This window comes from Geobacter psychrophilus, assembly GCF_056821595.1.
The window spans coordinates 1-57671 of record NZ_JBXDTU010000002.1 but is presented as its reverse complement, the minus strand read 5'-3'; the positions used below and the strand labels follow the sequence as shown (position 1 = coordinate 57671).

At 49.6% G+C, this 57671-nt stretch carries 56 protein-coding genes and 2 pseudogenes (1 of these 58 running past the window's edge); 37 read left to right on the top strand and 21 right to left on the bottom strand.

Features of this window, described 5'->3' with window-relative positions; all coding sequences use genetic code 11:
- Nucleotides 1-539: the 3' end of a relaxase/mobilization nuclease domain-containing protein gene (locus ACOCF6_RS00450; RefSeq protein WP_482458418.1), read on the top strand. The gene continues 976 nt to the left of window position 1, outside the view; the window shows 539 of its 1515 coding nt (coding positions 977-1515); the start codon falls outside the window, past its left edge; it ends in the stop codon at nucleotides 537-539.
- 324 nt (nucleotides 540-863) lie between these two features.
- Here ACOCF6_RS00450 and ACOCF6_RS00445 read toward each other — a convergent pair whose 3' ends face one another.
- The 4 genes from ACOCF6_RS00445 to ACOCF6_RS00430 all read right to left on the bottom strand — a co-directional run bounded on the left by ACOCF6_RS00445 (nucleotide 864) and on the right by ACOCF6_RS00430 (nucleotide 2273).
- A complete protein-coding gene (locus ACOCF6_RS00445; RefSeq protein WP_482458417.1) occupies nucleotides 864-1145 on the bottom strand; it encodes a hypothetical protein in 282 nt (93 codons plus the stop codon).
- 143 nt (nucleotides 1146-1288) lie between these two features.
- Nucleotides 1289-1573, bottom strand: a complete 285-nt coding sequence (locus ACOCF6_RS00440) for a hypothetical protein (RefSeq protein ID WP_482458416.1) — start codon at nucleotides 1571-1573, stop codon at nucleotides 1289-1291.
- A 72-nt stretch (nucleotides 1574-1645) separates the two neighbouring features.
- Nucleotides 1646-1888, bottom strand: a complete 243-nt coding sequence (locus tag ACOCF6_RS00435; protein WP_482458415.1) for a YHS domain-containing protein — start codon at nucleotides 1886-1888, stop codon at nucleotides 1646-1648.
- A gap of 67 nt (nucleotides 1889-1955) precedes the next feature.
- Entirely contained in the window at nucleotides 1956-2273 is a 318-nt protein-coding gene (locus ACOCF6_RS00430) for a hypothetical protein (protein ID WP_482458414.1), read from the bottom strand.
- Between the two features lie 271 nt (nucleotides 2274-2544).
- Here ACOCF6_RS00430 and ACOCF6_RS00425 point away from each other — a divergent pair, with 271 nt between their 5' ends.
- Complete coding sequence (locus tag ACOCF6_RS00425) at nucleotides 2545-3534, top strand: HD-GYP domain-containing protein (protein WP_482458413.1); 990 nt, start codon at nucleotides 2545-2547, stop codon at nucleotides 3532-3534.
- On the opposite strand, the gene ACOCF6_RS00420 is transcribed toward ACOCF6_RS00425, so the two are convergent.
- Nucleotides 3526-4797 (bottom strand): hypothetical protein, encoded by a 1272-nt coding sequence (locus ACOCF6_RS00420; RefSeq protein ID WP_482458412.1) that lies wholly within the window; start codon nucleotides 4795-4797, stop codon nucleotides 3526-3528. The two genes, ACOCF6_RS00425 and ACOCF6_RS00420, sit on opposite strands and share 9 nt — an antisense overlap.
- A 281-nt stretch (nucleotides 4798-5078) precedes the next feature.
- On the opposite strand from ACOCF6_RS00420, the gene ACOCF6_RS00415 reads away from it, so the two are divergent.
- The 22 genes and pseudogenes from ACOCF6_RS00415 to ACOCF6_RS00310 all read left to right on the top strand — a co-directional run bounded on the left by ACOCF6_RS00415 (nucleotide 5079) and on the right by ACOCF6_RS00310 (nucleotide 25467).
- Nucleotides 5079-5504 (top strand): heavy-metal-associated domain-containing protein, encoded by a 426-nt coding sequence (locus tag ACOCF6_RS00415; RefSeq protein WP_482458411.1) that lies wholly within the window; start codon nucleotides 5079-5081, stop codon nucleotides 5502-5504.
- 94 nt (nucleotides 5505-5598) lie between these two features.
- Entirely contained in the window at nucleotides 5599-6063 is a 465-nt protein-coding gene (locus tag ACOCF6_RS00410; protein WP_482458410.1) for a Fe-S-containing protein, read from the top strand.
- Nucleotides 6063-7223: an ABC transporter permease gene (locus tag ACOCF6_RS00405; RefSeq protein ID WP_482458409.1), complete on the top strand. Its 1161-nt coding sequence runs from the start codon at nucleotides 6063-6065 to the stop codon at nucleotides 7221-7223. Before ACOCF6_RS00410 ends, ACOCF6_RS00405 begins: the two co-directional genes overlap by 1 nt.
- Before the next feature lie 111 nt (nucleotides 7224-7334).
- Nucleotides 7335-8012 (top strand): ABC transporter ATP-binding protein, encoded by a 678-nt coding sequence (locus tag ACOCF6_RS00400; protein ID WP_482458408.1) that lies wholly within the window; start codon nucleotides 7335-7337, stop codon nucleotides 8010-8012.
- Between the two features lie 22 nt (nucleotides 8013-8034).
- Nucleotides 8035-8643 carry a class I SAM-dependent methyltransferase gene (locus ACOCF6_RS00395; RefSeq protein ID WP_482458407.1) on the top strand — a complete coding sequence of 203 codons (609 nt, stop codon included), beginning with the start codon at nucleotides 8035-8037 and terminating at the stop codon, nucleotides 8641-8643.
- Between the two features lie 47 nt (nucleotides 8644-8690).
- Nucleotides 8691-9092 carry a response regulator gene (locus ACOCF6_RS00390; protein WP_482458406.1) on the top strand — a complete coding sequence of 134 codons (402 nt, stop codon included), beginning with the start codon at nucleotides 8691-8693 and terminating at the stop codon, nucleotides 9090-9092.
- 33 nt (nucleotides 9093-9125) lie between these two features.
- Nucleotides 9126-9558 (top strand): annotated as a pseudogene (gene flgC, locus ACOCF6_RS00385) (flagellar basal body rod protein FlgC).
- 135 nt (nucleotides 9559-9693) lie between these two features.
- The gene (locus tag ACOCF6_RS00380) at nucleotides 9694-10197 is read left to right on the top strand and encodes a M23 family metallopeptidase (RefSeq protein ID WP_482458405.1); all 504 of its coding nucleotides are present in this window, start codon (nucleotides 9694-9696) and stop codon (nucleotides 10195-10197) included.
- 48 nt (nucleotides 10198-10245) lie between these two features.
- Nucleotides 10246-10797 (top strand): OsmC family protein, encoded by a 552-nt coding sequence (locus ACOCF6_RS00375; protein WP_482458404.1) that lies wholly within the window; start codon nucleotides 10246-10248, stop codon nucleotides 10795-10797.
- A gap of 33 nt (nucleotides 10798-10830) precedes the next feature.
- On the top strand, nucleotides 10831-11241 hold the full coding sequence (locus tag ACOCF6_RS00370) for an SET domain-containing protein-lysine N-methyltransferase (RefSeq protein ID WP_482458403.1): 411 nt from the start codon (nucleotides 10831-10833) through the stop codon (nucleotides 11239-11241).
- A 27-nt stretch (nucleotides 11242-11268) separates the two neighbouring features.
- Nucleotides 11269-12390, top strand: a complete 1122-nt coding sequence (locus ACOCF6_RS00365) for a two-component system sensor histidine kinase NtrB (RefSeq protein ID WP_482458402.1) — start codon at nucleotides 11269-11271, stop codon at nucleotides 12388-12390.
- A gap of 264 nt (nucleotides 12391-12654) precedes the next feature.
- Nucleotides 12655-13767 carry a two-component system sensor histidine kinase NtrB gene (locus tag ACOCF6_RS00360; protein ID WP_482458401.1) on the top strand — a complete coding sequence of 371 codons (1113 nt, stop codon included), beginning with the start codon at nucleotides 12655-12657 and terminating at the stop codon, nucleotides 13765-13767.
- Complete coding sequence (locus ACOCF6_RS00355; RefSeq protein ID WP_482458400.1) at nucleotides 13764-15122, top strand: sigma-54-dependent transcriptional regulator; 1359 nt, start codon at nucleotides 13764-13766, stop codon at nucleotides 15120-15122. The genes ACOCF6_RS00360 and ACOCF6_RS00355 overlap by 4 nt, the downstream gene beginning before the upstream one ends.
- A gap of 330 nt (nucleotides 15123-15452) precedes the next feature.
- Nucleotides 15453-16412 carry a cysteine synthase A gene (gene cysK / locus ACOCF6_RS00350; RefSeq protein WP_482458399.1) on the top strand — a complete coding sequence of 320 codons (960 nt, stop codon included), beginning with the start codon at nucleotides 15453-15455 and terminating at the stop codon, nucleotides 16410-16412.
- 77 nt (nucleotides 16413-16489) lie between these two features.
- Nucleotides 16490-16708 (top strand): hypothetical protein, encoded by a 219-nt coding sequence (locus tag ACOCF6_RS00345; RefSeq protein ID WP_482458398.1) that lies wholly within the window; start codon nucleotides 16490-16492, stop codon nucleotides 16706-16708.
- A 49-nt stretch (nucleotides 16709-16757) separates the two neighbouring features.
- Nucleotides 16758-17192: a flagellar basal body rod protein FlgC gene (flgC, locus tag ACOCF6_RS00340; protein WP_482458397.1), complete on the top strand. Its 435-nt coding sequence runs from the start codon at nucleotides 16758-16760 to the stop codon at nucleotides 17190-17192.
- 53 nt (nucleotides 17193-17245) lie between these two features.
- Nucleotides 17246-17578, top strand: a complete 333-nt coding sequence (locus ACOCF6_RS00335; RefSeq protein WP_482458396.1) for a hypothetical protein — start codon at nucleotides 17246-17248, stop codon at nucleotides 17576-17578.
- 176 nt (nucleotides 17579-17754) lie between these two features.
- On the top strand, nucleotides 17755-19080 hold the full coding sequence (locus ACOCF6_RS00330; protein WP_482458395.1) for a TolC family protein: 1326 nt from the start codon (nucleotides 17755-17757) through the stop codon (nucleotides 19078-19080).
- Nucleotides 19081-19147: 67 nt separating this feature from the next.
- Nucleotides 19148-20521 carry an efflux RND transporter periplasmic adaptor subunit gene (locus ACOCF6_RS00325; protein WP_482458394.1) on the top strand — a complete coding sequence of 458 codons (1374 nt, stop codon included), beginning with the start codon at nucleotides 19148-19150 and terminating at the stop codon, nucleotides 20519-20521.
- Nucleotides 20522-20541: 20 nt separating this feature from the next.
- Nucleotides 20542-21030 (top strand): hypothetical protein, encoded by a 489-nt coding sequence (locus ACOCF6_RS00320; RefSeq protein ID WP_482458393.1) that lies wholly within the window; start codon nucleotides 20542-20544, stop codon nucleotides 21028-21030.
- A 99-nt stretch (nucleotides 21031-21129) separates the two neighbouring features.
- Nucleotides 21130-24267: an efflux RND transporter permease subunit gene (locus ACOCF6_RS00315; RefSeq protein WP_482458392.1), complete on the top strand. Its 3138-nt coding sequence runs from the start codon at nucleotides 21130-21132 to the stop codon at nucleotides 24265-24267.
- 285 nt (nucleotides 24268-24552) lie between these two features.
- Nucleotides 24553-25467: a PAS domain-containing protein gene (locus ACOCF6_RS00310; protein WP_482458391.1), complete on the top strand. Its 915-nt coding sequence runs from the start codon at nucleotides 24553-24555 to the stop codon at nucleotides 25465-25467.
- A 211-nt stretch (nucleotides 25468-25678) separates the two neighbouring features.
- Here the strand turns inward: ACOCF6_RS00310 and rbr are convergent, their stop codons facing one another.
- From rbr to istA, 5 genes and pseudogenes are all read right to left on the bottom strand, one after another.
- Nucleotides 25679-26215: a rubrerythrin gene (gene rbr / locus ACOCF6_RS00305; RefSeq protein ID WP_482458390.1), complete on the bottom strand. Its 537-nt coding sequence runs from the start codon at nucleotides 26213-26215 to the stop codon at nucleotides 25679-25681.
- A 97-nt stretch (nucleotides 26216-26312) separates the two neighbouring features.
- Entirely contained in the window at nucleotides 26313-28508 is a 2196-nt protein-coding gene (gene katG, locus ACOCF6_RS00300) for a catalase/peroxidase HPI (protein ID WP_482458389.1), read from the bottom strand.
- Between the two features lie 41 nt (nucleotides 28509-28549).
- Nucleotides 28550-28987 carry a Fur family transcriptional regulator gene (locus ACOCF6_RS00295; RefSeq protein WP_482458388.1) on the bottom strand — a complete coding sequence of 146 codons (438 nt, stop codon included), beginning with the start codon at nucleotides 28985-28987 and terminating at the stop codon, nucleotides 28550-28552.
- Between the two features lie 86 nt (nucleotides 28988-29073).
- Complete coding sequence (istB, locus tag ACOCF6_RS00290) at nucleotides 29074-29802, bottom strand: IS21-like element helper ATPase IstB (protein ID WP_482458387.1); 729 nt, start codon at nucleotides 29800-29802, stop codon at nucleotides 29074-29076.
- Nucleotides 29803-29818: 16 nt separating this feature from the next.
- Nucleotides 29819-31336 (bottom strand): annotated as a pseudogene (gene istA, locus ACOCF6_RS00285) (IS21 family transposase); the annotation flags it as partial.
- A 269-nt stretch (nucleotides 31337-31605) separates the two neighbouring features.
- Here istA and ACOCF6_RS00280 point away from each other — a divergent pair.
- Nucleotides 31606-32550: a sigma-54 interaction domain-containing protein gene (locus ACOCF6_RS00280; protein ID WP_482458386.1), complete on the top strand. Its 945-nt coding sequence runs from the start codon at nucleotides 31606-31608 to the stop codon at nucleotides 32548-32550.
- A gap of 193 nt (nucleotides 32551-32743) precedes the next feature.
- Here the strand turns inward: ACOCF6_RS00280 and ACOCF6_RS00275 are convergent, their stop codons facing one another.
- From ACOCF6_RS00275 to ACOCF6_RS00255, 5 genes are all read right to left on the bottom strand, one after another.
- Nucleotides 32744-34123 (bottom strand): hypothetical protein, encoded by a 1380-nt coding sequence (locus ACOCF6_RS00275; protein ID WP_482458385.1) that lies wholly within the window; start codon nucleotides 34121-34123, stop codon nucleotides 32744-32746.
- 214 nt (nucleotides 34124-34337) lie between these two features.
- Complete coding sequence (locus ACOCF6_RS00270; RefSeq protein ID WP_482458384.1) at nucleotides 34338-34670, bottom strand: hypothetical protein; 333 nt, start codon at nucleotides 34668-34670, stop codon at nucleotides 34338-34340.
- Nucleotides 34660-38841, bottom strand: a complete 4182-nt coding sequence (locus ACOCF6_RS00265) for an RHS repeat domain-containing protein (protein ID WP_482458383.1) — start codon at nucleotides 38839-38841, stop codon at nucleotides 34660-34662. Before ACOCF6_RS00265 ends, ACOCF6_RS00270 begins: the two co-directional genes overlap by 11 nt.
- Before the next feature lie 176 nt (nucleotides 38842-39017).
- Nucleotides 39018-41924: a Tn3 family transposase gene (locus ACOCF6_RS00260; protein WP_482458382.1), complete on the bottom strand. Its 2907-nt coding sequence runs from the start codon at nucleotides 41922-41924 to the stop codon at nucleotides 39018-39020.
- Between the two features lie 96 nt (nucleotides 41925-42020).
- Nucleotides 42021-42602 (bottom strand): recombinase family protein, encoded by a 582-nt coding sequence (locus tag ACOCF6_RS00255; protein ID WP_482458381.1) that lies wholly within the window; start codon nucleotides 42600-42602, stop codon nucleotides 42021-42023.
- A gap of 437 nt (nucleotides 42603-43039) precedes the next feature.
- On the opposite strand from ACOCF6_RS00255, the gene ACOCF6_RS00250 reads away from it, so the two are divergent.
- The 11 genes from ACOCF6_RS00250 to ACOCF6_RS00200 all read left to right on the top strand — a co-directional run bounded on the left by ACOCF6_RS00250 (nucleotide 43040) and on the right by ACOCF6_RS00200 (nucleotide 50578).
- Nucleotides 43040-43507 carry a hypothetical protein gene (locus ACOCF6_RS00250; RefSeq protein WP_482458380.1) on the top strand — a complete coding sequence of 156 codons (468 nt, stop codon included), beginning with the start codon at nucleotides 43040-43042 and terminating at the stop codon, nucleotides 43505-43507.
- Nucleotides 43508-43533: 26 nt separating this feature from the next.
- Entirely contained in the window at nucleotides 43534-43956 is a 423-nt protein-coding gene (locus ACOCF6_RS00245) for a hypothetical protein (RefSeq protein ID WP_482458379.1), read from the top strand.
- A gap of 251 nt (nucleotides 43957-44207) precedes the next feature.
- Nucleotides 44208-44474, top strand: coding sequence for a hypothetical protein (locus tag ACOCF6_RS00240; RefSeq protein WP_482458378.1), 267 nt, complete (start codon nucleotides 44208-44210; stop codon nucleotides 44472-44474).
- Nucleotides 44471-45400 (top strand): GerMN domain-containing protein, encoded by a 930-nt coding sequence (locus ACOCF6_RS00235; protein WP_482458377.1) that lies wholly within the window; start codon nucleotides 44471-44473, stop codon nucleotides 45398-45400. Before ACOCF6_RS00240 ends, ACOCF6_RS00235 begins: the two co-directional genes overlap by 4 nt.
- A gap of 167 nt (nucleotides 45401-45567) precedes the next feature.
- A complete protein-coding gene (locus ACOCF6_RS00230; protein WP_482458376.1) occupies nucleotides 45568-45927 on the top strand; it encodes a hypothetical protein in 360 nt (119 codons plus the stop codon).
- Nucleotides 45928-46001: 74 nt separating this feature from the next.
- Nucleotides 46002-46439 carry a cytochrome c gene (locus ACOCF6_RS00225; protein ID WP_482458375.1) on the top strand — a complete coding sequence of 146 codons (438 nt, stop codon included), beginning with the start codon at nucleotides 46002-46004 and terminating at the stop codon, nucleotides 46437-46439.
- 31 nt (nucleotides 46440-46470) lie between these two features.
- A complete protein-coding gene (locus tag ACOCF6_RS00220; protein ID WP_482458374.1) occupies nucleotides 46471-47112 on the top strand; it encodes a YHS domain-containing protein in 642 nt (213 codons plus the stop codon).
- Between the two features lie 22 nt (nucleotides 47113-47134).
- On the top strand, nucleotides 47135-47314 hold the full coding sequence (locus ACOCF6_RS00215; RefSeq protein WP_482458373.1) for an SAP domain-containing protein: 180 nt from the start codon (nucleotides 47135-47137) through the stop codon (nucleotides 47312-47314).
- Between the two features lie 99 nt (nucleotides 47315-47413).
- Nucleotides 47414-49804: a multicopper oxidase domain-containing protein gene (locus ACOCF6_RS00210; protein ID WP_482458372.1), complete on the top strand. Its 2391-nt coding sequence runs from the start codon at nucleotides 47414-47416 to the stop codon at nucleotides 49802-49804.
- Between the two features lie 72 nt (nucleotides 49805-49876).
- Nucleotides 49877-50275: a DUF302 domain-containing protein gene (locus ACOCF6_RS00205; RefSeq protein ID WP_482458371.1), complete on the top strand. Its 399-nt coding sequence runs from the start codon at nucleotides 49877-49879 to the stop codon at nucleotides 50273-50275.
- A gap of 12 nt (nucleotides 50276-50287) precedes the next feature.
- Nucleotides 50288-50578: a hypothetical protein gene (locus ACOCF6_RS00200; protein WP_482458370.1), complete on the top strand. Its 291-nt coding sequence runs from the start codon at nucleotides 50288-50290 to the stop codon at nucleotides 50576-50578.
- A gap of 105 nt (nucleotides 50579-50683) precedes the next feature.
- Here the strand turns inward: ACOCF6_RS00200 and ACOCF6_RS00195 are convergent, their stop codons facing one another.
- Together ACOCF6_RS00195 and ACOCF6_RS00190 are read right to left on the bottom strand one after the other, a co-directional pair.
- Nucleotides 50684-51397: a recombinase family protein gene (locus ACOCF6_RS00195; RefSeq protein WP_482458369.1), complete on the bottom strand. Its 714-nt coding sequence runs from the start codon at nucleotides 51395-51397 to the stop codon at nucleotides 50684-50686.
- Between the two features lie 135 nt (nucleotides 51398-51532).
- Entirely contained in the window at nucleotides 51533-51745 is a 213-nt protein-coding gene (locus tag ACOCF6_RS00190; RefSeq protein WP_482458368.1) for a hypothetical protein, read from the bottom strand.
- Between the two features lie 561 nt (nucleotides 51746-52306).
- Here ACOCF6_RS00190 and ACOCF6_RS00185 point away from each other — a divergent pair.
- Nucleotides 52307-52546 carry an FKBP-type peptidyl-prolyl cis-trans isomerase gene (locus ACOCF6_RS00185; protein ID WP_482458449.1) on the top strand — a complete coding sequence of 80 codons (240 nt, stop codon included), beginning with the start codon at nucleotides 52307-52309 and terminating at the stop codon, nucleotides 52544-52546.
- 332 nt (nucleotides 52547-52878) lie between these two features.
- On the opposite strand, the gene ACOCF6_RS00180 is transcribed toward ACOCF6_RS00185, so the two are convergent.
- The 4 genes from ACOCF6_RS00180 to ACOCF6_RS00165 form a co-directional block, all read right to left on the bottom strand.
- Nucleotides 52879-53685, bottom strand: a complete 807-nt coding sequence (locus ACOCF6_RS00180) for a transporter (RefSeq protein ID WP_482458367.1) — start codon at nucleotides 53683-53685, stop codon at nucleotides 52879-52881.
- 122 nt (nucleotides 53686-53807) lie between these two features.
- On the bottom strand, nucleotides 53808-54380 hold the full coding sequence (locus ACOCF6_RS00175; RefSeq protein WP_482458366.1) for a hypothetical protein: 573 nt from the start codon (nucleotides 54378-54380) through the stop codon (nucleotides 53808-53810).
- 135 nt (nucleotides 54381-54515) lie between these two features.
- Nucleotides 54516-54824 carry a hypothetical protein gene (locus tag ACOCF6_RS00170; protein ID WP_482458365.1) on the bottom strand — a complete coding sequence of 103 codons (309 nt, stop codon included), beginning with the start codon at nucleotides 54822-54824 and terminating at the stop codon, nucleotides 54516-54518.
- 510 nt (nucleotides 54825-55334) lie between these two features.
- A partial coding sequence (locus ACOCF6_RS00165; RefSeq protein ID WP_482458364.1) for a heavy metal translocating P-type ATPase occupies nucleotides 55335-57671 on the bottom strand: 2337 nt, incomplete at its 5' end.

Sequence of the window (57671 nt, the reverse complement as noted above, 5' to 3'; positions counted from 1 at the left end):
AAAAAACAGATTGGAATGATATACATAAAATACTAGATAAATACAATATTGAGATTAAACCCGATAAATATAGAAAAGGTTTAGTTGTATATGATAGACGTGAGCCTGATAAACGCTGTATAGCCGCGAGTGGATTGAGCCGTGATTTATCAGCCGGGAATCTTGGCAAAATTATCAATACGCCGTATATGCCTTTCGTGCGCAGCACAGAGCGACCATCGGAAGCGTTACCGCCTGTAAAAGAAACAATCCTCCCTACTCAACAACCGGTTTTGCCTGAAAGCCAATCTTTGAAAGTCAAAGGGGTTGATTCACCGGCACCGGCATTAACGGCATATCCAAGTCAGATTGCTATTCAATATGAAACATGGGCCAACCAGATTAACTCCGCTGATCCGGCCAGAGCGAAGACATTGAAGGATGCAGCCGTAGTTCTCAAAAAACAGACTAATGTACGAGAAATCACCTTCCCCCACCCTTCCGCACCAGTAGCCGATGTTACCGCCGCTATGCAAGGCATGGGAGGCCGAAATCGATAAACAAATATTCAGTCCGTTTTGTAAATGCTAGATGATACATGTTGACAATGGTACTTGCTTCAAGGAAATTGCTATTGTGATATCGAAAAAAGATATTAAAAACAGTAACCAAGTAGGATGGAGTTAAACTATGGCAAATAAGAACACACATCATCATTGCCTATTCCAGTGAAACCGACCAAAGAAACTGACGTGATGGCGACCGCCGTTCCGCTGTGAAACCGACCCGCGTTCCGGCGAATGCGACCAAAGTTGTTGTAGTCGTAAGGTAAGGGTTTTAGTCAGAAATAATCAAATCAACCTTTCATGCAATGTTCGATGCGGTCAAGGCGTAGCACTTTGTTTGATGATGTCTCCTATCACTTGTAAACTCTTCGTGAAGTCAATCGGTTTGGAAATATAGGCATCCATACCAGCGGCAATCTGAACAGACTCCCACGTTGACGATATTACTAACCAATCAAGCCGCTTAGAAATGGGCGGTTTTTTATTGCCCGTATCCCACAATCCAAAACTTTCAAAAAATACGGAACATTGCGATGGGCCTTGATCAATAGAATCGGCCCCGTACAGTCTACTCGCCAACGACAGTTCAGCGTCGCACATTTTTGATGTGATCCTGTGGCAAAACAAGGTTGGGTGCCTTCCGACAACTGAATCATCCTGATTAATGTCAATTTTGTTGTAGGTTGTCCGGGTACTAAACCCAGATTCATCGCAATTTTTTTTATTTCAAACAGAGTCATGTGTCAGCAGTGCTTTGCGCAATCATCTGGGGCCATGATATACGAGCATATTTTCTGCGTACCGTTGTGAGCTGCGATGGCCACTGGTTTAACCAAAGTTAGTGAAACAATTAACGCCATAAGAATGCTGAATTTCAGGAACAGCATCGGTCCGATAAACTTGAGTTTATTCTCCATTGGAATTTCTCCTTTCAGTGATTTAATGGGAATGGCCACTGCCGCCGCTGCCACTTCCTGATCTGTACTGAGATCGGTCATAGTCGGTGGTGTGATTGAGGTGCTTGCCATCAAGGAAATCGATGACCGCACATCCGGAAGAAACAAGCAAAATTGTGGACAGTAGAAAAAAAAGAACAACTTTCATTGTGATCCCTTTGCATTTGAACAAGATAAAAAATGACGTACCCCAGCAAGGAGGGGGGGCTGGGGTACGCCCAATAACACCTGTATGGATAGAATGAATCGGGTTGGAGCGTGAAGGAAACGTTTACTGCAACGGATGCTACAAAAATAATGAAGTGTTCCCTGGTAGCTGAGTACCGTAGCCGCTTTTTCCCAGTCGAACAGTTCACCACAAACCGGATCTCTTACGATTGTTTCCATGGCAGTAATCTCCAAGTAGTAGCCGGGAGGCGCATTACTCCCGGCTCTCAAGCATGTTACAGAGTCACTAACCGCGGCAGCAGGACGGAATGTCATATTTTTCAGCGACAACTTTGATCTTGCCTTTCAGTTCTTTGATTTCCGCTTCAAGTTCATCTACTTTGCGAATATCAAGTCCGTCGTAACCGTACAGTCCGCGCAATTCGATGTCCTTGGCTTTCAAAGCGCTGGTTAATCCTGCCGTTTCTTGGGAAAACTGCTGCACGACCTGCTTATCTGTGCATTTGCCACCATTGCAGCATGAGCCTGCAGCCGAAGCCGATATAGCACCAAATGAAAGTATCCCCATTGCCAATGCAATCCCGACGATCATGTTCTTTTTCATTTTTACTCTCCTTTGAGTTGAATTACAGTAAGGCGTATGCCCTCTTGTTATGCTTAACTATATCAACTTGCGTGCCACATTATGACAAACGCTATAACACGCTGAATACACATAACAATGTGCATTAAATAGTTATCGGGGTTGAATGTTTTGGTAATGAATATGCTACAATGACCTTCTGAAATCGGAGAATTTTCTGCAATTGATCGTCGTGCTTCAAAGCGTTGTGCTACGAGAATCAAACTGCGTGGATTGAACAAGGGAGATGCTGGTGAGCAAACAAAACGGATCTCAAAATAAGGTCATTATCCTGGCGGCACTAGTGGGGGTAATTGCTCTGCTGCACTACGTTACGCCTACAGAACCTCATAATTACCATATAATTCATATTGTGTTGCGCAAGCTCTACTTCCTGCCACCAGTTGTGGCCGCTGCCTGGTTTGGATTACGGGGTGCAATTATTACGACGAGTGCCGTCAGTGTGCTTTTCTTGTTACATGCGTTCCTGGATTGGCCGGGAAACTACATGGAACAGGCAAACCAACTGGGAGAGCTGGCAGGATTCTGGGTGGTGGGCCTTATCCCTGGCTGGCTGTTCGATCGTCAACGGTCACTTCTTATAGATCTTGCAAATGCCAACGAAGAGACCCTTCTTGGCTTGGTTTCGGCGCTGGATCTCCGAGAGCACAACACCGGCCAGCATTCCCAGCGGGTGCGGGAGTATACCGAATTGATTGCCACACGGCTTGGAGTCGATAAAAAGTTGAGACGGGAGATTGGTTTTGGTGCGCTTCTGCATGACGTGGGAAAGATAGCCGTACCGGACCAGATTTTACTCAAGCCTGGCAAACTGACGGATCAGGAATGGGTCGAGATGCGCAAGCATCCTGAGGCAGGATACCGGATTGTGAAGAGGATCGGTTTTTTAAAGGATGTTGCGGAAATCGTCTATGCCCACCACGAGAAATTTGATGGCCTTGGATACCCACGTGGACTAAAAGGAGAGAACATACCGTTTGGTGCGCGCATGTTTATGGTGGCAGACGTTTATGACGCTCTAACATCTGAACGTCCTTACCATTCACCTATGAGCTACGAAGATGCTGCTACAGAGATCAGACATTTGAGCGGCAACCATTTCGACCCGGTTGTAGTGGATACATTCTTGTCCATAGCTCCAGAACAGCTGCAGAAGATTGCCAAGCGTTACCTAGACACAGCAGACCATAAAGACTCATTAAAGGGTGTTCTGTCACATTGAGCCGCAGCCTGCATCCTTGGCCAACTTGAAAAGTATCCGGTAATCATCGCCGAATTTACAGAGTCCGTGGCAATGTTCTTCCAAATCACTAAACAGAATGTACCTGAGTCCGATACAGGTGCTGGTCTGGAACGAAGGTCGTTTCAGTTGTGCCAGCACCTCCTTTTCTCGTTTGTCGGGCGCTACCAGGAAAAAATCATAGTGACGGTCCCCGAGTGAAGAAGCGAGGTCCATCAACCTCAGCATACCAGAGTAGATTGAGGTGCTCTTTTCTATTTCGAAAGCACATTCGATCCGTTTTGAATCCCGTGAAACCCAGATGACGTCAATCAGGGAAACCGTTCGAGCCACATCCGGCGGAAAGTCCAGTGGTGGCAATTCCGGAAGCGTCAGGAATTGGAGCGAGCGTCCGTTTAGCGACTTATTGCGATCATTGGTAGCAACAAAAACATCATAGCCGAGGTCATGCCCGATGTCGGTCAGCAGAAACTGCATGCGCAGGTGTTCATTTTCTTCCCGAATCTCTTCCTGTACTTCCTGATGTCTCTTTTTCAGCGCTTTTTCTCGTTTTTCTTTTTCGACCTGCAAGGCTTTTTCCCAATTCTGATCCAGAGTGATCTTACCAACTCCAACCTCGAACAGAAGGCCTGAAATTGCACCCAAATCTTTGGATAAGAGTGGTTGTAACCCCTCATTGGCCTTGATTACACATTCACGCATTTCGAGATAGCTAGTCCAAGAACCCAACTTTTTCTTGTCGTCAAAAATAGTATTGAAGCCATTCAGCATGGCCGTATTGAAGGGGGGTATCAGGGTGGGATGAAGAAAATATAGGATGTTTGCAACTGAAGGTCCGAGCCCTTTAATTCCACAACCATCCAGTGTTAGAATTTCCTTGACCAGTTTGTCAGAAGATCCGGCAGAGAGGCATGAATCAAGAAAGGAGCCGAACGCCCTCTTGTTGTCCTCGTTCTCGTAAATATCCGGTATGCGCAACTTAGGCTTCCAGTAGAATGGATGTGCGGCCCCAACGAACACCTGCTTCTGCTCGGTGATTGAGGCCATCACAACTTCCAAAGAAGACCCCTTGAAGTCGTTGCCAAATGTTCCGTCCTTTATCGAGGCAACAATAGCCATTACCCCGCGCCGGATGGAACGGAAGGCCTTCATCCGGGTGTCGTTGTCGATGAACCAAGTGTTGTAGACCGATTCCTGGTCAGACTTATATCGTATGGCAAGTTCGGTAAGATTGTTAACGGTCATGAATGAAGCTCCTTGCGAATTACTTTGTTGCAGAAGAAATCAGAGGCACCACTGTAAATCGGATTTTGTCTGAGACGTTAGAGAAATCGTTTAACTGAGTTGAGTTATTTTCATGCTGAATAGTCCACACGGATGCTGGATATTCTACAGATATAACCTGGAAATGCTAATTGCTGTTTGCAAATATAATCATTATTCCAGCATTTTACGTATCTTCTCAGGCATGGCACGTTCCTTGATAGTACAGAAAGAGTATAAACAAATTTCCAAGGGAGTTACTGATGAAAAGCAAAATTATAAATGTGGTTATTTTTATATCTGCAGTAACGCTTCTGTCGGTACTTGCTTTCTATGTAAAGGTCGGATCAACCGCAGATTCGGTTGCTGTTCTGAGAACTACCGGCATGACCTGCGGGAGTTGCTCAAGCAAAATAACCAAAGCGCTTGAAGGGTTGAAAGGTGTGGCGATAACCGAGGTGGACGTAGAAGGCGGTTGGGTGATCGTGGGCTATGACACACAGACTGTCAAACCGGAGACTCTGGCAGAGAAGGTCAACGGTGTCGGCTTTGGTAGCAGTGTGCATCGGGTGTTGACTCCGGAGCAATTCAGACAGATAACCGGCAGGGATATTGGCAAGAGTGCTTCGCCTTCGGGAGGATGCGGTGGGTGTGGCACCAAAGGCGGAGGATGTGGATCCAATAAATAAATATAGGTACACTTCGTAAACGAGATGCGTGCAGGAACGAATTATACACAGTCAAAAATGCAGCAAAAAAACATACGTACTAAAGGAGCTCAGAATGGCAACAAATCGCACAAAACGGGTTATATGGGCAGGTATTGTTTCAGTGGCGCTGTTGATTGGCGCAGTCAGTGTTTTTGCCTTTTCGTTGGGCAAATATGAAAAAGTGAAGGTGAGTGGTGGGGTTGCAACAATACCTGCTGACAAGCTGGCAGATGGCAAAGCCCACTTTTATAAATTCGAGGACGGCGGTAGGGAGATCACGTTCTTTGCGGCCAAAGCCGCAGACGGCAGCATTAAGACCGCCTTCGATGCCTGCGATTCCTGCTATAAATCCAAAAAGGGCTATGAACAGCAGGGGGACAAGATGAATTGCAAGAACTGCAACCAGAAGTTCGCCATCAATCGCCTCGGTCCCAACGCCACCGGCGGCTGTAATCCCGGCTACCTTCCCCATCAGCTGAACGGCAGTTCCATTTCCATTTCAGTGAATGACCTCAAGGGCGGAGCGAGATACTTCTGATGAAACTACACAACATATCCATTAACAACCTCAAGCGCCGCAAGGCCAAGATGGCCTTTCTGACCATCGGACTGATGGTGGGAATCGCCACCATTGTCACCCTGGTCACCCTGACCCGCTCCATGTCCAGCGATATTGAGCGCAAGATGGACGAATTCGGCGCCAATATCCTCGTAACCCCCCAGAGCAACGGGCTGTCCATGAACTATGGCGGCATCAGCCTGGGAGGAGTGACCTTCGATCAACGCGAGATTCGCGAAGAGGATCTGGCGAAAATCAAGACCATCACTAACCACAAGAACATCTCAGCAATCAGCCCCAAGGTGCTGGGTGGCATAAAGATCAACGACCACGACGTGTTGCTGGTTGGTGTCAACTTCGAGAGTGAATTGAAGATGAAGCAGTGGTGGAAGGTTTTCGGAAATGAGCCGAAGGCTGAACACGACCTTTTGCTCGGTTCCGATGCATCCAAGGTGCTCAATGTCTCGCCCGGCGACAGCCTGACTATCAAGGGTGAAACCTTCACAGTGGCCGGGGTGCTGGATCAGACCGGCTCCCAGGATGATGCCCTGGTGTTTGCTTCGCTGAAAAAAGCCCAGAAGCTTTTGGGCAAGGAGGGCAAAATCAGCATGGCTGAGGTGGCGGCACTCTGTTCCGGCTGCCCAATCGGCGACATGGTCACCCAGATCGCCGAAAAGATACCGGAGGCCAAGGTGTCGGCCATCCAGCAGGTGGTGGAGGGACGTCTCAAGGCTCTGGATCAGTTCAAACGTTTTTCCTATGCCATGGCCGGGGTAGTGGTCTTTATCGGTTCCCTGATCGTTTTTGTCACCATGATGGGGAGTGTCAACGAGCGGACCACTGAGATCGGCGTTTTTCGGGCAATCGGTTTCAGGAAGAGCCACATCATGCGGATCATTCTTTTGGAGGCAGCCCTGGTCAGCCTGCTGGCCGGGTTTCTGGGATATGCCGTTGGCATGGGGGGCGCCAAACTGGCCCTGCCATTCATGGCCGAGAGCAAGAATGCCCATCTGATCTGGGACTCGACAGTCGCCTTTGGTTCAGTCGGACTGGCCCTGACGCTGGGAATCCTGGCCAGCCTCTATCCGGCACTGCATGCCAGCAAGATGGACCCAACCGAAGCGTTAAGAGCACTTTAAGACCCCCTTTTAAAAAGGGTGATTCAGGGGGATTTGCCTTTGACGTCAAAATCAAGTCCATCCCAGCCCCCCTTTGTTAAAGGGGGGAGAACAATTGCGATCGAGGATACCATGGCACTAATCGAAATGAAGAACGTAAAAAAACAGTACTCCAGCGGTGATGATGTTGTCGAAGCACTGAGTGGTGTGGACATATGTATAGAGGCCGGTGAATTCATCACCATCATGGGGCAGTCGGGATCAGGCAAGAGTACCCTGCTGTCTGTCCTGGGGGGGATGAACCATCCCACCTCCGGAGATGTGGAGATGGCCGGCGTAAAACTGTATCAACTTCCCGGCGAAAAACTGGCCGACTTCCGGGCACAGAACCTGGGGTTTGTCTTCCAGTCGTTTAATCTGATCTCCTATCTGACCGCCATCGAGAACGTCATGTTGCCACTGGCCATCGTCAAGATGAGCACGCCGGCAAAAAAAACCGCTGCACGGCAGGCTCTTGAACGGGTCGGTCTCGGCACTAAGCTTGATCGGCTGCCCAATCAGCTCTCCGGCGGTGAACAGGAAAGGGTCGCCATAGCCCGGGCCATCGTCAACAATCCTCACATCCTTCTGGCGGATGAACCGACCGGCAACCTGGACTCAAAGACCAGTGAAGAGGTTATGGCGCTCTTCCGTGAACTGAACGATGCCGGCCAGACCGTTGTCATGGTTACCCATAACCCCGAGAACGGAGCCTACTCCGACCGTACGATCCATTTGAAGGATGGTATGGTTATGAGTGGGCAGGCCTGAGAATGTATTGGGAGGATGAGCTGTGAAAGTGCGCGACAGTGAAATGCCTGACGAAGAGATGTGGTCAGGTTTCTTTGAGCCTGACAGAATATTGCGAACCTTCGGTCTGAACCAAGAAATAGCTGGCATCGTCGAATTTGGCTGTGGTTATGGGACGTTCACGCTGCCGGCTGCAAAGATGATCCGAGGCATTGTCAACGCTTATGATATCGAACCGGCTATGGTGGCCGCAGTAGATGAAAGATCCCGTCAGGCTGGCATCAAAAATATTCGGGCGGTTGTTAGGGATTTTGTCACCCAAGGGACGGGTCTTCCTCAAAATTCCATGGATGCGGCACTACTCTTTAATATCCTCCATCACGATCAACCGGTAGCATTGATGAAGGAAGCTTATCGTGTTCTTCATGCGGAGGGCTTTTTGGCAATTATTCACTGGAATTATGATTCCACGACACCTCGCGGCCCGTCAATGGAGATTCGTCCACGGCCCGAACAGTGTATCGAATGGGGCCGGGAAGCCGGATTTAATTTTAACAAGAGAGAACAATTCGATTTTCCTCCCTATCATTACGGGTTGTTGCTCAGAAAACGATCCCACATAGCTCTTACTATGACCGCACAATCAGCCTGAAGGACGGTATGTGTTATGAGGTTGCAAGCTTGACGAATGGGGGAGGGATGAAAGAGCTGAAAGATCTTTCCGTGCTGGTGGTCGATGACAACAGTGCAATATTTGCCGTGATTGCGAGAATGTTCAGCCACTTCAAGGCCAAGGTCGATTACGCCGCGAATGCAACAGATGCAATTAATTGTCTGAAGACACGTGATTACAAAACCATGATAGCTAACATTGACCTGCCGGTGGTTGGTGGACTTGAACTTGCTCGAAGGGCACATGGACTGAACCATTTTCTGAATATCGTAATCTTTACCGGCAACACTTCAGAGCAGATCGTGAATCTGGCTCTGAATCCCAGGGTGTCTGACATATCCGGGATACTCCGAAAACCATACAGCCTTGACGATTTGCTGATGGACGTTTTGACGAAAGAAACGGGTAAAACCTTTCTGCTGGAATAAGTTGTCAGCCTAATTAAGATATAGAGGTATTTGATGGATGCCATGATGATAAGCGCTTCCGCCCTGTCTGCGGAGCGGACCCGGATGAATTTGATTGCCAGCAATCTTGCTAACGCCCTCACTACCCGGACACCGGAAGGCGGGCCCTACAAACGCAAGGATGCCATGTTTGCAACCATGTCGATGGAAAACCCTTTTTCAACTCTGCTGGAAAAACTAGATCCAGCCGGACGCAAAAGGGGTCGAGGTAATGGAAATCATGGAAGACCACAATCCTCCCCGGCTTCAGTATGAACCCGGTCATCCCGATGCAAATGCCCAGGGATATGTAGCCTATCCGAATGTGAACGTGATCGAGGAAATGACGGATATGCTCAGCGCAACACGAGCATATGAAGCTAATGTGTCGGCGTCGAAGGCATCCATGGGTATGCAAATGAAAACACTGGAGTTGCTTGGGAGGTAACCACCTCCTTCAGGAAAGTGAGTATGAATACTGTGTTGAAAACTGATGCTACCCTTTTACCTTAATATGAAGCCAATTTTCTTTTCAATAATGATCCTCTTGATTTTACCGGTGGCAGCCGGGGCGGAGATTGCATTGCCGGTAGAGAACGGCGTTGTGACCTCCGGCGTGGGATGGCGTGTCGACCCATTCGGAAGCGGCAAGTTTGCCTTCCACCGCGGAATCGATATTGCGGTCCCGGTCGGCACTCCGGTACGGGCTATCCGCAAAGGACGGGTGGTTTTCGCTGGCGATCGTCACGGCTATGGCTCAACAGTAATCGTTGAACATGCCAACGGAGATCGCACTCTATATGGACACAACTCTCTGGTTCGCGTTCATTCAGGTGATCTGGTGGAATCCGGCACAGTGGTTGCTTTTTCTGGGAACACCGGCCGGTCGACTGGTCCACATGTGCACTTTGAAAAGTTGCCGAGCGGTCGTCCCGTTATAGAGCCGGTGGAAATGGAAGAAACTAGACTACCGCAACTTGTCAATAACGATGGTCAGAGAGACATTCTTGAGAGGAAAATGGATGAATCGATGAACTCTGTTCTCAGGACAATCCACAGGTTTGGAGCAGCCGGACAAGGCGGATGAACTGCCATGTCAGTACATTGAACCGTTTGATATAAAAAAGGAGCAATTATGACTGAGACCATCAAAACATCTGTAGAAAATCTAATTGCCATGGTTAAGAAAAACCCACAAGTAGCAAATTCTGTTTTTCGTGCCTCAACCTATTCGGAAACGCAGGGATTCACCGTTCGCTCCGAGATTCGCGGATTTAATGTTTCCATAGATGAGCCACGTGAGCTGGGAGGCAACGACACGGCCCCAAATCCAGTGGAATTGCTTCTGGCTGCCTTGGGAGGATGCCAGGAAATCGTCTATCGGGCTTTTGCTGCTGTATTGGGGATCGAGATAGACAGTATTGAAGTCCACGCCAAGGGGTACATTGATCTACACGGATTTCTGGGATTATCAGAAGTTCCGGCCGGTTTCACCAACATCAGTTTTACCACGCGAATTGTTTCGCCAGCGTCACCGGAGAGCATACGCCAGCTTGCTGTGCTTGTTGAAAAACACTGCCCTGTTCAAGATACTCTTGCGCGTTCCATACCGATCAGCGGCAAAGTTGAGCTTATGCAACCCGGAGATCCTGCCGGTGCTGTTGAGATCATCGCTTCAGCCGCATAAGCATGCGAATATCTTTCCACTGAGGTAATTCACGTGAACAACGAAATAAATATCATTGACAATATTCCCAACACCAAAATCGCTGAGAGCGCTATCCATGGAAAGGGGCTGTTCTCCGAAGCGGCCATTCCGAGCGGTGCAATTCTTGCTGTACTTGATGGCCAACTAATCCCTCTTGCCAAGCAACAGATTGTCACCTCTGATATCTGTGTTTCACATTGTGAATGGAACGCCGTCAGCAAAGATATGCTCCTGGTGCGGACGTTTAGAACTAAGTACAGCTTCATCAACCACAGCCTTAATCCGAATTTGAGGTTGGAATACAATCCGTTACGGATAGTTGTCTCCAGTGACTTGAGCAAAGGCGATGAATTGACGCTGGATTACAACAAAGAACCTCTTCCCGATGCGTATCTGAAGCTTCACGGCAGGCACTTTTTATAGACAAGTAACTCCAATCGATAGGATGTCATGAAAAAATCGGCACGACCATTCATATTAATTATGTGCATTATCGGCATCAGCATGTTGCACTATTTAACCCCGCTGAATATGCCGTACCTTCATGACATTTATCAACGACTCTACTACCTGCCGATCATTCTGGCGGCCTTCTGGTTCGGCTTTCGAGGCGGCCTGGCCTGTTCCCTCTTTGTCAGTATAGTCTACGCCCCTCACCTTCTTTTCCAGTGGGGTGGCCCACCAGCAATGGAGATGGAGAAGTACCTGGAGATACTACTTTATAACGTAGTCGGTGGCGTTACCGGCTTCCTGTCCCATCGCGAACGGGAACGGGCAACCGCATTGCAAAGGAGTGAAAAAAACCTCAGGAGCTTGTACGAGAGTTTGCTTACCCAGTCAGAAAAAATACGTGTCATCGAAGAGCAGTTACGAAACGCAGAGCGGCTTTCCGCAGTTGGGGAGATGTCAGCTGTTCTTGTACACGAAATCAAAAACCCGCTTACTTCGATGCGGGGGTATGCGGAAATCGTTCGAAGAGCATTCAAGCCAAGTGAAAAATACTACGAATTTCTGACGATCCTGATCAAGGAAACAGACCGATTGGATAATGTGGTAAAGGACTTCCTCCGCTTTTCCAGTCCGGTAGTTGTCAGGCCGGGCCCCTGCAACGTTCTTGAGGAATTGCAGACTATTGTAACCTTGGTTTCTCAAGATACGGGACAACGCAGACCAAAGGTAATACTTACAGCTGAGAGTTTGCCAATTATCAGGGCAGATAGCCAGAAACTGCGCCAGGCATTTCTTAATCTGATCCAAAATGGCTGTCAGGCGGCAGGCTTTGACGGCAACGTTACAATCAATGCCATTGTCGAACAGTACGAAAATGGGGAACATATCGTTATTTGTTTTGACGACAACGGGGCGGGAATCGCCCAGGAAATACGAGATAAGCTTTTTGAACCCTTTTTTACAACAAAGACAGGTGGAACGGGACTTGGTTTGTCTACCACGCGCAAAATAATAGAGGGGCATTGCGGTTCGATAGAAGTCGATACATCACCTGACGGAGGCGCTCGGTTTATTGTGCGTCTTCCTGTGAGTCGACCGGACCTGGAAATAAATCATGAATAGCTGCATTCAATTAAATTGATGACGACATTTCGCAACGACGGTTGCTTGAGACGAACTGACGCTGGATTACAACAAAGGACCTATTTCGGAGCATGTATATGAAGCTTCACGGCAGCCACTTATTACAGACAGATCTGCGAATTATGTCGGTTCAGCAGTTGCTATTACATTGTTGCCGGCTGTGATTTGCATCGTGCCTTACACGAGCCTCTGGCTGAATTTGAAACTCCCTTTAAGCAATCAAACACTAATTTACAGGGTGTTATGAAGTTATTGTCGCGACCACTCATACTTTTATTGTGCATTATCGGCATCAGCATGCTGCACTACTTTACTCCGTTGACTTTGCCGTTTTTGCACGACATCTATCAACGTCTTTATTACCTGCCGATCATCCTGGCTGCCTTCTGGTACGGCTTCCGTGGCGGCCTGGCCTGCTCCATATTTGTCAGTATTATATACGCCCCCCATCTTCTCTTCCAGTGGGGTGGACACCTGACAATGACGATGGAAAAATATCTGGAGATACTGCTTTACAACATAGTTGGTGGCATAACCGGTTTCCTGTCTCAGAAGGAACGGGAACGGAGTGCTGAACTACAGGAGACCGCTGAAGGTTTGGACGAATCGTATAAAAAGCTCCAAGCCCAGTCAGAAAGGATCATCACGATCGAAGAGCAATTGCGGCGTTCTGAAAAGCTCTCAACCCTGGGAGAGATGGCAGCGGTGCTGGCTCACGAAATCCGTAACCCCCTTGGTTCCATTCGGGGGACCGCCGAAATATTGAGAGACGATTACCAACCGGGTGACCCCAAACACGAGTTTATTGAAATCCAGATCAAGGAAACTGAACGGCTTAATCGAGTTGTGGAGGAATTTCTCCGCATGGCGCGTCCGCAACCGTCCGATATGCGGCCCTGTCCAGTGCAGGAAGAACTTGAAACAATAGTGACGCTGGTATCGAACGATGCCAGGAATCGTCACATCAAGCTCATACTGCAACCTCAAACTGCTTCAGTAATTATTACGGCAGATGGAGAAAAGCTTCGTCAGGCCTTTCTGAACATTACCATTAATGCCTTGCAGGCCACATCGCCCGGCGGAAGTGTAATTATCTCCACAAAGGTTTATCAAACAGCACTCTGCGAGATCCGTTTCCGTGATACAGGGCCCGGAATTGATGCAGAGATGCTGGAGCGGATATTCGAGCCCTTTTTCACCACCAAGCCTGATGGCACCGGGCTGGGACTGGCAATCACCAGGAAAATCATTGAAAGCCACGGGGGTACGCTGCTGGTCGAGAGCGAAACAGGGCACGGTACAACCGCCATTGTCAGATTGCCAATGCATAAAACAACTAATGGAGGAATGCCTTGAAAGCAGAAATTCTCATTATTGACGACGACACCTCGCTACGGCGGGTGCTTGAATATAACCTTCAGGAAGAAGGATATGATGTTCAGGCCGCTTCCTCAGGGGAAGAAGGCTTGTATTTGTTCGGGAAGTCCCAGCCAAATCTGGTTATCACCGATATGAAAATGCCCGGTATGGACGGGTTGATGGTGCTCAAGTCAATCAAGGAGCGTTCACCGGAGACACTGGTGATTATAATTACCGCTTTCGGGACCGTTGATGTCGCCGTGGAGGCCATGAAGGCCGGGGCCTATGATTACATCACTAAACCGTTCAACAGGGATGCGCTCAAGCTGACGGTTAGAAAGGCGCTCCAGTTCAGTGGGCTTACAGAGGAAAACAAGCGACTGAAGAGTGAATTATCAGACAAAACGGACTTCCGCACCATTATAGGTTCATCGAAGGAAATGGAAAAAGTCTTTGATGTGATTCGTAAGGTGGCCGACACCGAGGCGGCTATCTTAATTACAGGAGAATCTGGTACGGGCAAAGAGCTTGTCGCCCGTTCCATTCATGCCAACAGTTCTCGCAAGGATGCCCCGTTCGTTGCCATCAATTGCGCCGCCATCCCCCGTGACCTGCTGGAGAGCGAGCTTTTTGGCCACATCAAAGGGTCCTTCACCGGAGCGGTGAAAGACAAGACCGGAAAGTTCCAGTCGGCGGAAGGTGGTACACTGTTCCTGGATGAGGTCGGCGAGCTTCCGCTGGAATTGCAACCAAAACTGCTCAGGGCACTGCAGGAAAAAGAGGTGGAGCCGGTAGGAGGCACGAAGGTCCAGAAGCTTGATGTCCGTGTCGTATCCGCCACCAATTTGAATATCGACAAAGCGATAACTGACGGCACATTCCGAGAAGATCTCTATTACCGATTGTCGGTCATTCCAATCCATCTACCGCCACTCCGTGAGAGACGTAAAGACATTCCGCTCCTGATCAGGTATTTCTGTTCCAAACATGGAAGCGACAAGGTCACCTTTAACAAGGATGCCCTGCATACTCTGGTCATGTACCCTTGGCCTGGGAATGTACGGGAACTGGAAAATACCGTCGAACGACTGCTCATAATGCGGAACAGCGATGTCATTGGTCTCGGCGAATTGCCGGAAAAATTGTTGGAGAACGGTGCCTCAGGAAGTGCGATTATAAAACTGCCTGATGAGGGGTATTCATTGGAGCAGCTGGAGCGAGAGGTCGTTGTAATGGCTTTGGAAAAAAATAGTTGGAACCAGACTGCTGCAGCCCGTTTTCTCAGAATTCCCCGTCATACACTCATCTACCGGCTTGAAAAATACGGCATAACTGTGCCCATCAATAATTGATTTATTTGGTGTAACTCCATGCGCATATCCATAAACATGATACATCGGCCTATACTAAGAAAAGCAGAATATTATCCGGCTGTGAAGTATATTCTGCACAATGTTTGTTAGACCATAGTTGTTAAACCCGTTATATCAGATAGATACGAATTGGCACGCTCCGTGTACACAGAAGAACGGTAACGGCTTGGTATTGCAGTTCAAGCATTGAGTACAATACTGAAAAGATTAATGTGATTATCCCGGAAATTTTCACGGCACTGGGAGAAAGAGCGAACAGTGCTGGTTGAATGAACTTTATAATTTATACCCCTTAGAAAGGATATCCTTGTGAGCAAAATTTTTGTCGACAACTCTCAATCAATTGGCAGCACACCATTAGTGAGGCTCAACCACCTCACCAAAGGCAGTAAAGCAACCATTCTGGCCAAGGTTGAAGGTCGCAATCCGTCTTACTCAATCAAGTGCCGCATTGGGGCCAACATGATCTGGGATGCGGAGAAACGTGGGGTCCTTAAGCCGGGTGTTGAGATCATTGAACCGACATCTGGCAACACCGGTATCGCTCTAGCTTATGTAGCCGCCGCCCGCGGCTACAAGCTGACTCTCACCATGCCCGAAACCATGACCATTGAGCGAAGAAGAGTGCTGGCTGCTTTGGGAGCCAACCTGATTCTGACTCCCGGTGGTGATGGGATGAAGGGGGCAATAAGCCGTGCCGAGGAAATTGCGGCGGCTGAACCACAGAAATATTTTCTGCCACAGCAGTTCAAGAACCAAGCAAATCCTGGGATTCACGAGAAGACCACCGGGCCTGAGATCTGGAACGATACCGACGGTGGCATCGATGTCTTGGTCGCAGGCGTTGGTACGGGCGGCACTATCACAGGAATCTCTCGTTATATCAAACACACCAAGGGAAAACAGATCCTTTCTGTCGCAGTTGAGCCGAAAGAAAGCCCGATCATTACTCAAAAGCTGGCCGGTCTGGAACTGAAACCTGCACCTCACAAGATTCAAGGTATCGGTGCCGGCTTCATACCCGATACGCTTGATCTTTCCATAATCGACCGTGTGGAGCAAATAGATAGCAATGAGGCCTATGCATATGCCAGGCTTCTGGCCAAAAAAGAAGGCATCTTGGCTGGTATCTCAAGTGGCGCTGCCGTGGCCGTTGCCGTGCGTTTGGCTCAACTTGAAGAATTTATAGACAAAACTATTGTCGTTATCCTGCCTGACTTGGCTGAACGCTACCTTTCTACCGAGCTGTTCGACATAGAGAAGCTATAAAGATAGCGCTGGATAGAGTTTGATTTACGCCGATGGTAAGATTTATACATTCTATGATTTAAAGGAAGGTACAACCCATGTCTTCACTTGCTCAGTTATCACCAAACAGCGTTGCAGCTAGCCCCGTTGATGTCAATCTAGCAACCCAGACACCACAAAACGCCATTAATGTGAAATCTAGCGAAGTCGCACAAAAAACGGCTCAGAAGTCAAAAACTGATACCGTTGTCGTTTCAAGCCAGGCACTCAAGTTGGCATCGCGGCTTGATAATGTGTCGAAGCCGAAAAACAAGTGAAGAATCATCTGAACAGGTTTCGAACGATTTCCCTTAAAAGGAGTCAAGCATGGATGCCATGATGATAAGTTCTTCCGCCCTCACTGCACAACGCACCAGAATGAACCTAATCGCCAGTAACCTGGCTAACGCGCTTACTACAAGAACACCGGAAGGCGGTCCCTATAAACGCAAAGACGCCATGTTTGCTGCTATGCCCATGGAAAAGAACTCATTTGCGTCTGTATTGGACAAGAAGAGTCAGCCTGATGCAAAAGGTGTGGAAGTAATGGAGATTATGGAAGACCACAATCCGCCACGACTCCAATATGATCCGTCTCACCCCGACGCCAACCAGCAAGGTTATGTGGCCTATCCCAATGTAAATGTTATCGAGGAAATGACGGATATGCTGAGCGCATCACGCTCCTATGAGGCTAACGTGACAGCATCGAAAGCAACAATGAGTATGCAGATGAAGTCGATGGAAATTTTGGGTAAATAAGCTTTGCAGATTGCATGTGATTAATTATTGGATGATAATAGGAGGCTCTACAGATGAAATTCAATAATTTTCTGGTATTGTTTGTAAGTATGTCGGTGTTTTTCACGTCATCACTGGCTTTTGCCGGCCATGATCACGGAGGAGGGCAAGGTTCAGGAAGTCAACCTTCGACGCCAAAACCAGCAGATCAGCAGGCAACAAAAAAAGCTGAGCAACTCTTAAAAAATTGTTCGCAGCATATAGATAGCATTCAGCGAAACGTAGATAGACTGCACTCTAAGCTGTCAGAAAAAAGTGCAACGAGTTCAACCAACGCAGAATTGGAGAAGCTTGATCAAAAACTTCAAGAAGCAAAAGAATTAGTGAGATCTTTGCAAATCTATTAACGAGATTAGTAACTACATTTGGCGCATATTCTCCAGCTATGTAGAATAATGTTCAGATAGTTCCCGCCTGTGTTAGTTCTGTTTTACAATAAATACCATAAAAACAAGGCGATTCTGACTTGGCACAACTCGTGTAGACGAATCATTCAAATCTGGACACTTCATCCGAGGTCATCATGAAATATTTTATTGCTGTTGTTTCGATTGTATCGGCTGTTGCCTTCTCTTCTGGTTTTGGCTTTGCCGGAGATGCGAAACCGGTTGAAAATCTCTCTGCACTTGTAGATGCTGCGTTGACCAACAATCCGGAATTAAAGTCTTCCCAGGCCCGCTGGCAGATGTTTACCAATAAGGCCAAGCAGGCTGGTGCTCTTGATGACCCGATGTTCATGTTCAAACTCCAGAATATGCTGGCTCGTGAGCCATTTGTTTTCAACAAGGATCCCCAGTCCGCAAAGGTGATCGGCATATCCCAGCAGCTTCCGTTTTGGGGCAAACGGGCAATCAAACAGGAAGTTGCCCAATTTGAAGCTGAGTCATATAGGTGGACCATCGAAGAGCGCAAGCTTGAGCTGACTCGTATGGTCAAGGAAACTTACTATCAGCTCTGGGCCGTTGACAAGTCCATGGAAATTATTGACAAAAATCTAAGGATTCTGGCCGACTTTGTGACGATTGCCGAGTCGAAGTATTCGGTCGGTCAAGGGGTGCAACAGGACATCTTCAAGGCCGGCCTTGAAAAATCCAAAATGCTCGACATGCAGATTACTCTCAGGCAGCAGCGCAAGAGCTTGGAAGCCAACCTCAATTACCTCCTCTATCGCCCAGGAAACACATCAGTCGGCACTATCGCGGATTTCACATTGCCGCAACTCCCGCTCTCTGCAGAACAACTGAATGAGACCGCCTATGAGAAGCGTCCCCAGGTAAAAAGCCTTATCAGCCTGGTTAACAAGGGGCAGGCGTCTCATCGCCTGGCGCGGAAGGAATTCTATCCCGACTTTAATCTGTCTTTCGAGTATATGTTCAAGGAAGCCATTGCGACCGACATGGTAACTGACCCCGGCTACAACATGTTCACACTGGGTGTGACCTTCAATCTACCGTTTCAGCAGGAAAAACGGCATGCAATGCTGGCCGAATCAACATCTGAGACCAACATGGCCACAGAAGAGTTGAATGGATTGAAGAACACTATCTCATATACCATCAATGATACCCTGGCCCAGTTGGACCGCCGCAGAAAACTGGTGGAACTCTACAGGGGAGGCATCATCCCCCAGGCGGAGCAATCCCTGGAATCGGCCGTCATCAGCTATCGAGTAAGCAAAGTGGATTTTCTGACACTCCTCGATGGCAGAATGACCCTGTTCAACTACGAGCGGGAACTATACGAGTCGCAGGCCGAGTATATGATGAAGCTGGCACAGCTTGAAGCAGTGGTGGGCTTCGACTCCGCTCAGCCACCGGAAAGCCCCGCTCAGCCACCTAAAGTTCCCTGAGCGAAGTCGAAGGGAAAACTCCGACCATTCTCAACATCATTAAAATTTACGATACCGAGGTACGCTCATGGCCCTGAACAAGAAAATTGCAATTCCACTGGTGGTAATTATTCTCGCTTCTGCAGCCGGTGGCAGCTGGTACTTATGGCAAAAGAAACTGCCGGGTACGACAACTGGTCAAAAAGCGGCCCAGGGCAAACAGCTCTACACCTGCGCCATGCATCCCTTCATCATCAAGGACAGACCCGGTACGTGCCCGATCTGCGCCATGGAACTGATCAAGAAGATTGAAGGAGCCGCCGACAATGGTACACAGACCCCGGAGCAGAAGAAGATGGCCGAGATGCTCGGTCACGTCTCCATGTCCGCTAACCAGCGTATCATGGCCAATGTGGCCACGGTTGAGGCTAAAAACGGTTCTCTGAACAAGGAGATCAACGCCGTCGGTATAGTGCAGTTCGACCAGTCGCGGCAGGCCAAGGTCACCGCCTGGATCGCCGGTCGTATTGACAAGCTTAATATAGATACCGTGGGTGCCTACGTCAGCAAGGACAAACCGGTGGCCGAGATCTACTCGCCTGATCTGCTGGCGACCCAGCAGGAATACTTGCTGGCGGTCAAGAGCCGTGCGCAGCTGAAAGACTCTCCGATTCCCTCCATCTCCCAGAACGGCGACGGCCTGGTCGCGTCGGCTAAACAGCGTCTGATGCTGTACGGTGTCAAGGAAAGCCAGATCGCCGAACTGGAGAAGGCCGGTAAACCGACCATCCGCCTGCCGATCTACACGCCGCTGTCCGGCATCGTCATCGAAAAGATGGTTCAGCAGGGTCAGTACGTCAATGTGGGCGAGGTGCTCTTCAACATCGCCGACCTCTCAAAGGTCTGGGTCGAGATCGATGTCTTCGAGAATGAAGTCCCCTATGTGCGGGTCGGGCAGCAGGTGGAAATACGTTCCGCGACAGAACATGGCGAATCCTTCAAGGGTCGGATCGGTTTCGTGTATCCGTTCCATGACCCCAAGACCCATACGGTCAAGGCCCGGGTGGAAATGCCCAACCCCGGCCACCGGCTGAAACCGGACATGTTCGTTAACGCCATCATCAGGGTTCCGCTGGTCAAAGGCATCATCGTCCCGGTCACAGCGGTTATCGATACCGGCAAACGCCAGGTGGTCTGGGTTGAGATGACGTCGGGAATGTTTGAGCCACGCGATGTCCAGGTAGGAGAGCGTATAGACGACAGGGTCCAGATCCTGTCAGGCCTCAAAGCGGGCGACAAGGTTGCGGTGTCAGGTTCCTACCTGATCGACTCCGAGTCTCAGCTCAAGGGTGGCGGTGGGCAGGATCACAGCCAGCATACCGGAGGAGCCAAGCCGGAAGTCAAAGGGCAACCAGCTCCCGCAAAGAAGGATTCGTTGAAGATGGATGACATGAAGATGTAAAAGCGTTTGTAAGGGAGGGGATGATGGTCTCAGGCAGACTATTGAAAATCGTATCAATAAGTGCCGCGATTTCTTATGCGTGTGTTCACCCTTTTGTAATGGTTCTCTCCCATGCAATGCCTGCATCAGATGTTACCGGGCATCAACTGAAAGCAGATTTTGGCGCAATATTTCTGGAGTCTTTTTCTATTGGCATGCTGCCATGGAGTCTAGGCTTTACAATTTTAGGGGGATTGGTTGGTTATTTATATTACAAAAACATGCAATCCGACGAATCAAAAACAAAATTGCTGAACGAGCTCCAAGCCGCACTTACAGAAGTAAAGATGCTCTCTGGTTTTCTGCCCATCTGTTGCGTATGTAAGCAAATAAGGGACGATAAAGGCTATTGGAATCACTTTGAATTATACATCAGTGAATATTCGGAAGCCAAATTCAGCCATACGTACTGTCCAGACTGTCGGCAAAAAGCCCTTGATGAATATCACGTCGAAGAACAACGAGATTAATACGTTGACAATTATATGATTCAATTTTTGAACTGTAAAACTTGCATAAAAACACAAATATACCAGCTTGTGTCTGAGTTCTATAAAAGGAATTAGCCCATGATCGAGAAAATAATCGAATATTCCGCCCGCAACCGGGTCATTGTCCTGATGGTCTTCGGACTGATCATCGCCTGGGGGGTCTGGTCGGTCTATAAGACCCCGGTGGACGCCATCCCCGACCTGTCGGACAACCAGGTGATCGTCTTCACCGACTATGCCGGCCGTTCGCCGCAGGTGGTCGAGGATCAGGTTACCTATCCTCTGGCGGTCAACCTGCAGGGTCTGCCTATGGTCCGTGCCGTACGGGCCTCCTCGGCCTTCGGCTTCTCTATGATCTATGTCATCTTCGAGGACAAGGCCGACATCTACTGGGCCAGAACCCGCGTCCTTGAGAGGCTGAACTACGCCGCTTCCCTGCTGCCGCCCGGCGTGGTGCCGACCCTCGGCCCGGACGGCACAGGCGTCGGGCATGTCTTCTGGTACACCATAGAGGGCAAGGGCTATGACCTGGAGCAGCTGCGCACCCTGCAGGACTGGTTCGTGCGCTACCAGCTCAACACCGTCCAGGGGGTAGCTGAAGTGGCTTCAATCGGCGGTCTGGTGCGTGAATACCAGATCGATCTGGATCCTACCAAACTGTTTTCTTACAAGGTCACTTCCGGCAAGGTCATGGAGGCGGTCAAGGCGGCCAACAAGGATGTGGGTGGCCGGCTGATCGAACAGGCCGACGCCGAATACCTGATCCGCGGCCGCGGCTACGTCAAGTCAAAGGAAGACCTTGAGAATATCGTGGTCGGCGCCGACATGCGCGGCACCCCGATCTATGTCAAAAATCTCGGCACGGTCCAGATGGGGGGCGCCATCCGCCGCGGCCTGTTGGAGATGAACGGCGAAGGTGAAGCCGTGGGCGGCATCGTGGTCATGCGCTACGGTGAGAACGCCAAAGCTGTCATTGACCGGGTCAAGGTCAAGATCAAGGAATTGGAAAAGGGGCTGCCGCCGGGCGTGAAGATCATGGTTTCCTACGACCGCTCCGACTTGATCCAAAGGGCCATCGATACTCTGAAGAAAAACCTGTTGGAGGAATCGGTCGTCGTCTCGCTGGTGATCCTGGTCTTCCTGCTGCATTTCCAAAGTGCCCTGGTGATCGTGCTGACCCTGCCGATCTCGGTGCTGATCGCCTTCATCACCATGAAACTGATGGGGGTCAGCTCCAACATCATGTCCCTGGGGGGCATTGCCATTGCCATCGGCGTGCTGGTGGACGCCGGGGTAATCATGGTGGAGAACTGCTATCGCCACCTGTCCGAGATGCCACCCGAAGATCGGGCCGGCAAACGACTGGATGTTGTTATCGCCTCGGCCAAGCAGGTCGGTCGCGCCATCTTCTTCTCCCTGGCCATCATCGTGCTCTCTTTTGTTCCGGTCTTCCTGCTGGAGGGACAGGAGGGCAAGCTGTTCCACCCCCTGGCCTTCACCAAGACCTTCTCCATGATGGGTTCGGCCCTGATCGCCATAACCTTGGTGCCGGTACTGATGTACTATTTCATGCGGGGCAAGATGCCGCCTGAGAGCTCCAATCCGGTTTCTACTTTTTTCATAAAATTGTATTCACCGGTCATCCGCTGGGTGCTGGTCTGGAAGAAGACCACCATCGCCCTGAATGTCGTGGCCCTGTTGATTGCCATCCCCATGTTCATGAGTCTTGGCTCCGAGTTCATGCCGCCCCTGGACGAGGGCTCGCTGCTCTACATGCCGGTCACGCTTCCCAACGTCTCCATCACCGAGGCCAAACGGATTATCCAGGTGCAGGACACCATCATCAAGAGCTTGCCCGAGGTGGAACATGTCCTGGGCAAGGTCGGACGGGCCGAGACCTCCACCGACCCGGCTCCGGTCTCCATGTTCGAGAGCATCATCATCCTCAAGCCCAAAGACAAATGGCGTCCGGGGATCAAGAAAGCCGACATCGTGGCCGAACTGGATGGCAAACTGCGGCAGATTGGGGTCAGGAACGGCTGGACCCAACCGATCATCAACCGCATCAACATGCTTTCTACCGGGGTGCGTACCGATCTGGGTGTCAAGATCTTCGGCAATGACCTGAATGTGCTCAAGGACCTGGCGCTTCAGACCGAGACGATCCTCAAGCCGATCAACGGCGCGGCTGACGTGGTTGCTGAACGGGTCACCGGCGGCAATTACATCGACATCGACATCGACCGCGAGGCGGCCGCCCGCTATGGCGTGAGCGTAGGCGACATCCAGGATGTCATCGAAACCGCCCTGGGGGGCGAGATGCTCTCCACCACGGTGGAAGGGAGGAACCGCTTCCCGATCCGGATCCGCTACCTGAGGGACTACCGCGACAACATCCCGGCTATCCGTCGCATCCTGGTGGCTGGCATGGAGGGCACCCAGGTGCCGTTGTCGCTGGTGACCCGATTGAAGATCTCCACGGGCGCGCCGGAGATCAACAGCGAAGGTGGGCTCCTGCGCTCGCTGGTCTTCCTCAACGTGCGCGGCCGGGACATGGGAGGCTTTGTGACCGAGGCCAAACAGGTGCTGGAAAAGAACCTCAAACTACCCCCCGGCTACTACGTGGCCTGGTCCGGCCAGTGGGAGAACCAGATCCGCGCCAAGGCCCGCCTGCAGATGCTGGTACCTATCGGCATCCTGATCATCTTCATCCTGCTGTACTTCACCTTCCACTCGGCCCTGGAGGCCTCCATGGTCATGCTCTCGGTCCCTTTCGCCCTGGTGGGCGGAGTCTACCTGGTGTATGCCCTGGGCTATAACCTGTCGGTAGCGGTCTGGGTCGGCTTTATCGCCTTGTACGGTATCGCCGTGGAGACCGGAGTGGTGATGATCATCTACCTGCACGAGGCGTTGGACAAAAAGCTGATCAACGGTCCCTGCACGGAACAGGATATCTACGACGCCACCTTCGAGGGGGCGGTGCTCCGCCTGCGGCCCAAGCTGATGACCGTGGCCGTGGCGCTCTTGGGCCTGCTGCCGATCATGTGGTCGACCGGCACCGGCGCTGATGTGATGAAACCGATCGCAGCCCCCATGATCGGGGGGATGATCTCCTCGGCGGTGCACGTGCTGATTATGACCCCGGTCTTATTTGTGCTGATGAAGAAGCGGGAATTGAAGAAGGGGAGGCTGAAGTATTCGGGGATGAAACACTAAGGAGTGGCAGTTACTCCGGTATCATCTGGAAAGTGTGGCATGCAGGTTGTGTCCAGAGCATTTCAAATTCTTTTTGTACAAAACTCCAGAGTCTGCTTGAGGGAAAAGTATTATCAAGTAGACGCTGATATAGTTTTTTAACCAAATATAGAGAAGAGAAAATTAGTAATGGAATCTACAATGACAAGTACCTGTTTAAAAACAACCGCTGAACTTCGTTGCCATGCAGAAGAGGAGTTGCGCGCGAATACGACTAAATTGCATCATCCCCGCACTAAGGAACCGATGCAACGACTCGTCCATGAGCTTGAGGTCCACCAGATTGAACTGGAGATGCAAAACGAAGAGCTGCATCGGGCCCAGGAGGAGATTAAGTCCTCACGGGACAAGTATGTTGAACTGTATGACTTTGCACCAGTCGGCTATTTCACCTTTGATACGTGCGGACTGATACGGGAGGTAAATCTTGCCGGCGCGAAACTGCTGGGAATAGAGCGGAGCATGCTGGTCGATAGACTCTTTAGCAGTTATATTGCAGATGCAGACGGGAGGGAGGGTTTTTCCAGGCACCTCGAACGTGTTGTACAAAGTCAGGACATACAGAGATGTGATATCAGACTCACGGGAAATGACGGCAAAGAGATCCATGGCCAACTACAGAGTGTCACCGTGGGCGCTATCGAAAGTAAGGATGGTTATATCTTTTCCTCAATCGTTGATGGCACAGTTGCCAAACAGCTGGAAAGGGATATCCAGGATGCTCGTAATTATGCCGAGAGCATTGTAGAAACCGTGCGCAAACCACTTGTGGTTCTGGATTCCGACTTGAAAGTTCTCACAGCTAACCAAAGCTACTACTGTACATTTAAAGCAACGCCCGAGGAAACTATCGGGAGTATCATTTACGACCTCGGCAACCGACAATGGAATCTTCCCGGTCTGCGGGTGCACTTTGAGAAAGTCCTCCATCATGATACCGTGTTCAATAGCTATGAAGTCGAGCATGATTTTATTGATATCGGCCGCAAGATTTTTCTGCTCAACGCCCGGGAGATTTTCCGGGAACAAATCGGCTCACACTTTATCCTCCTGGCCATGGAAGACATTACCGAACGCAGGCAATTGGAAAAGGATCTGCAAAATTCACATGACAAACTGGAGGTAATTGCGTATTCCGGTGAATCCGACCAAAGAAACTGACGTGATGCCGACCGGTGTTCCGGTCTGATGCCGACCAGCGAACCACTGATGCCGACAAGTTGGTAGTAATATCGCGAGGCGTTTATTGTTTTGTCACAATTTATGTGAGCTCCCCACTATCCAGAGGGGAGCTCTTTCTCAAAATAACCACATCTCTTTGCACCAAATCATATTTGATTCAACCATGTCAAACCATATCGCTTCATGAGCATTAATAGTGATCTTCAATCAGCTCAAAATATGCCTGCGGATGCTTGCAGACTGGGCACATTTTTAACGCTTCCTTGCTTTCATGAATGTGACCGCAGTTGCGGCATTTCCATCTGGCAGTTTCACCCTTCACGAAGAATTCTCCGGTTTCAACCTCTTCCAGCAGTTTGAGGTAGCGCTCCTTGTGCGCTTTTTCGATCTTGCCGATAGCCTCAAAAACATAGGAAATGTCGTTAAAGCCCTCTTCCTTGGCTTCCTTGGCCATGCGCGGATACATTTCTGTATGTTCCTCAAATTCTCCCGCTGCCGCTGCTTTCAAGTTGTCTATTGTTGAGCCAATACCGTTAAGGTATTTAAAGTGCAGTTTGGCGTGCTCTTTCTCATTATCAGCAGTTTCTAAAAAATATTCCGCAATTTTTTCATACCCTTCCTTTTTGGCTACTGAAGCAAAGTACGTATACTTGTTTCGAGCCTGTGATTCCCCGGCAAAAGCCTCCATAAGATTTTTCTCTGTTTTGGTTCCTTTGATTTCTGGCATGTGGTATTCCTCCGGTAATTTTATTCCTTCATGGCGCGCATGATCAGGTTGAAGTATTCTTGAGTGCCAACAAACCCCTTGAGACGCTTATGTGCGATCAGACAAGGTCGAAACGGTCAAGGTTCATTACTTTGTCCCAAGCTGCCACAAAATCGTTCAGGAACTTTTCCTGAGAGTCCTGACATCCATAAACTTCTGCCAAAGCCCTGAGTTGGGAGTTTGAACCAAAGATGAGGTCAACACGGGTGCCGGTCCATTTGAGTTCACCAGTTGCGCGATCACGTCCCTCGAACAGGTCGTCGGCATCCGAAGCCGCCTTCCACGTGGTGCCCATATCAAGCAGATTCACGAAGAAGTCATTATTGAGCGTTTCTGGTTGCTTGGTGAAAAGTCCGTGTCGGGACTGTCCGAAATTGGTATTTAATACGCGCAAACCGCCAATGAGTACCGTCATCTCTGGAGCAGTCAGCGTCAGCAATTGTGCCCGATCAATCAACAGTTCCTCTGCCGATACGGCATATTTGGTTTTGAGGTAGTTACGGAATCCATCTGCAGTCGGCTCGAGTACGGCAAACGACTCTATGTCGGTTTGCTCCTGAAGTGCATCCGTGCGCCCCGGCGCAAAAGGAACGGTCACAGCGTAGCCGGCATTCTTCGCCGCTTGCTCGACGCCTGCGCATCCCCCAAGAACAATCAGGTCGGCGAGTGAAACCATCTTCCCGCCTGACTGCTCATTGTTGAACACATTCTGGATTCCTTCGAGGATCTGCAGCACTGTTCCCAGTTGGGCGGGTTGATTGACTTCCCAGTCCTTCTGCGGAGCGAGGCGCAAACGCGCTCCGTTCGCCCCGCCACGCTTGTCGGAGCCGCGGAACGTGGATGCTGATGCCCAGGCCGTCGATACCAGTTGATAAATGGACAGTCCCGAAGCGAGAACTTTGCCCTTGAGGTTGGCAATATCCCGCTCATCAATCAAATTGTGAGTGGCAGCGGGAACAGGGTCTTGCCAGATCAGTTCCTCCGCCGGAACCTCCGGGCCGAGGTAGCGCGAGCGGGGGCCCATGTCGCGGTGGGTCAGTTTGAACCACGCCCTGGCGAAGGCATCCGCGAATTGATCAGGGTTCTGCTGGTAGTTCCGCGCAATCGGTTCATAGATCGGGTCAAAGCGAAGCGAGAGATCTGCTGTGGTCATCATCGGCCGGTGCTTCTTTGAGGGGTCGTGTGCGTCATCTACCATATCCTCATCGGCCACGTCCTTGGCCAGCCACTGGTTCGCGCCGGCTGGACTCTTGACCAGTTCCCACTCGTATTTGAACAGCACATTCAGATAGCCCATGTCCCACTTGATAGGGTTCGGCTTCCAGGCACCCTCGATACCGCTGCTGATAGTATCGCCGCCTTTGCCGCTTCCAAAGTTACTGATCCAGCCGAGCCCCTGCTCTTCGATGGGGGCTCCTTCTGGTTCAGGACCCACATGCGTTGCAGGTCCGGCACCGTGACACTTGCCAAAGGTGTGACCTCCGGCGATAAGTGCAACTGTCTCTTCGTCGTTCATGGCCATGCGTGCAAAGGTTTCTCGAACGTCACGCCCCGATGCCACCGGATCCGGGTTGCCGTTCGGCCCTTCCGGGTTCACATAGATCAGCCCCATTTGTACAGCGGCAAGAGGAGTCTCGAGTTTCCGGTCACTGGCGTAGCGCTTGTCTCCAAGCCACGTATCCTCTGACCCCCAATAAATGTCTTCTTCGGGCTCCCAGACATCTTCACGTCCGCCACCGAAGCCAAATGTTTTAAAGCCCATCGACTCCAGAGCACAGTTGCCGGTCAGAATCATCAGGTCAGCCCAAGAGATTTTTTTGCCATATTTCTGCTTGATCGGCCAAAGCAAACGGCGTGCCTTGTCGAGGTTGACGTTGTCCGGCCAACTGTTGAGCGGTGCAAAACGCTGCGAACCGGAGGATGCGCCGCCGCGGCCATCGCCGGTGCGGTAGGTGCCTGCGCTGTGCCACGCCATACGGATGAAAAGCCCCCCGTAGTGACCGTAATCAGCAGGCCACCACTCCTGCGAGTCGGTCATCAGTGCATAGAGGTCCTTTTTAAGCGCCTCCAGATCAAGTTTTTTAAATTCTGCAGTGTAGTTAAACTCCTCGCCCATCGGGTTAATCATTGTGGAGTTCTGATGAAGAATCCTGAGGTTCAACTGGTTCGGCCACCAGTCCCGGTTCGAGGTGCCACCTCCGGCAACCTGTTTGCTGCTTCTGCCCGTGACCGGGCATTTGCTGTCTGTACTCATCTCCGTTCTCCTTTCACTGTTGTTGAAACATAATGTTACAGTTACTCATTCAAACAATCCTTACAGACACCGTAGATTACGACGTTTCTGGTATCAATCCGACCCCAGTCGTCAATGTTCTCGGGTAGAGGAGCGGTATCGACCTCTTGCCAGATGAAATCAATTATCTTGCTGCATGTTCTGCAAATCAGGTGATGGTGTTGATAGCGGGCTACCTCAAACCGGGCAAGGCTGTGAACGGTATCAACTTTTTTTGCGAATCCATGCTGCTCAAAAGTTGCAAGCGTCCGGTAGACGGTGTCCAGTGACATTGACGGAAAGGCTTCGTGTAGCCTCTGGTAAAGTGCTTCCGCAGTTGGATGGTCCGTTGACAAAGCTAACTCACGATATATTACAAAGCGCTGATTCGTGAACCGTATCCCTGCGTCCCGGCAGGTGCGCTTGAACTTTATAAGGAGGTTTTCTTCAGTGTCTGACATAATGGGTTTGTTACCAGTCTATTTAAGAATAATTCTTATAAAGATACTATCACAAAAAAAGGTTTCGTCAACTTTTTCCAGGCATATTATTGCTTTTTCCTTCTCATAGATTCACCCTTCAGTTCAAGCTTGTAGGCGTTGTGTACCAGCCTATCCAGAATGGCATCAGCCAAAGTAGGATCTTGCATACCATCATGCCAAGCCTTTACCGGTAACTGGCTGGTAATGACACACGCCTTCCGGTCATAGCGGTCCTCAACGATCTCCAGAAGCTCCCGTTGTTCTTCCCGAGTCATGGGAGAGATGAGGAAATCATCCAGGATCAGCACCTCGCACTTGACTATTGGCGCAATGAGTTTGCTGTATCGTCCGTCATGCCTGGATACCGCAATGTCCTGAAGAAGTCGCGGGATCCTCTGGTAGAGAACAGAGTGGCCATCACGGCAGGCCTTTTGTGCCAGTGCACAGGCCAGATAGCTCTTGCCAGCTCCGGTCGGGCCGGTGACAAGTATGTTGTGACGACTCTTCACCCACTGGTTTCCGGCAAGTGACATAACGGTTGAACGATCCATGCCTCGCCCCTGTCTGAAGTCCAAGTCCTCAATAGAGGCAGCAAGGCGGAGTTTTGCATTTTTGAGCCGGTTTTGCATTCGCCGGTTCTCCAAATCAGTCATCTGGTAATCCACGATCAGGCCGAAACGCTCCTCGAAGGTGAGCTGTGCCATGTCCGGGCAGTGCATCTGGTCTGCAAAGGCTTTAGCCATTGCGGCTAGCTTCATGGAGTACAACTTCTCGATAGTCGGTTGTGTCAGCATGCGGTTTCCTCTCATCATTGTAGTAGTCCGTGCCTCTGATATTCTCGTGGGCAACGGAAAGTAATTGTAGCTGTGCGGGTAATGGTTTTTTGTCCAGGTTGTTATCGAGTATCGACTTTATGCTTTTGTAGTTGACGCCTTTGATGTACAGCGCCCGCTCGCAGGCAGCTTCCAACCGCTCTTTGCTAAAGCGTTTTCCCAGAGAAATTATGCCCAGACAGGAATTGAAGCCATGCTCCGGAATCAGTTTTCTTGAGAGAATGGCTGACACAACCTGGGCTGTAGCCTTGCCGGTGCCGGCAGCCCAGGAGATCAAACGCTCCGGTGTCCATTCAGCGTACACCCGGTGAGACCTCGGCATATGCTCCGGGATGGTCGTATATCCTCCCTTTACTGATGACTTGGGATGGGATGTCACGCGGTTTCCCTTATGGAAGCATTCGACTGTTGTCTCGGTATAGCGGATCTCCAGTTGTTCCCGTACAAGGCGGTGAGGGGCGCTGTAAAAGTGATCGTCCAGCTCAAAGTGATAGTTTATGTTCAGTCGAACCTTCTTGAACTGGGAATATTGATAATGGCTGTCAGGTAACGGCAGCATTGCCGGCCGATCCAATTCTTGGAAACTACTCGTGCGGGTGCCCGGCAATTTCCTGAAGGGACGATTGTTTAGGAGAGCAAGGCGCTCTTTGATTGCGGCATTTGCCTCAGCCAGACTGAAGAAGGTTCGTTTGCGTAATCCGGCAAGGATGAAGCGCTGGACGATCTGAACCCCGACTTCGGCTTTTGATTTGTCTTTTGGTTTTCTGACACGGGCTGGAATGACAGCGACACCATAGTGGGCGGCCATGGCAGCGTAGGTTGGATTTATGTCAGGCTCGTAACGGCAGGTTTTGCTAACAGCAGAAAGCAAGTTGTCGGGAACAATGGTTTTTGGCAGACAGCCAAGGAAGGTAAATGTTCTGGCGTGTGACCCGGTCCAGTCAGGAAGTGACTGTGACCATGTTGCCTCGGCGTAGGTGTAGTTGCTGGCACCCATCACCGCCACAAATACCTGGGCATCCCGAATCTCTCCGGTTGATGCATCGACAATCGGTATAGTTTGCCCGCAGTAGTCAACGAACATCTTTTCGCCTGCCCGGTGTTCCTGGCGCATGGAAAGGTCGAGTTTCTTCTTCCATTTGCGGAACAGTTCGCAGAACTGGGAATACTGATAGCCAGAAGGGTTTTGCTCTTTGTACTCTTGCCATAGAAGCATGAGCGTGAGGTTTTTATGAGTAACAAATTCAGCGTTCAGGGCATGCCAGTCTGGCGGGATGCATTTACGGTGAGATGAACCGGGATTGATTGGGTAAAGAAGTGTCTCCAGTCCCTCATCATCCAGGGCAAATGGTAAGGGCCAGGAAAGATTGGCGGCTGAAGCTCTACAGAGGGTATCGGTGACGGTCGTCTTGCCGATACAGCAAGCGGTGGCAATTGATTGCCTACTCTGGTTACATGACCAGGCTAAACGGAGTATCTCTCGGATTTTTCGCATGGTAACTCTCTCTTGTGGCATCGTTTCCCCCTCAAATAGAATGAGGAAAGGATACCTGTTGAGTTACCTCGCGACTACATCACAAACAACCGGTCGGATTGCTCCGGAACAGCGGTCGGATTCCTAACGGAATACCGGTCGGCATCAAATCGGAACGGCGGTCGGCATCCCGCCGGAATCGCGGTCGGATTCATCCGGAATACGCAGTAATCGTTAATGAGCGAACTAGCGAACTTACTGAGCGGACGAGAGAACTTACCAGTTCGAATGTGCAGCTCACGCAGGAAATAGAGGAGCGCAAGCGGGCGGAAGAGTCTCTCCAGGGTACATATGCAGAAATTAAACTGTTGAAAGACCGGCTCCAGGCTGAGAATATCTACCTGCAGGGGGAGGTCGCCCGGGAGCATAACTTCGGCGAAATCATCGGGCAAAGTAATGTACTCTCGAATGTATTCTTACGGGTCGAGCAGGTAGCGCCCATGAATGCGACCGTTCTTCTCCTTGGCGAGACCGGTACCGGAAAGGGCGTGATTGCCCGCGCCATCCACAACAACAGTGCTCGCAAGGACCGGCCATTAATAACAGTTAACTGCACGACACTGCCGGCGAGCCTCATTGAAAGCGAACTTTTCGGTCGGGAAAGGGGTGCTTTTACGGGTTCTGATACCCGGCAGATCGGGAGGTTCGAGCTGGCCGACGGTGGCACCATATTCCTCGACGAAATCGGAGAATTGCCACTGGAGCTCCAAGGCAAACTGCTCCGAGTCATCCAGGAAGGCGAGTATGAACGGCTGGGGAGCCCCCGCACTCTTAAAACTAACGTAAGGATCATCGCGGCCACCAACCGGAACCTGGAAGAAGAGATCAAGAACGGCAGGTTCCGGGAAGACCTGTATTACCGGTTCAATGTTTTCCCCATCACTATGCCGCCACTCCGGGAACGCAAGGAAGACATCCCACTCCTCGTCAATCATTTTGTTGCCAAATTTAACAAGAAAATCGGCAAGAAGATTGAATCGGTGTCTAATGACACTCTGAAGACCCTTCGGGAATACCATTGGCCCGGCAACGTGCGGGAGCTGGAAAGCGTCATCGAACGGGCGGTGATCATCAGCCAGGGGACGACTCTGCAGGTATTGGACCGGTTCGATACGTTTCGTAAAACAGAAGAAATGGCTGGCCAAAACTTCAAAACCCTCGTCAATATGGGGTAACCCCAACATTCGTGCAACCAGGGGCCATTTGTAGAAATATCGAAGTCTGGGGAGGAAAGGGAAAAAAGTCAGACATGGTACTTTTGGCTAAAACCGCGAAGGGTACTGGGATTTCAATCAAACCAGCTTATTGAGACAACCCAACATTCTTGCAACCAAGTATCAAATTTGCTCGCGTCTTCAATGAACAAATTCAATCATCATTGTGACTGTCTCGGTGTTTATCGCGTTTGTCACGGTCGTCATCCTTGTCCTTGTCATGACCATGTTTTTTGCTGTCCTGGTTCTTATTTAGGATCACGACAGGTCCGGAAGTCAGGGGCGTGTTTGGAACCGCAGCAGCGGTGGTTGCTTCGGTTGACATCATCATTGGTGCGGCGGGCGCGGGAGCGTCACTGCCGATGATGGCAAGGTCCTTGACCCGTACCGATCCCAGCTGGATGATAAGTGGGTTCATGAGTTTCGTTGTGCCGACAACATTCAAGTAGGTACTGTCATACCCCCCCTGCAAGGTAACATCAATTGCCCTGGAGGCGGTCACTCCTTCGTTCAAGGTAATCCCCCAGATATTTATGACATCGCCGGTCAAGGCATGATTGTAGGCTTCCTGGAGCGATGTATAAAAAGTTCCGGATACATTGATTTGCTTTGTCGTATCGATATCAAACGTTGCGGTAGCTGTTGTATCTGAATCCAAGGTTACCTGGCAGTTTGTACCTGCGCAGTCCCCGTTTGACAAAGTCCAACCGTTGAATAGGGAATATTGGTCAGGAGCAGGCGACAATGTGACCAATTCTCCGGTGGGAAACGTCGATGAACAATTCGTGTTACATGCGATACCTTCAGGTGAACTGGTAACAATCCCGCCACCAGTGCCGATGAAATTGACCTGTAATGTTGAAATCGATGTTGTGAAACCGTATGAATTCCCCGCAAGCTGGTAGACAGGAAAGTATGCGCTGGTGATTGAGAGATTGTGGTGGCTAGCGTCGTTACTGGATATGCCGCTGCCAGAATCCTGGGCATTTGCGGCGCTGAACGACTTGTAATCGATGCGGATGTCGCCGTTTCGGAATAGGACAACCTCGAAGTTGTTCGGCAAGGCAAACCCTTGATCAGTATAGGATTCAGCCTGCCATTCAATGACAACTCGTTCTCCCTGGGGCAAATCGGTCTTGTGCTGTACAAATACTCCACCATTGAAATATGACGTAAGATCATTGTTCCAGGCAGAGATAACAGGACCGGTGGTAGACAAGGTGAACGAGTTTGTTGAACTGGCAGGACCGAACCAGATGTTTCCGTTGGTATCCACCGTGATCTGGCTGTAGGCTTGGCCATAGAATGTAAATGAAGGCCATGTTTGAGGAAGTTGATAGGCCAGAAAGGCATCGTCACCATAGACATAATCATACTCTGAGGATGTGTCCGCGATCACCCCGGAGTCTGCACCGTCCCAGGATGGAGTGAGTCTCTTGTTCAAGCCGTAGATACCATCTGTGGCGGCAAATATATTGAGAGAGGCTGACATAATCAAGAAGAGTGCGGCCATCATTATAGCGAGTGGTTTCATGTATGGTGCTCCCTGATCAGGATTGTTGCCCTTCTTGTTTCAAGAGATATTCATCTGATAAAATATTCAGTGTTTTCTCGACGGTAGCCTCTGTAACGTGCTGACTTTTCGATACTTGTTTAACTAACTTTCCTGCTCTTATTTGTCAGCTCTCCATTTCCAATTCAAATAGAACTTAACTAAAACAAGTGCTGCGTCACCGTCACTTATTGCTTTATGGGGTGCTTTTAGTACACTGGGGACTCAAAGACACTGAAATGCCTTCATTTTCGCTAAATGAAATTTGCATTCCCTCAATTGATGCAAGAATTATAATACTCCAAAATACAGGGGTTATCATTGCGTAGAAAGCAAATGGAATTAAATATTTTTTGTCTAGCTTCTTGTCGCAATAAACATTCACATATAAATGATTAACATACAAAATCATCGCCTTAGTTATTATTTTCAATTTCCATCCATCAACGTGAATAGATAATTGTTTATTGCTTTTAACTGAATCGTAGCCTTTTGAAAAAAAATCTTTGTCGTTGATATTAATGTCCATAGTTAGTCACCTGGCACATAAGGTATAAGGCAACGCAAACAGCCACTACAGGTCCTTTATATGGCCCACATCTAGAGGCACCCCTCATGCATGCATCAAATATAGCTTTACAACCTCCCCCCGGTTTTTGTGGTGGCATTGGTGGTAGTTTGGGGGGTGGTGGAAGAGACGGTATTGTTGGTGGCGGTTTTGGTAATGGTGGTAATGGTTTACTAGCGGCCTCTCCTGTCGGATCAATCCAGTTAATTGGATTGTTTTGGACATAAGCAAAAAGGTTTACATCACCTCCGTCAAACCCAATCAAATCTTTTTGGATGAAACGCCCTTCTCTCGGATCATAGTATCGTGCCCGGTAGTAATAGAGACCAGTTTCACTATCATACTCCCTTCCTGTATACATAAAACTGTTGCGGAAAGCAGCCATGTATTTGGGTACACCAAAGCTGTCGTAGCTATAGGTCTGAACCGGCGTTGCCGAATCGTTGGTTATAGTGGTGATACTGCCAAGCCCGTCGGCGTGAAAATAGTAATAAGTGCCGTCTCGATCCATAGCCAGGTGTTCATCGACACCGGGACCGTGGATGTAATAGGTTGTTGCGGTGCCGCTGTTGTCAGTATAGTACTCTGCAGCAATGTTATTTTCATCGTACAAGTATTGCCACGTACCAATTACCTTCGGAACATCATTGATGAGAAACGTTGTCAGTTTCTTCTCGATCCTCCTATCAAACGGATCGTATTTGAAATCAACAGCCCTGCTTTCGATAATGTCGCCATTATTGTTCTTCTTGTAGATGAGCACCTGTGTCAGTCGGTTCTCCAGGTCCCAAGTCAGCGTCCAACCCTTGTCCGGGGCATTGGGGATAGTTCTGCTTGTCTGATTTCCGGCGTCGTCATTGTCATAACCGAATTGTCTGCCGTGGGTCATGCGGTTGGCTGCGTCATAGGCGTAGGTAACGAGCGGCAGCGATTCCTTGGGACCGGGACCGCCCGTCTTGTTGCCGACATCATCATAGGTGAATTTTTCCGAGCCTTTGGGGGTGTCGGTCTGGGTCAGACGGTAGATTTCGTCGTAGTGGTAGGTTTCGGTGAAATTGGGTGTGATCTTGCTCTTGCGGTTGCCGGTCTTGTCAAAACCGGAGTAGTTGGCAAAAGTGATGTTTGCTGTGCTGGTGGAATGATTGATCTTGGTGAGCCGGTCCAGGTCGTCGTATTCATGCTTAACAGTGGCACCGTTGGGATAACTGATGGTGTCCCGGCGACTCAACTTGTCGTATAGGTAAGTGAATATCTTGGTCCCGGCTGTGATGATCCAGGGACGGTTTGCGTCGTCGTATTGGTACGAGATAGAGCGGGAGCCGGTTGTACCGCTGTAGGTCACCTGTTTCCGCTGCCCCAGCTTGTCGTACTGTTCGTAACTGACCGTCCGGTTATTGGTGTTGTCCTTGACGCTCTTTAGTCTGCCTTTGTAACTGCCGCCGCTATAATTGCTGAAGGTATAGCTGATGTTGGCGTTACTGGCGGTCTGGAGCCTGCCGTTGCTGTCGTAGCCGTATGATGCGTTGGGGGTGGTGCCGTCAGCGTAGATTTTTCCGGTTATCTGCCCCCGGTTATTATAGTTGTATGTCACTTGAAGGACATCTGTCCCTGAGGAAGCGTTGTACTTCTTATCGAGCTTACCGTTGGGGTGATAGGTGTAATGATACTTTTTGCCCATGGGGTCGGTCTCGTACTCAAGGCGTCCGGCCTTGTCATAAGAGTACGATGTGGAATGCTGGTTTGCGTCCTTGACTTCCGTGAGCTTGTCAGCGCCATTGCCACATGAGGGGCAACCTGAACCGCCATAGATCAGGTTGGTGTCTTTCTGGAGGGCATCGGAGATTTTGGTGGTCTGGCGGTTGAAGTCAAAGACGTACTTGGTTTCCTTTAGTTCTGCGTCCTTGACGGAGTTCACATTGTCGTTGCCGTCGTAGCCGTAGGTAGTGACGATGTCCGGTTGTCCGGTCGTGACATGGGTAGTGACAGTGTACAGGCGGTTGCGGCCATCATAAACCGATATAACCGTCTTGCGCAATACTCCATCCTTGTCCAGAACCGCATACCAGACGTTATTGCCATTGGCGTCATAGGCCACATTGGTTCCGCTCGGGTCGTAATAGCTGGTGGTAACGCCATCGGGGGTGACAATAGATTTCAGGAAACCGACTACCTTGGCCGCCTGATTTGCTGGTGTATCCTCGTAATAGCTATAGATGGTCTGTTTGGGGTTGGCACCGCTCTGATTAGCGTCGGTAATATCCTTGATCTTGCCGTTACTGTAGTACCGAGTGACAGTGGTTGCCTTAGTTGGGTCGGTTACGGTTGTCACCAGATAACCATTGGCGTCAACAGTATAGGTGTAGGTCGTGGTAAGGACGTTCGGTCCACGCTTGTCGTCAACTCTGGTGATGAGGTTCTTGAAGGCGGGATTAGAATTGGTCAGGTCATAGGTATAGCTGAAAGCAAATCTGCTATTGATACGGCTATCGCTTGCAGGATTAACGACCAAGTCGGGGTCAATGCTTAATGCGGCTGTATCGAGTGGCTCTGTCTCGTTAGTGACATTACTCATGGAATCATAAGTATAGAACGTAGTGTAACTGATGCCATTCACTGGTGGGGCCGTAACGGATTTCGTCAACCCGGTGTTCTGATAATAGGTATAACTGGTGGTGCTATTGAGCGGGTCACTCTTGCTGCGTACATTCTCATTTAAATTGTCGTAAGAAATCAGCCAATTGTTTTGATCTTTATCGGTAAGGGTAAAGTTTTTTATCGGGATATATGACGTTTTTTGGTCGGAAATTATGACCAGTTGTTGTGGAAAATATTCTGGGAGTTTTCCTGCAGAAGCTGGGGGAGCAAAAGCGTAATGACGGTTTTTCTGGTTAGGGTCTTTGGCATCGGAAACCTTTTGATTTGTATCATAATTATAAGTGGTGATGAACTGACCAGGATCTGTCTTTGTTTCTAGTAATCCGTTGGAGGCATTATAGGTGTACTTCCACTGATCTCCTCCGGGGAGGGTTAAGGTGTCGAGTTTGCCGCTGGGATAGGATAATGTGTAATCTATTTGATTCGGATCTGTGATGGTTATCAGTTTGCCGCTGGTGGGGTCGTAGCCAAAAGAGACAGTTCGGTTGCTTGGATCGGTAACACTGGTCAATTTCCCGGAAGTTGGGTCATAGTTAAAGGTCACGGTATTGCCGTACTTGTCCACTAGGGTACTGATTTTTCCTGACGTATTGAAGTTGCGTTTTAGCCCATCAGGTTCGGTGATGGTCCAAGTGCTGTCGCCATTTTGGACCAGGGTAGAGTAATCGCCTTTGGGGGAAGAATAAACGCCTATCGGCTGAAAGGTAGTCTTGTCAACGCCATACCGGTTGTATACTCTTCGTATTCCGTCAATCCATAAGACCTTGGAACTAACAGCACCATCAACAAGTGACATTTCAGCGGAGTGGCTCCAACCGTTACCGATAGTGCTTGGTGCGAATGGATTGCTGCGGTAATGAAACGAAATATCCAAGGAAAGCGGCAAACCGCTATTCACAGAAAATACTTTCTGATCATGGCTGAGACGGCCCGTGCCGAGGTTTACAGAAGATCCCGCAGCTTGTTCATTTCCGTTTTTACATCCATTAAAGTCGCCCCCTTGGCAATCAAGGGTAGGAGGGACTTGATAGATAGGCGTTATGAATATGTTGTCAGTGTACACTTGACCAGAAGTGTAGTCTCTCATACTCTTGCCGTCGATTAATCCAGTATAATATTGGTAGACCCCAAGAAAATAAGTTCCCTCCTTATTTCTAAACACTCTGTGGTTGTACCATATAAGGTCATCTCTTATGATGTTGGGTTTTATATTGTAATTAAAAGAATAATTATCGGGATCAATTACTACCTGTCCGCCAACACATTTGATAGCTCTTCTGCGGAATAATAATTCCGTGTTATCATTCATTCCATCAGGAACACAGGAGGAAGCAATTATTTCTGATCCGATAATATCGAGACCGGTTTGTGGATCACAACTGGTAGCAAAAGAAGTTGAAATTTGAGAAAACAGTAGAAGGCTGACAAGACAAAGACGGTAATAGACGGAGGCGATACCGGGGAATCTACTCGGCATATCAAAACTCCTTTGGCAGGCAGTTATGTGAGAAAGGCAGCAATTAACGTGCAAACTATCACTGAGGAACATTAAATTCAACTTTAATTCAGTGTGCTTTCCTGCGGGTGAATATGTGCACAATCTATAGGAACTACATTCGTTCAACCTTCTGAATAACAAGCTATCAATCTCGGTCAAGCTGCAAGCGGCAACCGGGCCTCCATATCCAGCTCAAAACGTCCATAAGGATTGATATGCTGGGTGATAAGCGGACTCAGCGCCGCCAGATCCCGGGGTGTCATCCGTTCCGACCAGCCAGGCTCCTCAAGCACCTGCTGGATCATTAAGGTGTTGATGTAAACCATGCTCGCTTGCAGCAGATGCAGACACAACAGGCCCATTTCCTGATTATCCTTGCGGTTTGTTGATATTTCACCCCGTTTGCCGTAATAGATGAAACCGTTGGTGCTGTTCCAGCTTTCAACCACGTTGAGGCCAACGTGAATCTCCCTCCGTAGTTCTTCAGAATCCAGATAACGACAGAGGAATATGGTTTTAATGGCCTTACCCAGCTCTGCCAATGCCTTGTAGGCAGGATGCTGGATATTGCTCCGGCTAAATCGGCGCAAAAGGCTCTCCGCATCCGCCATTCCCAACTTCAGAGCGGCGGCGTGCTTCACCATGGTATCCAGTTGTTCTTCAATCAGTTCCCAGTTGATTGCCTTGGCTGCCATCACCGGATTTATGTTGGAAAAATCCTGTCCGGCCTCTGCCTTGTACAGTTTCTGCCTGTTAATCCCTTTCAGCCGCGGCATAAGATCAAACCCCAGTAGTCTGCAGAAAGCAAAAGCAATGGCGTTCTGGCCGTGACTGTCAACATACTGGCGGTCAACCTCCATTTCGGTACAATGTCGCAGTACCCCTTGGATCATTGCAGCGGCTTCCGAAGAAGAGACCCGCTTGAACTGTGAGTAGATGCAGGTTGCATTCTTCTCAACATGCCAGTAAACCATGACCCCTCGACCTCCATATCGGAGGTGCCATTCGGTCAGGAGGTTCTGGTCCCAAGCTCCGAACTGTTTTGAATCTGCTGCACAGGCAGTTGTGGCTTCGCCCCAGACTCCCGGCAGACGTACAGCCAGGGTAGCGTTCACCACTTGGGCAATGGCTTGGCGCAAACCTTCGTTGGAGATAAACCGCCGCCGAATGTAGAGTAGTTCCTTGTAATCATCTTCCGGCAAGGACTCCATGCTCTTGATGCCCGTATTTGTCCCCATGCCAAACAAGCTGAGCAGAATTCTTCGCTGGAGAGTGGCCTTATCCATATGGCTGCGTTCGGTACCGCTTTGAATAAAACGGGAAAAGTCCGCACGCAGATCTGTTTCCTTCAGGATGTCAAGCAGGCTCGTGCCGGGCCAACGTTGATTAATCTCCCGCTTGAGTGTTGCAAGGTTTTCCGGTTCTGTTTGTGGTTCAAAGGGAGTAATTGATATCTTGTGCCCATTCTTGATTGGGACGATATTCACTTTGGGGTTTGCAATTATCCGCTCGTCAAGGTTCTTCAGGTGGAGCGTCAGTTCCTCCCGTAGTGATGCGGTGAAGGCCTTTGCATCAAGGGGAATACCCAGATCCTCGTAGTAGGCAGCTTTGCGCTCCTCAAAATCCTGGGGTAAATCATCTTCCGGATTACGATACCGCCGGCTGCCTACTACCCAAATTTCACGGCAACGGAGCTGTTCGCGCAGGGCCTTCAGGACGCATATTTCGTAGGCCACCCGGTTGACTTTTTCATCCTCGATGACCAGCGGCATCCAGCTTGACGGTACGATTCCCTTCAGGGGTATTTCCATCCCTTCCGGGAAAAATGGTTTCTTGATTTCCAACTGTGATTTTACGAGCACAAGCGCCTGCATCAGCGGTTGATATTGAGTATTGGTACAGCGGAACTCCAGGTTGTTTAACAGTTCCGGAAGCATTCTGCGGTAGTGAAAACGATAGGAACTCTGCAAGGCCTTCTTGACTTTGCCAGTATATCCCGCCGCACCCTCTACTTCCAGAATCAGTGCCTGCAACCATTTTTCAGGAGCTTCTGGAAAAATTACTTCTGCAACGACACCTTGGGGTGCTTCTACCGAGGCCTTAGCAATCCGATAGAGCTTTGCCATCTTACTGGGTGCTTTTTGAAGAGCCTCGCTCAGGCTCTCATCAATACGACTTTCAGCCTTTTTACCCATCTTGTGGACGGTCTCAACCAGCAGGTCCACCAGGTGATCGGTAAGTTCCTCACTGCGAAGGTGGAGGAATGCGGCCATTAAAGTCACACGCAAATGATCTGTGTGACGTCTCAATTCAAAAGGTTCCTCGACGGCAGCTCGTTTGGCGTACCGTTCTAAAAGTTTCGGAGAGACTGATTTGAAAAGTGCGTCAGACATTCCTATTTCTCTGACGGTTCGCAGGCGGGCAACAGCCTCCTTGACACTTTCCAAACCGGCTTTACCGGGATCACTCTTGAGGGTTTGCCAGGCTGTCCACTCTGCTTCGTCTCCCATCGAGTGTTGAAGTTGGAGAAGAGAATCCAGGCGACCCAGCGTTGCTGAGTTTAGGTTCTGAACAAGGGTCTCGCAGAAGCGGGTCTCATGCTCCTGGAAAGCAGATTGAATTAATCGGTTTGAGTGGTCTGATGCGGGTAGTTCTATTCGAAGATCACGACATCTCTGCGATAGGGCTTCTCGCACACGGTCCGCCCGATATCCCTGAGGAATTATTTCTTCAACAAGCCAGCGTCTGAAAATTTCCAAATCGGAGAGAGTAACTTCCCGATAACCGCACCATTCACGAATATCGGCACGGTGACGTTTGATGGTTCGCCCTTCCCAGTTCAGGTCAAGCCATGCTTCGACTGGGACCCCGATCTGTTCAGCGATATTGGCAAGAATTTCTTTGCCCACCTCTCCCTGCCAGTTAGGAAACCTTCCCTTGACCTGGAAAAATTTCAAAAGAACTGCAAATCCCAAACGCCCATGGGGTGTTCGATTTGTCAGCATTCGCTCTTCTTCTGGAAGAATGAGCCACTCCTCTGGATGAACAAGGGGATGCGCCATGTGCAGGTCACCACATCATTTTAGATTTGTGCGAAAAGAACCGATTGCGTATATATCACTGGTTGAATTCAATAAAACCATTGCCAGGAGTTCATTCTACCGGTCTTGGACCAATTCGCTTTCTCGTTGCAGGGTACCTACTAATGTACTCCGTGGAATACCAAGAGTTCGCGCAGCCGCCGATACTGTACGTCCTCCGGCAAGTAATTCTTTTGCGGCTTCTATTTTTTCAAAATCTAGTGCACGCGGCCGACCGCCTTGCCGCCCCCTACGTTCCGCTGCGCGCAGACCGGCTATCACGCGTTCTCGAATAAGGGCTCGTTCGTATTGGGCTAATGCACCAAACAAGTGGAACAGCAGCTCCCCTGTGGCGGTGGTCGTGTCGATTGTCTCATTTAAAGAGCGAAAGCCGATACCACGCGACTTGAGACCGGCAACGATCTCAATGAGATGAGTCAATGAACGCCCCAGGCGGTCAAGTCGCCATACAACGAGAATGTCTCCTTCCGTGAGATAATCAAGGCACGCCTTGAGTCCGGGACGGTTATCTTTAGCACCAGAAGCCCGATCCTCATAAATATTCCGCTTATCGATCCCGACATTCAAGAGTGCGTCTTGTTGTAGATCCGTTGTTTGTCGGTCATCAGCTATACTGACCCTACAGTAGCCAACAAGCATGCTCACCTCTCCACGATAAACGTTATTCGATATGTTTTCGTGAATATCAAATGCAGTACCATTCCGTCAATGTTTTTCGTGATAAATTTCTATGTTTTTGATATGTTTGTCTCGCATAAGCCTGCGGTGACGATGCTTTCACGTAAAACAACTGTTTTTCGTGAATTTTTAGGAGAGGGCGATGTGGATTGGAAGATAAGATTATTGCGGTGCGTATGATACTTATTTACAAATGGCCCCTCATTGCATGAATGTTGGGGTTCCCCCTTAAAGCCAGTCTCTTTCATCAGAGAAAATGCTACACCTGCTGTTGAATAGTCTTCAGCAATAAACCCGACTTTTATAAAATACAATACAAAATAAGGGTGTTACAGTTTGGCATGATCAATGCTTTCTATTAGAATAAGATCCACACCAACAATAAGGAGACGTAAACAATGAAAAAGATGACCGTACTGATAGCAGCAGCTCTGGCCCTCACAGCCCCTATGGCTTCTTTCGCTGCTATGGACCATGGCTCCATGGATATGGGACATGGTGCCCATCAGGGCGATGTTGCCCATGAAGAGGTTGTCGACGGCGTCAAGGCGACCTTCAAGGTCATGAGCATGAAGGAGCACATGAAGGCCATGAACATGGAATTGCCCAAGGGTATGAAAGAAACCCACCACATTGCTGTTGAATTCAAGGATGCTAAAACCGGCAAAGCCCTGACCGAGGGCGAGGTCAAGGTCAAGGTACAGAACCCTGACAAAAGCGAGCAGAGCAAAGATCTGATGGCCATGCAGGGGCATTTTGGGGCGGATTTTGATTTTTCCAAGAAGGGTAAGTACGGCGTGATGAGCAAATTTCAACTGAAGGATGGAAAAGTACGCCAGGCCAAATTCTGGTACACGGTGAAGTAACACAACTACCAAAAGGAGATACGATCATGAAAAGATTCTTGAAAGTAATTCCAGTCATTGCACTGGCCCTGATTGCAGTACTGCCGCTCAGCGCCGCTGCAGCAGGCGGTAAAATCGCTAAAAGTGAAGTTGTCATGAAGATTGGGGACAAGGTCCACCTGTTCCACAGTAGCAATGTGCCGGCTCAAAAGGAGATTGCCGTGGGTGATGTGCTTCCGGTGTATCGACTAATTTTTAAAGGCTCCAGCGTTTCGGAAAGTAAGTCTGGTATAGGATCCGAGGAAAAAGAGGTCGGGCAGGTGAAGGTGCTCTCCTTCTTCGGTGAACATTACTTTGAAGCTGTGATTACTAAGGGGAAAATTCAAAAAGGCGACATCGCCAAGAGGGCAGGCACGGCTTTGCTGGTTCAACCCCAACCTGTAGCCGCTCCTCTTTCTGAATCTCACTAGTACTAATCTCCGGCCCCGGACTGGCAAACGGACCGTGATCTGATGGCCATGCAGGGGCATTTTGGGGCGGATTTTGATTTTTCCAAGAAGGGTAAGTACGGCGTGATGAGCAAATTTCAACTGAAGGATGGAAAAGTACGCCAGGCCAAATTCTGGTACACGGTGAAGTAAAAATTGACACAAACAAATATTATGATACGTTATTCAAACGGAGGTTTATATCTCCGAATTCCCAGAAGAAGGAGAATAATATGAAAAAAATGCTTTTGGTAATAGCAGCAGTGGGCCTGTTTGGTGCAATGCCGGCATTGGCAGCCGAGCATGCGGGCATGAAGATGGAGACATCTTCAGGCACGAGAGAATGTGCCTTACAGGCAGAAACGATCCAGGAGAAGATTAAGCGATTAGATGCTGAAGTTGCGAAGGGTACAAAGAAGTACAATGCCAAGGAGCTGAAAAATCTAGAGAAAAAATTGAAAGAAGCCAATAAAATTCTGGATCAACTGAACGGACCTTGAATTTAACCAACCGGGGCGGGCCAAAAGCCCGCCTCAGCTTTTCCAACCAAACTTCTATGAAAAAAATTATTTCCATTATTGTAACAATCTCATTGGCCATCTTTTTAGTCTACGCCATCACCTATCAGAAAAAAGAGATACCAGTTGAGAAACCTGGAAAGGTTGTGGCAACCCCAGTCTATGAGAAGTATTTTGGGGCAGCACCAACTGTTGACAAGGCTATTGCGTACGCTTTTGTGATCTATTTCCCTTCACGTAAAGATCCAGGCAAAGTAATTCCATTTCCGTTTTTTACCTTCGACGAGGGAAGCCTCAAGAAAGTAGCCGTCGAGCGCCTCTTGGGCGGCATGGATACCGGTAGCTACCAGGGGGAATTTATTACGTTCCCCAGCGGAAGTCGTCTGATCGCAATCAACGAAGATCAGGGTACGGTTACGGTAAACCTGAGCAAAGAACTGGATACATCGGCTGATGCTGCGACCGCTCATGCGCTTGCCTTGACCTTACATCAGTTCAAGGGGGTCAAGGATGTTCAGATCCAGGTTGAAGGAAAAGAAAGCCCATTAAGCACCTTGGTAAAAAATGCCGATGATAGTGCCGTCCAGCAGCCAGCACTCCCACGACTTCTGAGTGTCACCGCCATGCGGGATAAAGGGGCCAAGAACATCGAAGACGTGAATGCCTTTTTCGACCGTCCGGTGGAAGTCAAGGAACTGAAGCTTTTCTCCAAGGATGGGCAACCGTTTGCTGGCGACCTGTATCACTCAGTCTTTGACATGGCGGCAGTGTTCAAGCCGAAAGACCCGTCACAATTTAAGGAGCGCACGCCAATCAAGGTGCGCTGGAAGGTGGTTGATAAGCTTGGCCGGCAGGCAGAGGGAGACAATGTCTGGTTACTTGAAGTGAAACAGCACGAACAACAATGAGCTGTGGCTCAATCATCCTGATCAAGCGGATGCTATCCGCGCTGAATTATGACCTGGATCAAAGGGGAGAGCGTTTAGTCATATTCAGCTTTTGTGCAGAGAGGAGGTATGAGATTACAGGTTCTCCCTAACATCGGTGAAGAAACCACAATAAAGGAGATACGAAAATGAAAAATGTATTTAAGATCATAACGCTGCTCACACTTTCTGTCATGTTGGCGATTCCTGTCGTAAGCCAGGCTGCCAACAAAAAAGTCAAAAACGAAGTAGTCATGAAAATGGGCAACAAAGTACACCTGTTCCATAGTAGCAAAGTGGAGGCACAGAAGGAGATCGCGATTAACGACGTGCTCCCGGTTTTTCGTATTAGCGGCAAGAACCGTCAGGAGAAGGAAATCGGAGCTGTGAAGGTTCTCTCGTTCACAGGAGAGCACTATTTCGAAGCGGAAGTTATCAAAGGCGAGATAAAGGTCGGTGATGTCGCCAAAAAAGATGCTTCTTCATTACTGGTGCAGCCTGCAAAATAATATTACCGCACAAAAGGCGACGGGCCAACGACGTCCCGAAGCTTTTGTATCATGTTTACAGTTGAGGAGATAATATGAAGATATTTTTGTTAATCGCCGTGGCACTGTCTGCGGTTGTTTTACTCATTGAACCCATCGAAACATTCGCCCAAGGCAAGGAAACGCATGGCAAAACTGTGACATCTGCTGCTAAGATGCAGAAGATGCACGCCATGATGCCGATGTTTTCAGTGGCATCAGCCAAGCTGGAAGCAGCTCTGGAAAAGGGCGATGCAGCTGCTGTTGAGGCGGAAGCAGGAAAGATTATGGCAGCGCTTCCCGATCTGAAGAAGTCCAAACCGCATAAAAATGTAAAAGAGCGGAAAAAATTCGTGGATCTTGCAACAGACTTTGAAAAAACGGTAGCTTCCACGCAGAATCTTGCCAAAAAGGGAGATTTTGCCGGGGCAAAAACCGCTTTCAAAAAGGCTGAGGAAATATGTGCTGCATGTCATGCCAAGTTCCGCGATTGATCCTGCCGTTACAAAGGGTGGAGGTAAGGGTATGGAAGAGGTAAGCAGGTTAGCAAAAAGAATTCACGATCGGTTTAAACAACACAAACTCGAACTTGCCGACAAACAGCATCAGCTCGACAGCAACATGAAAGAATTGCTGGAACAGAGAGAACGATTTGCCGCCATTGCGAAGAGCAAGATAGAAACGATTATTTTTCCTCGCATGGAGGAATTAACCCAGTACTTCGACAATTCTAAGATTGAGTTTCTGCATACTGACTCTGATTATAACTGCCTCTGCGAGTTCGCCCATACACCGCGTTTCCCTGCAACTGTCAAGCTTCTCATCGCACTGTTGCCCGGTAAAGATGAGCACCTCACCGCCCGCTATGACCTGAGCATCCACCCTGTGCTTATGGAATTTAATGGCAACTCTGAAGAGATCTTTCCTCTTGATTGTGATGAGGAGCTTCTTGCCGGTTGGGTGGAGGACAGAATCCTCGAATTCATTGATACCTATCTCCGTCTGGAATCACACCCCTTCTACCAGAAAGACAACACCGTCATTGACATTGTCTGTGGAATGCATATTCCGTCAACATCCGCAACAGGCACTGTCGAACGGGATGGTCGGACATTCTACTTTTGCTCCGAACAGTGTAAAGAAGCTTTTATCAAGGGAAGCAACTAAGTTTCGCAGGAGGTAACAGAATATGAAGCTTGCAGAAGTCAGGGAATTGGCTGCTCAACGAGGATTAAAAACAGACAAAATGAAAAAAACTGCGGTTGTAAAGGCTGTCCAGGCGGCAGAGGGAAATACTCCCTGCTTTGATACGGGGGCGGCAGCGGAGTGTGGCCAAGCAAACTGTCTTTGGCGGGTAGACTGCAAATAGTCAACGCACGACGGTACATATGTCTTTAAATCCCGGCTCTTCGCTGTCTGTTAATCTCACCAACTAACCCGATTGGCTGTGCAGAACAGGAGACCCAGCATGCAGATGTTTGCCCGGCTATCGTTCGTATTAAGTCTCATGGTGGCCGTTTGTTTCGTCGCTCCATCGGTGCAGGCCGCAACTGTAGAATATGACCTCACGATAGCTCAACAGGATGTCAATATCACCGGCACATCCACACCGGCAATGACCATAAATGGTGGCATTCCTGGCCCGACTCTCCGTTTCACCGAAGGAGACCTGGCCCGTATCCGCGTCCACAATGCGATGCCGGCGGAGACTTCCATCCATTGGCATGGCGTACTCGTGCCCCCCGGCATGGATGGTGTCCCCTTCATCAGTTTTCCCCCAATTGCGCCAGGTGCTACCTTCACCTACGAATTTCCGATCCGCCAAAGCGGTACGTACTGGTACCATTCCCACACGGGTCTGCAGGAACAGAGCGGGGTCTATGGCGCCATAGTCATCGAGCCGCGCGGCAAAGCTGCTTCAACGGCGCGGGATTTTGTTGTTCTGTTCTCGGATTGGACTGATGAAGATCCCCATTCGGTCTACCGGACCCTGAAACGTGGTAGCGAGTGGTACGCCCTGAAGAAGGGGAGTGCCCAAAGCATCATCGGCGCTTCTCGCCTCGGCATGCTGGGAGCGTATTTCGGCCGCGATCTTCAGCGCATGCCGGTCATGGATATCGCCGACGTTGCCTACGACCGTTTTCTCGCCAATGGCAAGCCGGAGATCGTACTCGATGCCAAGCCGGGCGAAACGGTGCGGCTACGCATCATTGACGGTTCCGCCACTTCATTCTTCTATCTGGAATTCGCCGGCGGACCCGTACGCATCATTGCCGCAGATGGTCAGGATGTCGAATCTATCAAGCATCAACGTTTTTTGATCGGAGTCGCCGAAACGTATGATCTGCTTCTGACGGTGCCTGATAACGGTGCTTACGAGTTTCGGGCGACGGCTCACGATGGTTCAGGATATGCATCGGTCTGGATCGGTTCCGGTGAACGCCATGCTGCTCCTGAAGTTCCGAGACCAAATCTATATTCCTCCATGGGGTCTTCCAGTCTGGGGAAAATTTTTGCTCTTACCCCGGATGGTGTTACGGGAATGACGGATCGTGCTGTGGATGCCGGACAGTTTGACAAACCGGGCATAATGGGGATGGAGGAGATGAAAGGGGACTCCATGGCTGGCATGGACGGCATGGAGCACGATGCTACTGCGCCGACTACGACGATGGACGATGGGGCTCATGCCGGTATGTCAATGGATATGTCAGATATGTCGATGTCTACTGGCACTGTTACGCAACACGATTCCAATATTATGCCAGGAATGGCCGACACACAGACCACAACCGAAGAGTCCCCGCGGGAGTCAGGAGACCAAAACTTTGGTTTTGGCTTCAGCCTGCTTGCCGGCGACGTGGCCATTTCAGGAAACCTGGCAATGGATGGCATGAGCGAAGCCCGCCCATGGCCACCTTATGCCCAACTGCGCGCTATCAAACCCACAGCCCTGGATGCAGGGAAACCGGTACGCGAGATCCGACTCACCCTCGACGGCGACATGCAGCGTTATGTCTGGTTCATCAACAACAGAGCGCTGTCTGAAAGCGAATCAATCCGGATACGTGAGGGGGAGGTGGTGCGCTTCATCATGATCAACCGCACCATGATGCATCACCCGATGCATCTGCACGGCCACTTCTTCCGGGTGATCAATGGCCAGGGTGATTACTCGCCACTCAAACATACTGTCGATGTCGTTCCCATGGCTACCACGGTCATCGAATTTGACGCCAATGAAGTTGGCGACTGGTTCTTCCACTGCCACCTGCTCTACCACATGGAAGGGGGAATGGCACGCATGGTTCATTACGACAATTTTGCCATCAACCCTCAACTTGAGGTGATCCGTTCCCAGCTCTACAAGGATCCGCTGGTTTTCTTCGGAGAAGCAGACTTACTTAGCAACAGTACAGAGGGGTTCGTGAAGATCTCCACTACCCGCAACATATTCACTGCTGCCTGGGAAGTGGGGTGGCAGAAAGTGCCGAACGCAGAATGGGAACTCCTCCTTACCTGGGACCGTTACATAAACCGGTTTTTCAGCGTGTTTGTCGGGGCGGATCTTGGCAATGCAATCAGGGAGGACCGGGGAGTACTGGGTATCCGCTACCTGCTGCCGCTAAACGTACAACTCAGCTCCTTCGTGGGAAGCGACGGCCGTGCTCGCGCAGTGGCCGCCAAGAATTTTCAGCTTACGCCACGTCTGGCACTAAACGGTCAGGCCCAGTACGATACCGAGGGCAAATGGGAATATCTGACCGGTTTGTCCTATACCTTCAGTAAAGCTTTTTCCTTACGCTTTCAGTGGCATTCGGATTACGGTGTCGGCGGAGGTGTGCAAATGCGATTTTAATTTCAGTAAGTTACGAGCATGTCACGTCAGAATCCGTGACTAATCCGGCAACCGCAATAAAGGAGGAATGACATGGATGCTGAAACGTCATACGCATTCGGCAAAAAAGTTGATGCACCGTTCAGAGAGGTTGAACAGAAGGTCCGGGTGGAACTTGCCAAGGAAGGTTTCGGCGTTTTGACCGAGATCAATATTCAAGACAAATTCAAGGAAAAGCTCGGTCGGGACTTTCGCGAATACGTTATTCTGGGTGCCTGTAACCCAGCACTGGCATGGGAGGCATTTGCCAAGGAGATAAACATTGGTACATTACTCCCCTGCAATGTGGTCGTCTACCGGGATGACAGCGGTGAAACCGTGGTCATGGTCATGGACCCAGTTGCCGCCCTTGGTGTTATCGGCAATGCCGAACTCACCGAAATTGCCGCGCAGGTTAGGGTTAAGATGGAACGTGTTCTGGCTGCACTTTAGCAACGAAATTGAATGAGAAAGTTTGTACTGCTTGGAGGAATTCTTTTATCCGCTGCCCTTACCTGGTTTGCCGTAAGCAATTATCTGAGTGCCCGTCCGGTTGCCGAGGAAAACCTGCGTGGTCTTGCCCTGTCTCTCACCGCCGCCATTGAAAATATCTCTCTTCACAACCCCGCCTTGCGGAACCTCGATTCATTTAAGTCACAGGATATAGCCTTTTTCGCGCTTATAGGCCGAAAGGGTCTGTACCGTTTTCACACCAACCCTGATCTTATCGGCGCACCTACGCTAGGCTTTTTATAAAGGGGTAGTGTTACTGCCAAAAATAATCGACTTCCAAATTTCACGTATAAAGCGATTTCTCTTCCAGCCCCTAATCTTACCCTTCAACGAAAATATGTCTTTTAATTAATTTGCCCTCGTTTTGGCTGTTTTAAGCTCATCACCAACTGAAAGCATCTTTTTTACAGAAGAAGCATACCACTGAACGCCACGCTTAGGGTGAACACCCCTCTGGTTGAGATCGCTGGCAATTCCCCTCAAAGACACACCGGCCGTCTTCATTTGATGCATTGCATCCAGGATTGCCAACTCCTCTACATTTGGAACGAGTCGAGCCTTTTCTCCTTCTGCATCAACCCGGTCGAAACCATACGGGGTGGGTGAATATGCTTCCCCTACCCTGCGCTTATGGTCGAGAGAGGACTTGGTACGTTCACCAATCAGCTCACGCTCGAACTGGGCCAAGGCAGCAAGGATCGTGAATACCAGCCGCCCAGTGGCACCGGAAGTGTCGATCCTCTCCGAAATACTCACCAGATCGGCATCACGCTTCTGTAGATGATCGGCAATATCCAGAAGATCCCGCGTCGACCTGGCCAGTCGGCTGAAGGAGTAAGCCACTAAAGCGGTTCCCTTATCTACCTTATCCAAGGCCAGTCTCAATCCTTCCCGTTTCTTCATCGATTTGCCGGAAACACCTGCATCCTCTTCAATAGAAATCAGCTCATACTCATGCATATCGCACCAGGCTCGAATCTTCTCCTTTTGTGCTTCCAGGGAGACTCCTTCTTCTGCCTGTTTCTCTGTGGAGACTCGTATATATCCGATAGCTTTTTTCATTCAAATATCCATTTTGGTACGTCAAATTTGTCTAAATCCGTACACGACCGCCCGGTCGTGTACGGACACCAATAGAAATAATGACCACATATGCTCATTTAACGTCATTATTCGCTTTTAGAGCGGTAATTGAGCTTATTGCTCATTATCGACAATTATGGGGCTTTTACCCATTAGACGCGCAATGTTGCGCTGTATGTTTTCTGCTTCAGCTTTAAAAAGACAGTCAACAGCCATATCTAGGATTTGCTGCAAGGTTTTACCTGGATGTTGCGAAGTGATATAGTTCAGTTTTTCCAAAGTAAGCGGATTATCGAACTCAATGCGATTAACTTTCTTTCTTGCCATTATTGCCTCCATGATCTCTACATAAACATAATCACGCAAATAACACTTTAATGGTAATTATATGCAATAAATCGCAAATAGCAATAATAAAGCGATTAATAGGCTTTTGGGTGAATATACGACAAGGGGAGGGGATTCAATGTAGTGGGGGACTAAATGCTAGATAAGAACGTGAACTGTCACTACACAACCGCAGCATTTACCGCTTCTCCTGAATCCGTGGACTTCGTCATGTGGTGCTGACTTGTCCGGATGACGGCCTTGTATGCTGTTTCTGTTCGTCGGCTCATAGCTTTGCGCTCCGGCTTCCTCCAGACCCCTCCTCGCGGAGACGCCCTTGCCTTCGGCTAGTACTTGTTTTACCCTGTCTCACGACAGTGACTGGATTCACGTACAGGGGACTTGCACACCATAAGTTCACGCCCATGACGGGCGTACACCAGACCTGTTGCCTCTGACTCTCGTTGAGGCACTGTGCTGCATGACAATCAATAGCATTATCCTGTTTCAGGGTTTGGTAACCAACAACAGCTCAATTGAGGTGGCCTGTCAACAGTGGCCATGACGATGATGGGTACGCCGCCAAGTGAATTAGAAATTAACAGCATCATGAAATGCTGGAGAGAAGGGATTCAGAAAATGAGGGCTGGCGGCAAAGCAAGATTATCCTGTCCAGCATCGTTGGCCTATGGCGAGAATGGCTACGGGAATTTAGTTCCACCAGGAGTTGCGCTTGCTTTTGAGATCGAGTTGCTTGACGTCAAGAAGGAGCCTCAAGTGACGAATCATGAACAGCTATAACAATGCTAGAATCCATGGGATCTTGAGTCTGTGAGCCGCGCTGATGCATCCTCCAGTACATCAAGCGGATGCACCAGCGCGATCAGTTAACGGTATTTGAACAACAATAATTTCATTCAACTTCACAAAGTTGTTCTCGACTGCCTCACGCGCAGTTATGGCCTCATCAGTTAAAGGGCTCCCTGAAGAGTAGCACGTAGTGGTGCGGTTCAGGAAGAACCGGGAGAAGATAGAGCGGTTTTTGGAAGAGCACGACCCCTTCCTTCCAACAGTAAAAAATGCCTGCACTGAATAAATGGAGGCATTTTTTTGTAGCAATTGGGAGATGTTTTCTAAAACATCTTATGCTCAAATGACAGATACGCCAGACCGCCATATTCCCCTTTGGATGGTCCGACTCCAATTGGTATGGAGAAACCTGGGACGATTTGAAGCCCTGATTTAAGGTTGATAGCAAAGCGAACGCCCGGATTGATAAAAAAGGTGCTTGCTTGTTGTTTACTTCCATCCGATTGCACCGATTCACCCGATGTTCCCGCAGTTTCTAGCATCAGATTGAAATTCTCAGTGGCAAGATAGATAAGGCTGGCACCATAATTAAACGCAGTCGTATCGGATCTTGCTCCGCCTGATTCCCTGCTGCGTGGTGTGTAGGTAGCACCAAGATTCCAGTGGGTAACCAACTTTTCTGATAATTCTATACTCATAGCGATATTCGTCTGTAGTCCAACGGAATCGGTACCATGGCTCTTTTTGTAATCTCCCGTTGGCAGAATCACGGAAAATCTTGGAGCAACCGCTATATGATCCTTCAAAATAGCCTGATAACGGTAATTCAGAGCAATATCTCCAATACCGCTCGAATTTATGGGATCGGTCAAATGTACCAATGGGATGGTATAGGAAAACTGATGAGTTTCTTTAGGCACCGGCCATTCCTGCGTAAAGGTATAAATCCAATCCTTTGACTTTTGCAGATACATAAAGCTCTGGATATGTTGCACAACCCCTGCTTCTTGATTGTACGCTTCCTCCAGCAGAAATGAGTTGTCCTGAATTTTCTTTTCCACCTCTGCCATAACATACGTAGGAAGAAGAGATACAACAAATAAAACGAATGATAGCGCTTTTACCTTCATTTACACACCCCTTGTTGAAATTGATAACCGTTTTCATTTATACGGAATGTGTCAGATGATGTCAAGCGTATATAATACATTTGGAAAATATCAAAACATCCCCATCATTTTGATTATGGCGATCAAATATCCTGGTTGTTTAGTTTCACTGATAGCCCTCGTATATCCTTTGAGAATCGGGGGAATTTGGGGTATCGAGTTACCGGTGCATTATAGATCGGTGATATATTGAATATGTTGTCGCCTTCCTTCAGGTCTATATCTTTTTCAATGATCACATCAGATAAGGGAACAGCAATAGAAACATGGTGCTTGCCTGGCTGAAGCTGAAGCGTCTTTTTGAAATTATACCTCCATCCTGTGCCCACTTCCGGATTGTTTTTGAAGTCGCCTGGCAAGTCTTCAAGTACGGGGTCATCAGATAACACCGCAGTCTGTCCATCAATATTTAAAATTGCTGTGTAGGGAGGGTCTGTATGCTTATAGTAGGTATTGATGAACCGGGCCTTGAAATTCTTGATAGAAAATCCAACCTTGAGCACCGCCCTGCCAGGCACTGCCTGCGTAGTTTTTACTTCCTGAAAAACATCCTGTCGCGAAGCAATGGATGTTTTAGTAATTAAATCCCTGTTCCCCGCACAGCCTGTAAGGGAAGCCAGCACAACCACCAGAATCAAATTTACGAATGTTTTCATGATGCGTCCTCCTTTTGAAAGTTTTTCGCTTAAATTCTAAATCCAAAATCTTTACTTGGTTGCCTGTATTCCATTCGTTCTCAATATGCGTGGAAGGGGGCCATTCGGCCCCCTTCCACATATTTTCAATAACGTCTAAAGACAGTTGCAAGGCTCAAGATTCATGCTCACAGCCACAGACTTGATCTTCGTTTTTATTCTCTTAATATCCTCTTCCAGTTCAGCAACCCGCCACGTATCAAGTCCATCATAGGCATAAAGGCCACGGAGTTCCAGGTCCGTAACTTTAAGCTGTTCCCTGAGATCTGCCGTTTGTAGCCGGAACTTGTTTAATGCTTCTGTATGCATGACCTTGATACTTGACGTACCATCTTCAGCATAGACAGCACCGCTGAGGGATAAAACCATCGCGACGACAAAAGTTGCCAATATTTGCTTTTTCATAACTATATCTCCTTGAATATATACGTTAGTTTTTGAAAGACAGACCTTACTATGTAGAGGTGCCGCTCTCTACGAATGTTGAGAATCAGAGTTACCTGGTTTCGGAGGGTGGAAAATCTCGCTCATAGAGGGATCTGGTATTGCTTCAGAAACATCCGGGTAATTGAGCTCTGCTATGTGGACGCTTGTATGAATCTCAATCGGTAGACTTATATCGACAATGCTGCAAATACATAAGGGACAGACCGGTGTTGAGCAAGGGAGCGGACAGCTCTGACCTCCATTCGGATTGCAGTGGTTGTTGTCTGTAGTTTCGACTTTTACGATCTGATCCGCAAAAGTTGTGGACGCCAAGCCGGAAAACAGCATGACAACAGCAAGCAGGAGGATTGCTGATATGATTCGAAACCAGTGTGTTCGCATAAAATTCTCAATTTTGAAGTAATAAGTCAGAGGATGTCGATCTTGAGACGGCCAACTAAGTTGCCCGCTCCTACCTCATGCTTTGTTTTATTTACGCAACATCCGCAGCCCATTGGCCACCACAATCATGCTCGCCCCCATGTCGGCAAAAACTGCCATCCACATGGTGGCATGCCCCAAGAGCGTGAGCACGAGAAACACAACCTTGATTCCCAGCGCCAAGGCGATGTTCTGCTTCAGTATCGCCGAAGTGGTACGTGAGAGTTGTACAAAGACCGCCACCTTGCGCAGATCGTCGTCCATCAGAGCTACATCGGCAGTCTCGATAGCGGTGTCCGTACCAGCAGCACCCATGGCAAAACCAACATCGGCGCGTGCCAGAGCCGGGGCATCATTAATGCCGTCGCCCACCATACCTACGGTACCGCCGTTGCCCTGGAACGTTTCAATGACGCTTAGCTTATCCTCCGGTAACAGTCCGGCCCTAACCTCGTCAATGCCGACCGACCTGGCAATCGCCTCGGCGGTATGTTGGTTATCACCGGTGAGCATCATTGTGCGTACACCGAGCCGGTGCAGGTCGGCGATGGCCTCGCGGCTTGATTCCTTGATCGTGTCTGCAACGCCGAACAACGCCAGCGGCCGGGTATCATCCGTCAGCAGGACCACGCTCTTTCCTTGGCGTTCAAGGGTCATAATCCGGGATGAAATATTAGGCTCTGCGAAGCCGTTTTCTGCAATGAGCCGGGAGTTTCCGAGGTAATACACACGATCGCCGATACGACCGGTGACGCCACGGCCAGCCAGAGCGGCAAAATCCGAAACTTCTCGCGGCATGATACCGTCTGTTTCAGCAGACACAGCAATGGCGTGCGAAACCGGATGATCGGAGCGGCTGGCCAGGCTTGCGGCAAGACAACGTACTTCTTCCGGATCAATTCCGTTCAGCGCTTCGAAGTCAGTCTGCGCCGGTTTGCCATGAGTGATAGTGCCGGTCTTGTCCAGCGCCAGCCAGGCAAGCTTGCGCCCTTCCTCCAGGTAGACTCCGCCCTTGATCAGGATGCCGCGCCGTGCGGCGGCGGCAAGGCCGCTGACAATGGTGACCGGCGTTGAAATTACCAGCGCGCAGGGACAGGCTATGACCAGCAACACCAGTGATTTATATATCCACTCAAACCACACACCGCCGAAAACCAGCGGTGGAATTACGGCTACAGCCAGCGCCACGGCGAATACCGCCGGAGTATACACCCGGGCAAACTGGTCAACGAAACGCTGGGTCGGTGCGCGGCTCCCCTGTGCCGCCTCGACCGCGTGAATGATGCGGGTCAGCGTCGAGTTAGTGGCAACGGCCGTCACTCGAAACAGGAACGATCCTGCCTGATTGATCGTACCGGCAAAGACCGGTTCACCCGGTCCCTTCTCCACCGGCAGGCTTTCGCCGGTGATCGGGGCCTGATCAACCGTCGAATTACCTTCGACCACCACCCCGTCCAGAGCGATCCGCTCACCCGGTCGGACGCGGACGATGCTGTCCAATGCAACACTCCCGGCTGGAACCTCGCCCCATGAGCCGTCGGGGAGCTGTACCGTGGCGTTTTCCGGGGTCATGGCCATCAAGCCACGGATAGCGTTGCGGGCACGATCGAGTGACTTGGCTTCAATCACTTCGGCCAGAGCGAACAGGAACATTACCATGGCCGCCTCCGGCCACTGGCGGATGAACAATGCGCCGGTCACGGCGATGGACATGAGCGCATTAATGTTCAGGTTGCGGTTGCGCAGCGCAATCCACCCCTTTTTGTAGGTCTTCAGACCGCCCGTCAGGATTGCGACAAGCGCCAGCAACAGCGTCAGCCAGTGATGGCCGACAGTCGCTAATTCAATTATTTCGGCACTCAAAGCGGCCAGCCCTGATACGATCAGCGGCCACCAATTGGTCTTTTCTTCCCTGGGTAATTCGGCCTGTGTCTCCACCGCACCAACCTGCATACCGATGGCCTTCAGGGCAACTTCCACCGAATCCAGCGATGGCAGGGTGTGGGAGATGGTAAGGATTCGCTGCAAGAGGTTGAATTCGAGTCCCGTCACGCCAGGAAACCCTTTAAGCTTGCTGCGTATCAGCGCCTCTTCGGTCGGGCAGTCCATGTTTTCGATGTGCAGTTGATCCTGACGACCAGTCTGAGCAACTGGTTGTAACGGTTGTTTGGCACTCTCTGCTTCGACGGTCTTTTCATCACCGTCGGCGCCAGTGGCGTAGCCCGCTGCTTCGATGCTCTCACGGATCGCAGTTGCTGTGGTCTTGGCCGGATCATAGAGCACCACAACCTTTCGGTCGCTGAGCAGTGTCGTTATCTTCGTCACTCCGACAATGCTCTTTGCTACACTTTCCAGATGTTTGGCGCAGCCGGAGCAATCCATACC

What these genes read in the sequence shown, in the direction of transcription:
- ACOCF6_RS00335 (WP_482458396.1), top strand. Translation starts at nt 17,246, where the DNA reads ATGAAATTCAATAATTTTCTGGTATTGTTTGTAAGTATGTCGGTGTTT.
- rbr (WP_482458390.1), bottom strand. Translation starts at nt 26,215, where the DNA reads ATGCCAGAAATCAAAGGAACCAAAACAGAGAAAAATCTTATGGAGGCT.
- ACOCF6_RS00330 (WP_482458395.1), top strand. Translation starts at nt 17,755, where the DNA reads ATGAAATATTTTATTGCTGTTGTTTCGATTGTATCGGCTGTTGCCTTC.
- ACOCF6_RS00230 (WP_482458376.1), top strand. Translation starts at nt 45,568, where the DNA reads ATGAAAAATGTATTTAAGATCATAACGCTGCTCACACTTTCTGTCATG.
- ACOCF6_RS00325 (WP_482458394.1), top strand. Translation starts at nt 19,148, where the DNA reads ATGGCCCTGAACAAGAAAATTGCAATTCCACTGGTGGTAATTATTCTC.
- ACOCF6_RS00435 (WP_482458415.1), bottom strand. Translation starts at nt 1,888, where the DNA reads ATGGAAACAATCGTAAGAGATCCGGTTTGTGGTGAACTGTTCGACTGG.
- ACOCF6_RS00345 (WP_482458398.1), top strand. Translation starts at nt 16,490, where the DNA reads ATGTCTTCACTTGCTCAGTTATCACCAAACAGCGTTGCAGCTAGCCCC.
- ACOCF6_RS00390 (WP_482458406.1), top strand. Translation starts at nt 8,691, where the DNA reads ATGAAAGAGCTGAAAGATCTTTCCGTGCTGGTGGTCGATGACAACAGT.
- katG (WP_482458389.1), bottom strand. Translation starts at nt 28,508, where the DNA reads ATGAGTACAGACAGCAAATGCCCGGTCACGGGCAGAAGCAGCAAACAG.
- ACOCF6_RS00415 (WP_482458411.1), top strand. Translation starts at nt 5,079, where the DNA reads ATGAAAAGCAAAATTATAAATGTGGTTATTTTTATATCTGCAGTAACG.
- istB (WP_482458387.1), bottom strand. Translation starts at nt 29,802, where the DNA reads ATGCTGACACAACCGACTATCGAGAAGTTGTACTCCATGAAGCTAGCC.
- ACOCF6_RS00225 (WP_482458375.1), top strand. Translation starts at nt 46,002, where the DNA reads ATGAAGATATTTTTGTTAATCGCCGTGGCACTGTCTGCGGTTGTTTTA.
- ACOCF6_RS00245 (WP_482458379.1), top strand. Translation starts at nt 43,534, where the DNA reads ATGAAAAGATTCTTGAAAGTAATTCCAGTCATTGCACTGGCCCTGATT.
- ACOCF6_RS00375 (WP_482458404.1), top strand. Translation starts at nt 10,246, where the DNA reads ATGACTGAGACCATCAAAACATCTGTAGAAAATCTAATTGCCATGGTT.
- ACOCF6_RS00190 (WP_482458368.1), bottom strand. Translation starts at nt 51,745, where the DNA reads ATGGCAAGAAAGAAAGTTAATCGCATTGAGTTCGATAATCCGCTTACT.
- ACOCF6_RS00270 (WP_482458384.1), bottom strand. Translation starts at nt 34,670, where the DNA reads ATGGACATTAATATCAACGACAAAGATTTTTTTTCAAAAGGCTACGAT.
- ACOCF6_RS00210 (WP_482458372.1), top strand. Translation starts at nt 47,414, where the DNA reads ATGCAGATGTTTGCCCGGCTATCGTTCGTATTAAGTCTCATGGTGGCC.
- ACOCF6_RS00175 (WP_482458366.1), bottom strand. Translation starts at nt 54,380, where the DNA reads ATGAAAACATTCGTAAATTTGATTCTGGTGGTTGTGCTGGCTTCCCTT.
- ACOCF6_RS00310 (WP_482458391.1), top strand. Translation starts at nt 24,553, where the DNA reads ATGCAACGACTCGTCCATGAGCTTGAGGTCCACCAGATTGAACTGGAG.
- ACOCF6_RS00205 (WP_482458371.1), top strand. Translation starts at nt 49,877, where the DNA reads ATGGATGCTGAAACGTCATACGCATTCGGCAAAAAAGTTGATGCACCG.
- ACOCF6_RS00250 (WP_482458380.1), top strand. Translation starts at nt 43,040, where the DNA reads ATGAAAAAGATGACCGTACTGATAGCAGCAGCTCTGGCCCTCACAGCC.
- ACOCF6_RS00315 (WP_482458392.1), top strand. Translation starts at nt 21,130, where the DNA reads ATGATCGAGAAAATAATCGAATATTCCGCCCGCAACCGGGTCATTGTC.
- ACOCF6_RS00215 (WP_482458373.1), top strand. Translation starts at nt 47,135, where the DNA reads ATGAAGCTTGCAGAAGTCAGGGAATTGGCTGCTCAACGAGGATTAAAA.
- ACOCF6_RS00430 (WP_482458414.1), bottom strand. Translation starts at nt 2,273, where the DNA reads ATGAAAAAGAACATGATCGTCGGGATTGCATTGGCAATGGGGATACTT.
- ACOCF6_RS00240 (WP_482458378.1), top strand. Translation starts at nt 44,208, where the DNA reads ATGAAAAAAATGCTTTTGGTAATAGCAGCAGTGGGCCTGTTTGGTGCA.
- ACOCF6_RS00255 (WP_482458381.1), bottom strand. Translation starts at nt 42,602, where the DNA reads ATGCTTGTTGGCTACTGTAGGGTCAGTATAGCTGATGACCGACAAACA.
- ACOCF6_RS00220 (WP_482458374.1), top strand. Translation starts at nt 46,471, where the DNA reads ATGGAAGAGGTAAGCAGGTTAGCAAAAAGAATTCACGATCGGTTTAAA.
- ACOCF6_RS00260 (WP_482458382.1), bottom strand. Translation starts at nt 41,924, where the DNA reads ATGGCGCATCCCCTTGTTCATCCAGAGGAGTGGCTCATTCTTCCAGAA.
- ACOCF6_RS00320 (WP_482458393.1), top strand. Translation starts at nt 20,542, where the DNA reads ATGATGGTCTCAGGCAGACTATTGAAAATCGTATCAATAAGTGCCGCG.
- ACOCF6_RS00265 (WP_482458383.1), bottom strand. Translation starts at nt 38,841, where the DNA reads ATGCCGAGTAGATTCCCCGGTATCGCCTCCGTCTATTACCGTCTTTGT.
- ACOCF6_RS00295 (WP_482458388.1), bottom strand. Translation starts at nt 28,987, where the DNA reads ATGTCAGACACTGAAGAAAACCTCCTTATAAAGTTCAAGCGCACCTGC.
- ACOCF6_RS00400 (WP_482458408.1), top strand. Translation starts at nt 7,335, where the DNA reads ATGGCACTAATCGAAATGAAGAACGTAAAAAAACAGTACTCCAGCGGT.
- ACOCF6_RS00405 (WP_482458409.1), top strand. Translation starts at nt 6,063, where the DNA reads ATGAAACTACACAACATATCCATTAACAACCTCAAGCGCCGCAAGGCC.
- ACOCF6_RS00195 (WP_482458369.1), bottom strand. Translation starts at nt 51,397, where the DNA reads ATGAAAAAAGCTATCGGATATATACGAGTCTCCACAGAGAAACAGGCA.
- flgC (WP_482458397.1), top strand. Translation starts at nt 16,758, where the DNA reads ATGGATGCCATGATGATAAGTTCTTCCGCCCTCACTGCACAACGCACC.
- ACOCF6_RS00200 (WP_482458370.1), top strand. Translation starts at nt 50,288, where the DNA reads ATGAGAAAGTTTGTACTGCTTGGAGGAATTCTTTTATCCGCTGCCCTT.
- ACOCF6_RS00440 (WP_482458416.1), bottom strand. Translation starts at nt 1,573, where the DNA reads ATGGCAAGCACCTCAATCACACCACCGACTATGACCGATCTCAGTACA.
- ACOCF6_RS00180 (WP_482458367.1), bottom strand. Translation starts at nt 53,685, where the DNA reads ATGAAGGTAAAAGCGCTATCATTCGTTTTATTTGTTGTATCTCTTCTT.
- ACOCF6_RS00185 (WP_482458449.1), top strand. Translation starts at nt 52,307, where the DNA reads ATGACGATGATGGGTACGCCGCCAAGTGAATTAGAAATTAACAGCATC.
- ACOCF6_RS00365 (WP_482458402.1), top strand. Translation starts at nt 11,269, where the DNA reads ATGAAAAAATCGGCACGACCATTCATATTAATTATGTGCATTATCGGC.
- ACOCF6_RS00170 (WP_482458365.1), bottom strand. Translation starts at nt 54,824, where the DNA reads ATGAAAAAGCAAATATTGGCAACTTTTGTCGTCGCGATGGTTTTATCC.
- ACOCF6_RS00360 (WP_482458401.1), top strand. Translation starts at nt 12,655, where the DNA reads ATGAAGTTATTGTCGCGACCACTCATACTTTTATTGTGCATTATCGGC.
- ACOCF6_RS00420 (WP_482458412.1), bottom strand. Translation starts at nt 4,797, where the DNA reads ATGACCGTTAACAATCTTACCGAACTTGCCATACGATATAAGTCTGAC.
- ACOCF6_RS00275 (WP_482458385.1), bottom strand. Translation starts at nt 34,123, where the DNA reads ATGAAACCACTCGCTATAATGATGGCCGCACTCTTCTTGATTATGTCA.
- ACOCF6_RS00445 (WP_482458417.1), bottom strand. Translation starts at nt 1,145, where the DNA reads ATGTGCGACGCTGAACTGTCGTTGGCGAGTAGACTGTACGGGGCCGAT.
- ACOCF6_RS00410 (WP_482458410.1), top strand. Translation starts at nt 5,599, where the DNA reads ATGGCAACAAATCGCACAAAACGGGTTATATGGGCAGGTATTGTTTCA.